General features: G+C 73.2%; 53 protein-coding genes and 1 tRNA gene (1 of these 54 only partly in view). 34 read left to right on the forward strand and 20 right to left on the reverse strand.

The window, feature by feature from the left end:
• Positions 1–1,614: the 5' portion of a 2,3-epoxybenzoyl-CoA dihydrolase gene (gene boxC, locus Ae505Ps2_RS13140; protein ID WP_075312272.1), read on the reverse strand. It extends 96 nt beyond the left edge of the window; the window shows 1,614 of its 1,710 coding nt (coding positions 1–1,614); its start codon is at positions 1,612–1,614; its stop codon lies beyond the left edge, outside the window.
• Between the two features lie 179 nt (positions 1,615–1,793).
• On the opposite strand from boxC, the gene Ae505Ps2_RS13145 reads away from it, so the two are divergent.
• The 3 genes from Ae505Ps2_RS13145 (at position 1,794) to Ae505Ps2_RS13155 (ending at position 5,522) form a co-directional block, all read left to right on the forward strand.
• Positions 1,794–3,296 carry an insulinase family protein gene (locus Ae505Ps2_RS13145; RefSeq protein ID WP_075553660.1) on the forward strand — a complete coding sequence of 501 codons (1,503 nt, stop codon included), beginning with the start codon at positions 1,794–1,796 and terminating at the stop codon, positions 3,294–3,296.
• Between the two features lie 107 nt (positions 3,297–3,403).
• A complete protein-coding gene (locus Ae505Ps2_RS13150; protein ID WP_139318795.1) occupies positions 3,404–4,906 on the forward strand; it encodes an insulinase family protein in 1,503 nt (500 codons plus the stop codon).
• A 64-nt stretch (positions 4,907–4,970) separates the two neighbouring features.
• A complete protein-coding gene (locus tag Ae505Ps2_RS13155) occupies positions 4,971–5,522 on the forward strand; it encodes a DUF3558 family protein (RefSeq protein ID WP_158071456.1) in 552 nt (183 codons plus the stop codon).
• Between the two features lie 39 nt (positions 5,523–5,561).
• Here the strand turns inward: Ae505Ps2_RS13155 and Ae505Ps2_RS13160 are convergent, their stop codons facing one another.
• Positions 5,562–6,005: a hypothetical protein gene (locus Ae505Ps2_RS13160; protein WP_020625596.1), complete on the reverse strand. Its 444-nt coding sequence runs from the start codon at positions 6,003–6,005 to the stop codon at positions 5,562–5,564.
• Between the two features lie 93 nt (positions 6,006–6,098).
• Positions 6,099–7,763: a benzoate-CoA ligase family protein gene (locus Ae505Ps2_RS13165; RefSeq protein ID WP_083702258.1), complete on the reverse strand. Its 1,665-nt coding sequence runs from the start codon at positions 7,761–7,763 to the stop codon at positions 6,099–6,101.
• 126 nt (positions 7,764–7,889) lie between these two features.
• On the opposite strand from Ae505Ps2_RS13165, the gene Ae505Ps2_RS13170 reads away from it, so the two are divergent.
• The 5 genes from Ae505Ps2_RS13170 (at position 7,890) to Ae505Ps2_RS13190 (ending at position 13,355) form a co-directional block, all read left to right on the forward strand.
• A complete protein-coding gene (locus tag Ae505Ps2_RS13170) occupies positions 7,890–8,693 on the forward strand; it encodes a PIG-L family deacetylase (RefSeq protein WP_075553661.1) in 804 nt (267 codons plus the stop codon).
• Between the two features lie 274 nt (positions 8,694–8,967).
• A complete protein-coding gene (gene ctaD, locus Ae505Ps2_RS13175) occupies positions 8,968–10,722 on the forward strand; it encodes a cytochrome c oxidase subunit I (protein WP_043280148.1) in 1,755 nt (584 codons plus the stop codon).
• 35 nt (positions 10,723–10,757) lie between these two features.
• Complete coding sequence (serB, locus tag Ae505Ps2_RS13180) at positions 10,758–11,981, forward strand: phosphoserine phosphatase SerB (RefSeq protein ID WP_170917126.1); 1,224 nt, start codon at positions 10,758–10,760, stop codon at positions 11,979–11,981.
• Positions 11,978–12,733: a peptidyl-tRNA hydrolase gene (locus Ae505Ps2_RS13185; protein ID WP_075307957.1), complete on the forward strand. Its 756-nt coding sequence runs from the start codon at positions 11,978–11,980 to the stop codon at positions 12,731–12,733. Before serB ends, Ae505Ps2_RS13185 begins: the two co-directional genes overlap by 4 nt.
• A gap of 10 nt (positions 12,734–12,743) precedes the next feature.
• Positions 12,744–13,355, forward strand: coding sequence for a carboxymuconolactone decarboxylase family protein (locus tag Ae505Ps2_RS13190; RefSeq protein ID WP_075307955.1), 612 nt, complete (start codon positions 12,744–12,746; stop codon positions 13,353–13,355).
• Here the strand turns inward: Ae505Ps2_RS13190 and Ae505Ps2_RS13195 are convergent, their stop codons facing one another.
• The gene (locus tag Ae505Ps2_RS13195; protein WP_075307953.1) at positions 13,356–13,772 is read right to left on the reverse strand and encodes an organic hydroperoxide resistance protein; all 417 of its coding nucleotides are present in this window, start codon (positions 13,770–13,772) and stop codon (positions 13,356–13,358) included. It lies immediately after the preceding gene.
• A 72-nt stretch (positions 13,773–13,844) separates the two neighbouring features.
• Entirely contained in the window at positions 13,845–15,815 is a 1,971-nt protein-coding gene (locus tag Ae505Ps2_RS13200) for an ATP-dependent DNA helicase (RefSeq protein ID WP_249265384.1), read from the reverse strand.
• Positions 15,816–16,083: 268 nt separating this feature from the next.
• Here Ae505Ps2_RS13200 and Ae505Ps2_RS13205 point away from each other — a divergent pair, with 268 nt between their 5' ends.
• Positions 16,084–16,974: a thioesterase family protein gene (locus Ae505Ps2_RS13205; RefSeq protein ID WP_020625605.1), complete on the forward strand. Its 891-nt coding sequence runs from the start codon at positions 16,084–16,086 to the stop codon at positions 16,972–16,974.
• Between the two features lie 752 nt (positions 16,975–17,726).
• Here Ae505Ps2_RS13205 and Ae505Ps2_RS13210 read toward each other — a convergent pair.
• From Ae505Ps2_RS13210 to Ae505Ps2_RS13235, 6 genes are all read right to left on the reverse strand, one after another.
• Complete coding sequence (locus tag Ae505Ps2_RS13210) at positions 17,727–18,365, reverse strand: MBL fold metallo-hydrolase (RefSeq protein WP_075553662.1); 639 nt, start codon at positions 18,363–18,365, stop codon at positions 17,727–17,729.
• A complete protein-coding gene (locus tag Ae505Ps2_RS13215) occupies positions 18,365–19,453 on the reverse strand; it encodes an S-(hydroxymethyl)mycothiol dehydrogenase (protein WP_075333058.1) in 1,089 nt (362 codons plus the stop codon). The genes Ae505Ps2_RS13210 and Ae505Ps2_RS13215 overlap by 1 nt, the downstream gene beginning before the upstream one ends.
• A gap of 29 nt (positions 19,454–19,482) precedes the next feature.
• A complete protein-coding gene (locus Ae505Ps2_RS13220; protein ID WP_075307945.1) occupies positions 19,483–20,154 on the reverse strand; it encodes a GntR family transcriptional regulator in 672 nt (223 codons plus the stop codon).
• Positions 20,151–21,497: a Mur ligase family protein gene (locus Ae505Ps2_RS13225; RefSeq protein ID WP_075307943.1), complete on the reverse strand. Its 1,347-nt coding sequence runs from the start codon at positions 21,495–21,497 to the stop codon at positions 20,151–20,153. Before Ae505Ps2_RS13225 ends, Ae505Ps2_RS13220 begins: the two co-directional genes overlap by 4 nt.
• Positions 21,498–21,500: 3 nt before the next feature.
• Positions 21,501–22,874, reverse strand: coding sequence for an L-serine ammonia-lyase (locus tag Ae505Ps2_RS13230; RefSeq protein WP_075307941.1), 1,374 nt, complete (start codon positions 22,872–22,874; stop codon positions 21,501–21,503).
• A 108-nt stretch (positions 22,875–22,982) separates the two neighbouring features.
• On the reverse strand, positions 22,983–24,422 hold the full coding sequence (locus Ae505Ps2_RS13235; protein WP_075307939.1) for an MFS transporter: 1,440 nt from the start codon (positions 24,420–24,422) through the stop codon (positions 22,983–22,985).
• A 323-nt stretch (positions 24,423–24,745) separates the two neighbouring features.
• Between Ae505Ps2_RS13235 and Ae505Ps2_RS13240 the strand changes: the two genes are divergently transcribed.
• The 10 genes from Ae505Ps2_RS13240 (at position 24,746) to Ae505Ps2_RS13285 (ending at position 36,881) form a co-directional block, all read left to right on the forward strand.
• Positions 24,746–25,099 carry a bifunctional 3-phenylpropionate/cinnamic acid dioxygenase ferredoxin subunit gene (locus Ae505Ps2_RS13240; RefSeq protein ID WP_075553663.1) on the forward strand — a complete coding sequence of 118 codons (354 nt, stop codon included), beginning with the start codon at positions 24,746–24,748 and terminating at the stop codon, positions 25,097–25,099.
• Positions 25,099–26,268 (forward strand): FAD-dependent oxidoreductase, encoded by a 1,170-nt coding sequence (locus tag Ae505Ps2_RS13245; protein ID WP_075307937.1) that lies wholly within the window; start codon positions 25,099–25,101, stop codon positions 26,266–26,268. Before Ae505Ps2_RS13240 ends, Ae505Ps2_RS13245 begins: the two co-directional genes overlap by 1 nt.
• Before the next feature lie 171 nt (positions 26,269–26,439).
• Positions 26,440–27,744 carry a serine hydroxymethyltransferase gene (glyA, locus tag Ae505Ps2_RS13250; protein WP_075307935.1) on the forward strand — a complete coding sequence of 435 codons (1,305 nt, stop codon included), beginning with the start codon at positions 26,440–26,442 and terminating at the stop codon, positions 27,742–27,744.
• Positions 27,741–29,012, forward strand: coding sequence for a sarcosine oxidase subunit beta family protein (locus Ae505Ps2_RS13255; RefSeq protein WP_075307933.1), 1,272 nt, complete (start codon positions 27,741–27,743; stop codon positions 29,010–29,012). Before glyA ends, Ae505Ps2_RS13255 begins: the two co-directional genes overlap by 4 nt.
• Positions 29,013–29,021: 9 nt before the next feature.
• Positions 29,022–29,312: a sarcosine oxidase subunit delta gene (locus tag Ae505Ps2_RS13260; protein WP_020627387.1), complete on the forward strand. Its 291-nt coding sequence runs from the start codon at positions 29,022–29,024 to the stop codon at positions 29,310–29,312.
• On the forward strand, positions 29,309–32,104 hold the full coding sequence (locus tag Ae505Ps2_RS13265) for a 2Fe-2S iron-sulfur cluster-binding protein (protein ID WP_075307931.1): 2,796 nt from the start codon (positions 29,309–29,311) through the stop codon (positions 32,102–32,104). The genes Ae505Ps2_RS13260 and Ae505Ps2_RS13265 overlap by 4 nt, the downstream gene beginning before the upstream one ends.
• On the forward strand, positions 32,094–32,747 hold the full coding sequence (locus Ae505Ps2_RS13270) for a sarcosine oxidase subunit gamma family protein (protein WP_084786266.1): 654 nt from the start codon (positions 32,094–32,096) through the stop codon (positions 32,745–32,747). The genes Ae505Ps2_RS13265 and Ae505Ps2_RS13270 overlap by 11 nt, the downstream gene beginning before the upstream one ends.
• Positions 32,748–32,779: 32 nt before the next feature.
• Entirely contained in the window at positions 32,780–35,293 is a 2,514-nt protein-coding gene (locus tag Ae505Ps2_RS13275) for an FAD-dependent oxidoreductase (RefSeq protein WP_075553664.1), read from the forward strand.
• Positions 35,294–35,379: 86 nt separating this feature from the next.
• On the forward strand, positions 35,380–36,000 hold the full coding sequence (locus tag Ae505Ps2_RS13280; RefSeq protein WP_075307927.1) for a cyclodeaminase/cyclohydrolase family protein: 621 nt from the start codon (positions 35,380–35,382) through the stop codon (positions 35,998–36,000).
• Positions 35,997–36,881, forward strand: coding sequence for a bifunctional 5,10-methylenetetrahydrofolate dehydrogenase/5,10-methenyltetrahydrofolate cyclohydrolase (locus tag Ae505Ps2_RS13285; RefSeq protein ID WP_075307925.1), 885 nt, complete (start codon positions 35,997–35,999; stop codon positions 36,879–36,881). Before Ae505Ps2_RS13280 ends, Ae505Ps2_RS13285 begins: the two co-directional genes overlap by 4 nt.
• A 6-nt stretch (positions 36,882–36,887) precedes the next feature.
• Here Ae505Ps2_RS13285 and Ae505Ps2_RS13290 read toward each other — a convergent pair whose 3' ends face one another.
• A complete protein-coding gene (locus Ae505Ps2_RS13290) occupies positions 36,888–37,553 on the reverse strand; it encodes an FCD domain-containing protein (protein WP_020627393.1) in 666 nt (221 codons plus the stop codon).
• Positions 37,554–37,690: 137 nt separating this feature from the next.
• Between Ae505Ps2_RS13290 and purU the strand changes: the two genes are divergently transcribed.
• Positions 37,691–38,539: a formyltetrahydrofolate deformylase gene (gene purU, locus Ae505Ps2_RS13295; protein WP_075553665.1), complete on the forward strand. Its 849-nt coding sequence runs from the start codon at positions 37,691–37,693 to the stop codon at positions 38,537–38,539.
• 330 nt (positions 38,540–38,869) lie between these two features.
• On the opposite strand, the gene Ae505Ps2_RS13300 is transcribed toward purU, so the two are convergent.
• Positions 38,870–40,018 (reverse strand): aromatic ring-hydroxylating dioxygenase subunit alpha, encoded by a 1,149-nt coding sequence (locus Ae505Ps2_RS13300; RefSeq protein ID WP_075307923.1) that lies wholly within the window; start codon positions 40,016–40,018, stop codon positions 38,870–38,872.
• A 734-nt stretch (positions 40,019–40,752) separates the two neighbouring features.
• On the opposite strand from Ae505Ps2_RS13300, the gene Ae505Ps2_RS13305 reads away from it, so the two are divergent.
• The gene (locus tag Ae505Ps2_RS13305) at positions 40,753–42,585 is read left to right on the forward strand and encodes a BCCT family transporter (protein WP_084786267.1); all 1,833 of its coding nucleotides are present in this window, start codon (positions 40,753–40,755) and stop codon (positions 42,583–42,585) included.
• 57 nt (positions 42,586–42,642) lie between these two features.
• On the opposite strand, the gene Ae505Ps2_RS13310 is transcribed toward Ae505Ps2_RS13305, so the two are convergent.
• Both Ae505Ps2_RS13310 and Ae505Ps2_RS13315 read right to left on the reverse strand, forming a co-directional pair.
• Positions 42,643–43,218 carry an isochorismatase family protein gene (locus Ae505Ps2_RS13310; RefSeq protein WP_043281671.1) on the reverse strand — a complete coding sequence of 192 codons (576 nt, stop codon included), beginning with the start codon at positions 43,216–43,218 and terminating at the stop codon, positions 42,643–42,645.
• A gap of 3 nt (positions 43,219–43,221) precedes the next feature.
• Complete coding sequence (locus Ae505Ps2_RS13315; RefSeq protein WP_075333062.1) at positions 43,222–44,508, reverse strand: nicotinate phosphoribosyltransferase; 1,287 nt, start codon at positions 44,506–44,508, stop codon at positions 43,222–43,224.
• A 150-nt stretch (positions 44,509–44,658) separates the two neighbouring features.
• Between Ae505Ps2_RS13315 and clpS the strand changes: the two genes are divergently transcribed.
• Together clpS and Ae505Ps2_RS13325 are read left to right on the forward strand one after the other, a co-directional pair.
• Positions 44,659–44,967 (forward strand): ATP-dependent Clp protease adapter ClpS, encoded by a 309-nt coding sequence (gene clpS / locus Ae505Ps2_RS13320; protein ID WP_060710877.1) that lies wholly within the window; start codon positions 44,659–44,661, stop codon positions 44,965–44,967.
• A 2-nt stretch (positions 44,968–44,969) separates the two neighbouring features.
• Positions 44,970–45,521, forward strand: a complete 552-nt coding sequence (locus Ae505Ps2_RS13325; RefSeq protein ID WP_075307921.1) for a DUF2017 domain-containing protein — start codon at positions 44,970–44,972, stop codon at positions 45,519–45,521.
• Positions 45,522–45,540: 19 nt separating this feature from the next.
• On the opposite strand, the gene Ae505Ps2_RS13330 is transcribed toward Ae505Ps2_RS13325, so the two are convergent.
• Positions 45,541–47,226 carry a bifunctional UDP-sugar hydrolase/5'-nucleotidase gene (locus Ae505Ps2_RS13330; RefSeq protein ID WP_233147438.1) on the reverse strand — a complete coding sequence of 562 codons (1,686 nt, stop codon included), beginning with the start codon at positions 47,224–47,226 and terminating at the stop codon, positions 45,541–45,543.
• Positions 47,227–47,360: 134 nt separating this feature from the next.
• Between Ae505Ps2_RS13330 and Ae505Ps2_RS13335 the strand changes: the two genes are divergently transcribed.
• From Ae505Ps2_RS13335 to Ae505Ps2_RS13380, 10 genes are all read left to right on the forward strand, one after another.
• Positions 47,361–47,855: a M67 family metallopeptidase gene (locus Ae505Ps2_RS13335; protein ID WP_075312262.1), complete on the forward strand. Its 495-nt coding sequence runs from the start codon at positions 47,361–47,363 to the stop codon at positions 47,853–47,855.
• A 115-nt stretch (positions 47,856–47,970) separates the two neighbouring features.
• On the forward strand, positions 47,971–48,246 hold the full coding sequence (locus Ae505Ps2_RS13340) for a MoaD/ThiS family protein (RefSeq protein WP_043278539.1): 276 nt from the start codon (positions 47,971–47,973) through the stop codon (positions 48,244–48,246).
• A 62-nt stretch (positions 48,247–48,308) separates the two neighbouring features.
• Positions 48,309–49,256, forward strand: a complete 948-nt coding sequence (locus tag Ae505Ps2_RS13345) for a cysteine synthase (protein WP_020624070.1) — start codon at positions 48,309–48,311, stop codon at positions 49,254–49,256.
• A 49-nt stretch (positions 49,257–49,305) separates the two neighbouring features.
• Positions 49,306–49,902, forward strand: a complete 597-nt coding sequence (locus tag Ae505Ps2_RS13350) for a rhomboid family intramembrane serine protease (protein ID WP_075312260.1) — start codon at positions 49,306–49,308, stop codon at positions 49,900–49,902.
• Between the two features lie 3 nt (positions 49,903–49,905).
• Positions 49,906–50,736 carry a glutamate racemase gene (gene murI, locus Ae505Ps2_RS13355; protein ID WP_075553666.1) on the forward strand — a complete coding sequence of 277 codons (831 nt, stop codon included), beginning with the start codon at positions 49,906–49,908 and terminating at the stop codon, positions 50,734–50,736.
• A gap of 81 nt (positions 50,737–50,817) precedes the next feature.
• The gene (locus tag Ae505Ps2_RS13360; protein WP_043278538.1) at positions 50,818–51,192 is read left to right on the forward strand and encodes a hypothetical protein; all 375 of its coding nucleotides are present in this window, start codon (positions 50,818–50,820) and stop codon (positions 51,190–51,192) included.
• Positions 51,185–51,601, forward strand: coding sequence for a hypothetical protein (locus tag Ae505Ps2_RS13365; RefSeq protein WP_020624065.1), 417 nt, complete (start codon positions 51,185–51,187; stop codon positions 51,599–51,601). Before Ae505Ps2_RS13360 ends, Ae505Ps2_RS13365 begins: the two co-directional genes overlap by 8 nt.
• A gap of 8 nt (positions 51,602–51,609) precedes the next feature.
• Positions 51,610–52,395 carry an MBL fold metallo-hydrolase gene (locus tag Ae505Ps2_RS13370; protein ID WP_075553667.1) on the forward strand — a complete coding sequence of 262 codons (786 nt, stop codon included), beginning with the start codon at positions 51,610–51,612 and terminating at the stop codon, positions 52,393–52,395.
• A 22-nt stretch (positions 52,396–52,417) separates the two neighbouring features.
• Complete coding sequence (gene rph / locus Ae505Ps2_RS13375; protein ID WP_255407888.1) at positions 52,418–53,218, forward strand: ribonuclease PH; 801 nt, start codon at positions 52,418–52,420, stop codon at positions 53,216–53,218.
• Positions 53,215–53,919, forward strand: a complete 705-nt coding sequence (locus Ae505Ps2_RS13380) for a non-canonical purine NTP pyrophosphatase (protein WP_075307919.1) — start codon at positions 53,215–53,217, stop codon at positions 53,917–53,919. The genes rph and Ae505Ps2_RS13380 overlap by 4 nt, the downstream gene beginning before the upstream one ends.
• A gap of 3 nt (positions 53,920–53,922) precedes the next feature.
• On the opposite strand, the gene Ae505Ps2_RS13385 is transcribed toward Ae505Ps2_RS13380, so the two are convergent.
• Positions 53,923–54,321 carry a carboxymuconolactone decarboxylase family protein gene (locus Ae505Ps2_RS13385; protein WP_020624061.1) on the reverse strand — a complete coding sequence of 133 codons (399 nt, stop codon included), beginning with the start codon at positions 54,319–54,321 and terminating at the stop codon, positions 53,923–53,925.
• A 129-nt stretch (positions 54,322–54,450) separates the two neighbouring features.
• On the opposite strand from Ae505Ps2_RS13385, the gene Ae505Ps2_RS13390 reads away from it, so the two are divergent.
• The gene (locus tag Ae505Ps2_RS13390) at positions 54,451–55,164 is read left to right on the forward strand and encodes a TVP38/TMEM64 family protein (protein WP_075554228.1); all 714 of its coding nucleotides are present in this window, start codon (positions 54,451–54,453) and stop codon (positions 55,162–55,164) included.
• 18 nt (positions 55,165–55,182) lie between these two features.
• Here Ae505Ps2_RS13390 and Ae505Ps2_RS13395 read toward each other — a convergent pair.
• The 3 genes from Ae505Ps2_RS13395 to bcp form a co-directional block, all read right to left on the reverse strand.
• A tRNA-Leu gene (locus Ae505Ps2_RS13395) sits at positions 55,183–55,256 on the reverse strand.
• A complete protein-coding gene (locus Ae505Ps2_RS13400; RefSeq protein ID WP_075307917.1) occupies positions 55,256–55,906 on the reverse strand; it encodes an HNH endonuclease in 651 nt (216 codons plus the stop codon). Before Ae505Ps2_RS13400 ends, Ae505Ps2_RS13395 begins: the two co-directional genes overlap by 1 nt.
• A gap of 35 nt (positions 55,907–55,941) precedes the next feature.
• The gene (gene bcp, locus Ae505Ps2_RS13405; protein WP_060714385.1) at positions 55,942–56,409 is read right to left on the reverse strand and encodes a thioredoxin-dependent thiol peroxidase; all 468 of its coding nucleotides are present in this window, start codon (positions 56,407–56,409) and stop codon (positions 55,942–55,944) included.
• Between the last annotated feature and the right edge of the window lie 65 nt (positions 56,410–56,474).

A 56,474-nucleotide genomic window follows, 5' to 3' on the forward strand; every position in this document is an offset into this window, starting at 1 on the left:
GTTCTGCCAGGCGGTGAGCCGGCCGAAGATGCGGCTCTCCATCGTCTCCGGCCCGACGAACCGGTGGTTGGCCTCCATCCCGGTCAGCGCGTCCGGCGACAGCGAGGCCCGCTCCTCGAGCATGATGCGGACCTCGTCGTCCCAGTCGATGTCGTCCGGGGCGTCGGTGACCAGGCCCAGCTCCAGCGCCTCGCCCGCGGTGAGGCGGCGCCCCACCTCCTTGCGCAGCACGGCGACGTGGTCGTCGTCGCCGTGGAAGCGGCTCGCCAGCCGGGACGGCCCGTTGGGCATCGGGAACGTGCCGAAGTTCGACGCCGTGAGCATGATCTGGGCCTCGTCGCCCTGCTCGTCGCCGTCCTCGTCGAGCGTGCCGTCGAGCATGTACTGGCGGTCGCAGGCCAGAGCCAGCTCCAGCAGCGCCCCGGCGAAGCAGGAGCCCGGCTCGATCAGCGCGATCAGGCTGCGGCTGGTCACGTCCAGGCGCTTGAGGGTGCGCTTGAAGTAGTGCCGGATCTCGTTGACCAGCCAGTCGTCGCCGGAGTGCTGCTCGATGACGCGCTCGAACGCCAGCGCGTCCTCGACGTCGCCCCGGGTGCGGATCACCCAGGTGCCCAGCTCCGGTTCGTTGCTGCGCAGCCGCAGGACCAGGTCGTCGAGCTGGCGGGTCACGGCCAGCGGCCAGAAGTCCGCGCCGAGGGCGTGGACGCGCTCGATGCTCTCCGGGACACCGCCCGCGGGACCGTCGACGGTGATCTCCACGAGGCCGCGGTCGCGGTCGAACTCCGCCCGCACGTGCGGGTAGGTGATGCCGTCGGCGGTCTCGGTGCGCTCCAGCGGGGGCAGCTCGATCCCCTCGCCCGCGGGCAGCCGGGTCGACGCCGCCGCGGCCTCGACCGCCCGCTCGGCCACCGTGGAGTCCCAGCGGCGCTTCGGGATCACCTCGTCGACGAGCTTCCACTCGACGGCCTGCTTCCCGCCGAAGCCCTCGGGCTTCGTCGCGAACACGTCGGCGCGGTCCTTGCGGACGCGGCGCTTGTCGGTGACACGGGTGAGGCCGCCGGTGCCGGGCAGCACGCCCAGCAGCGGGACCTCGGGCAGGGAGACGGTGGAGGAGTTGTCGTCGATCAGCAGGATCCGCTCGCAGGCCAGCGCCATCTCGTAGCCGCCGCCGGCGGCAGTGCCGTTGACGGCGGCGATCCAGGTCTGGCCGGAGTGCGCGGTCGCGTCCTCGATGCCGTTGCGGGTCTCGTTGGTGAACTTGCAGAAGTTCACCTTCCACGGGTGCGAGGACCCGGCGAGCATCCGGATGTTCGCGCCCGCGCAGAAGTTGCGGTCCTTCGCGCTGGTCAGCACGACGGCCCTGACCTGCGGATGGGTGAAGCGCAGGCGCTGGGTGATGTCGTGGAGCTCGATGTCGACGCCGAGGTCGTAGGAGTTCATCTTGAGCTCGTAGCCGGGGACGAGGCCGCCCGCCTCGTCGACGTCGAGCCGCACGTACGCGACCCTGGGGTCGTCCGGGTCGATCGCGAGCTGCCAGTGCCGGTAGCCCGACGGGTCGCGGTCGAAGTCCACCCGGGGGACGTCCGTGCCGGCGGCCGGGTCGTCACTGCTCATGGAGTCCACTCCTCCTCGCGTCGCTGCGACGCTGTAAAGACTACAACCAAGCGACGCTGCGACGGAAGAGTGTGGAGTGTTTGGGGTCACGGACGGCGCCGGTGTCAGTCCGTCCACATGAGCCACCGTTCCGGTGAGCTCCGAGGTCACGGGGTGGATCTCCGCTAGCGTCCACGGGCATGACGGTCACGGCAGCCGGCCCGGTGCGGCGCACCACGGTCGACGGGGTCCCGGTGCTCTGGGTCGATACGGCGGGGCCGCTCCACGCGGAGCTCCTGTTCGGGGTTGGCCGTGCCGACGAGACGTTCCGGACGACCGGCATCACCCACCTCGTCGAGCACCTGGTCATGCGCTCGCTCGGCGATCTCGACCACGACGCGAACGCCGGGGTCTCGCTGCTGACGACCGGGTTCGAGGTGAGCGGGCCGCCCGCGGTCGTCGTCGACCACCTGCGTCGCCTGTGCGGGGCGATCGCCCGGCTGGACCTGGACCCGATCGAGGCCGAACGACGGGTGCTGCTCGCCGAGGAGGAGACCCATCCGGCGTCGTCGGTGCCCGCCTGGCCGCTGTCCCTGCGCTACGGCTGCCGGGGGCCGGGCCTGGCGTTCCAACGCCAGCTCGGCGTGTACCTGGTGTCGCCCGACGCCGTGCGGGACTGGGCGCAGCGATGGCTGCACCGCGACAACGCGGCGCTGGTGCTCACCGGGCCGCCGCCGCCCGGGCTGACCCTTCCGCTGCCCGACGGGCCGGCGCCGCAGCACTCCATGCCCCCGCCGCTGCCGCATCCGACACCGGCGTGGATCGAGCAGGTGATCGACGGGTTGATCGTCGCGATGATCGGTCCGGACACCGCGGAGACCACCGCCGCGCTGGCGATTCTCCGTGACCGCCTCACCCGGGCGCTGCGCCACGACGCCGGCCTCGTCTACGACGTCGACACCGAGGTCGAGCGGCTGCCCGGAGACCTGGCCGCGATCGGGATCGGGCTGGGCATCGGCGGCCGCCCCGAGCACGCCCCGGCGCTGCGCGACACCTTCCTCGCCGTCATCGACGAGCTCTGCGCGTCCGGGCCGACCGACGCGGAGCTGGAGCGCAACCGCCGTCGGTGCCTCGCCGAGGTCGACGACGAGCACGACACGCTGCAGTGGCGCGCCTACGAGGAGGCCAGGACCCTGCTGGTCGGGACGGCGGCGGGCTGGCCGCGCATCGAACGCACCCTGGCCGGCGTCGCCGCCGAGGACGTCCGTGCCGCGATCGTGGCCCTGCGTGCGTCGATGACCCTCGGGGTGCCCCTGGACGGGGGAGTGGCGTCGCTGCCCCGGCGGCACGCGCCGCATCCGTGGCCGGCAGGGGGCCGGGTCTTCCGGCGGGCCCTGTTCGGCGCCTACCTGCCCCGGGGGGCGCAGCTGATGATCGGCAGGTCCTCCGTCACCCTGCAGATCCCGCAGGAGTGCCCGGAAACCGTCGCGTTCGCCGACGTGGTCGGTGTGGGGAGCGAGGACGGGCCGGGCGGCGACCGGGACCCGATCCTCGTCATCCACGGCGTCGACGGTACGGCTCTCATCGTCCGTGCGAAGGACTGGCGCGGCGGTCACGAGGCACTGGAGCTGCTCCGCGCGGCGCTGCCGCCGGAGGCCGTGTACACGACGCCGGAGCCGTTGCGCGTCATCGTGTCCGACTGAGTCGGTGCCTGCGGATCCGCCGGCTTCGGTGCCCGTCCGTCCACATGAGCCACCGGTTCCGGTGAATCCCGAGGTCGCGGACGGGATCCGCGCTAGCGTCACCGGGTATGACGGCTACGGCTGCCCACCCCGTGCGCCGCACCACGGTCGATGGGATTCCGGTGTTCTGGGTCGACCTGCCGGGGCCGCTGCACGCCGAGCTCGTGTTCGGTGTCGGGCGGGCCGACGAGACGTTCCGGACGACCGGCATCACCCACCTCGTCGAGCACCTGGTCATGCGTCGGCTCGGGGAGCTGGACCACACGGCGAACGCCGCCGTCTCCCTCCTGCTCACCGGGTTCGAGGTGACCGGGGAGCCGCAGGTGGTGGTCGACCACCTCACCCGGCTGTGCGGGGCGATCCGATGGCCGGATCTCACCGAGATCGACCGCGAGCGCAGCGTGCTCGTCGCGGAGGAGCTGGCCCACCCGACCTCGCCGCTGGCGTCGCTGCCGCTGGCGCAGCGCTACGGCAACCTCGGACCCGGCCTGGCGTTCTGCCGACAGCTCGGGGTGCACCTCGTCACGTCGCAGGACGTGCGGGACTGGATGGCGCGGTGGCTGCACCGGTCCAACGCGGCGTTGGTGCTCACCGGCCCGCCGCCGCCCGGACTCGGGCTGCCGTTGCAGGACGGCCCGGCACCTCGTCGAGCGCTCCCGCGGCCGCTGCCCGGGATCACGCCGAGCTGGACCGAGCTGCCGATCGACGGTGTCCTCGCGACGATGCACGGACCGGACACCGCGGAGACCGCGACCGCGCTGTCGGTCCTCGACGACCGGCTCACCCGACGGCTGCGGCACGAGGCCGGACTCGTCTACGGCATCGACGTCGCGCTCGAACAGCTGCCCGGCGGCGTCGCCATCGGCCTCGGGCTGGGGCTCACCGGGCGCGCGGAGCACGTGCCGGTGCTGCGCGACACCTTCCTGTCCGTCCTCGACGAGCTGTGCGTCACCGGCCCGACCCCCGCGGAGCTCGAGCGCGACCGGCAGCGGTGCCGGTCCGACATCGCCGACGACCGCGACATCGCCTGGTTGCGCGCCTACGACGAGGCCGCGGCGCTGCTGGCCGGCACCGTCCGCAGCTGGGACCGGGTGGAGTCGACGCTCGCCGGGCTCACCCGTGAGGACGTACGGGCCGCCGCCGGGACGCTGCGGGCGTCGATGACGCTCGGCGTTCCGGAAGGGGCGCAGCCCGGGTCACTGCCGGAACGGCGGGCGGCGCACCGCTGGCCCGCCACCGGGCGGCTGTTCAGACGGTCCCGCTTCAGGTCGTGGATGCCACGGGGCTCGCAGCTGACGATCGGCCGCTCCGCGCTGTCGCTGCACGTACCGGGACAGCCGGTGACGACCATCCCGTACGGCGAGGTGGTCGGGATGGGGACCGAGCCCGGCCCGGCGGGCGACGACGACCGCATGGTCGTCGTCCACGGTTCCGACGGCGAGATGATCGTCGTGCGGGCGTGGGACTGGCGCGGCGGCTCCGCGGCCCTGGACCTGCTGCATGCCGCCGTCCCGAGCGAGGCGGTGTTCGCGACCCCGGAGCCGCTGCGGCTGCTGGCCGACGACGACTGATCTCACCCCCGTGGACTTCCCGGATCGGCCGTGCCCGCGACCCCGGCCGGGCATGATCCGGGCCGTGATCCACACGATGCACCGCACCCGGCTCGCGGGCCTCGCGCTCGCCACCCTGACCGTGGCCCTGCCCCTGCTCGCCGGCTGCGCCGGCGCTGGCGGCGGATCCGCCGTCGCCCCGACGGCAGACGCCCCCGCTGCGGCGAACCTCTCGGTGCCGCCCTGCTCCCTCGTCCCCGACGGCGAGCTGTCCGGCCTCGGCCTCACCGGGCCGGGGAAGGCCACCGGGCAGCCCGCGCCCAGCTGCCGCTGGGACACCGCCGGCACCGGCGGGGGCACGACCGGGTTCTCGTACTCGATCCCGACCACGCTGATCGTCGCCGCGCAGCCCGGCGCCTACGACGCCGGTCTCGCCCAGCTGCGGGCCCAGGGCAGCACCCTCACCGAGGAGGCCCTCGACGGGCGCCGCGCCGCGGTGTCGGAGACCGAGGGCACCTGCATGGCCGTCGTCGACGCCGGGTCGGGGGCGCTGTCGGTGGTCGCGTCGGCCCCGACGGATCCCTGCGGCGCGGCCCGGCGGATCCTGGAGACCGCGCTGCGGACCGCCGGGGCCTGAGTCGCCACCGGGGTCCCAGTCACCCCCGGGGTCCGGGTCTCAGCCCCGGTTGCGCACCGCCGCGGACGGGACCTGCTTGCGCAGCTCACCCGTGTCGTTGCGGACGAAGCCCCGTGCGGTGAGCCAGCCGGTCACCGGCTCGGGGTCGGGGTGGCCGTGCGGCACGACGTTGTAGAGGTAGTTCAGCCGCCGCCGGCCCGCCTCGGCCTCCAGACGCTCCAGCACGAACGAGCCGACGCCGGTGTGCCGGGCCGCGGGGGCGACCAGGACCAGGATCTCGGCGTCGCCCCAGCTGCCGTCGAGCCTGCCGTAGGCGACGGTCGCGCCGTCGGCGTCCTCGACGCGCCACCACTCGTCGCCGAGCGGGTCGCCGTCCCCGGGCCGGCCGAGGCCGAACAGCGCGGGGTCGAGCCCGTCGAGCACCCGGCGCTTGCGGTCGTCCCAGGTCGCGGGGGTCTCCGGGATCCAGTCCCACGTGTCCACGCCGCCTCCTCGCCGTCGGTGCATCCGGTGAGTGAACCCCGCCGGGTCACTCCGGGTCGAGCGAACGTCCTACATCGAGACACCCCGGGGGCCTCAGACCACGGTCTCCGGGGTGCCGGGGTGGCCGGTGGCCCCCGGCAGGGCGGCGGCGTGCGCGCGCAGCCGGTAGCGCTGGATCTTCCCGGTGGGGGTCTTGGGCAGCTCGTCGACGGTGACCACGGCGCGCGGCCGCTTGAACGCGGCCAGCCCCTCGCGGCAGAACGCGACCAGCTCGCTCTCCGACGGCGCCGCCGCCGGGTCGCGGGGCACCACGAACGCGACCGGCTTGTCCAGTCCGTCGTCGTCCGGGATCCCGACGACGACCGCCTCCACGAGCCCCGGGTGCTCCAGCAGGCGGGTCTCGACCTCGCCGGGGGAGACCCAGATGCCCCCGACCTTCAGGACGTCGTCGGCCCGGCCCAGGCAGGTCCACGACCCGTCCTCGCCGCGGACGTACTGGTCGCCGGTACGCATCCAGCGGCCCTGGAACACCGCGCGGTTGACCTCGGTGCGACACCAGTAGCCGGTGCACACCGAGTCGCCCGCGACGTAGAGCATGCCCTGCTCGCCGGGGCCGTCGATGACGCTGCCGTCCGGCCGTCGCAGCTCCACCTCGTAGCCGGGGACCGGGAAGCCGGAGCTGCCCGGGACGACCTCGCCCGGCCGGTTGGAGATGAAGATGTGCAGTGCCTCGGTGGAGCCGATGCCGTCGAGGACCTCGAAGCCGTAGCGGTCGAGCACACCGTGGAACATCCGCGCGGGCAGCGCCTCGCCCGCCGAGGCGCCGCGGCGCACGGTGGCGAACCGCTCGCGCGGCAGCTCGGCGGCGATCATCGGGCCCCAGAAGCTGGGGACGGCGAAGAACAGCGTCGCGCCGTGCTGCTCGACGAGGCGGGAGTAGTGCTCCGGGTCCGGCCGGGACGGTTCGAGGACCGTGCAGGCGCCGACCGACAGCGGGAAGAACATCGAGTTGCCGATGCCGTAGGCGAAGAACAGCTTCGCGACCGAGAGGCAGACGTCGTCGCGGCGGATGCCGAGGACCTGTCGGCCGTAGGTGTCGGCGACGAACCGGATGTCGTCGTGCCGGTGCATGGCGCCCTTGGGCTTGCCGGTCGTGCCCGAGGTGTAGAGCCACAGCGCCTGGGACTCCGGCCAGGTCGGGTGCGGCTCGGGCAGCGGGTCGGCGCCCTCGAGCAGTGCGTCCCAGGTGAGCGAGGTGACTCCGGTGACCAGCGGGTCCGCCCCGGTGAGCACCACGCGCTCCAGGTCGGGCGCCTGCGCGACGGCCTCGGTGAGGTGCGCGGCGAAGGCCTCGCCGCCGATCACCGTGGTCGCCCGCGAGTCCCGGACGAGCACGGCCAGCTCGCGCCCGGTCAGCATCGTCGAGCAGGGCACGGCGACCGCGCCGGCCCACAGGGTCGCGAGGATCGCGGTGAACAGCTCGACGTCGTCGGGCATCACGAGCAGCACCCGCTGCTCGGGCCGTACGCCGGCCCGGCGCAGGGCCCCGGCGACGAGCCGGACCCGGTCGGTCAGGGCGGCGTAGCTGAGCGAGCCGCCGGGGTACCGGACGGCGGTGCGGGCGCCGTCCCCGGCCTCGACCCTGGCCGCGGTCAGGTGCGCGGCGGCGTTGAAGACCGGCGCCTCCTGTGCGCTGCGGGGGACGGGCACGGTGGTGCGGCGGGAATCGACGTTGTCGACGCTGACGACATCGGCCATGGTGGGTGGCTCCTGTGCCGGTTCGGGGAGCTGTGATGCTACACACATCCGACGGCGCGTCAACGGTCTGTAGATCGACGACGGCCCGGTGCGGGGCGGGCGGGGCCGGCTCCTAGGCTCACCGGCGTGGGGACCCTCGTCAGCTTCCATGCCCATCCCGACGACGAGTCGATCGGCACCGCGGGCACGCTCGCCAAGGCCGCCGCGCTCGGCCACCGCGTCGTCCTCGTCTTCGCCACCCGTGGCGAGCTGGGGGAGCCGGTGCCCGGCGTCCTGGCCGAGGGGGAGCAGCTGCCGGTGCGCCGCTCCGCGGAGTGCCACGAGTCGGCCCGCGTGCTGGGTGTGGCCCGCGTGGAGTTCCTCGGCTACGTCGACTCCGGGATGATGGGCGAGCCGTCCAACGACGCCCCCTACTGCTTCTGGCAGGCCTCGGTGGAGCACGCGGCCAAGCGGCTCGCGCTGATCCTCGAGGAGGAGGAGGCCGACGTCCTCACCACCTACGACGACAACGGCGGCTACGGCCACCCCGACCACATCCAGGTGCACCGGGTGGGTGCCCGCGCGGGCGAGCTCGCCGGGGTGCCGGTCGTCGCGCAGAACACCACCAACCGGGACTGGCTGCTGCGCGGGATGAAGGGACTGCGCGCCGACGGCGGCGCCGACTTCTCCCTCGACATCCCCGACGACCCGTCGTTCGGCAAGCCCGAGTCCGAGATCACCCACCGGGTCGAGGCCGTCGAGTACGCCGAGGCCAAGCGCGCCTCGATGCGCGCACACGCCAGCCAGATGGGGCCCGACCACTTCCTGCTGGCGATGCCGGACCCGGTGTTCGCGATGGGGCTGGGCACCGAGTTCTACATCGTCGAGGCCCAGCCCAACCCGGCCAGCGCGCCGGAGCTCTGGACCGAGGTCTTCGAGCCGCTGCGGTGACGCCCCGCGCCGGTTCCGGGCAGTGCCGGGCGCGCCACGCCGCCACCGTCGCGGGCCCTCGCCCACCTGCCGGTCCGGCGAAGGGCGCCCTGAGTGCGCGGTCGGGGACTGTCGGTTCTACTCTCCGTAGAGCACAATCGGCGCGCGCCGTGCGACGAGCCGGGACCCACGAAGTGGATCTCCCGGACCGGACGGGCGCCGCTCGCCGGTCGGGAAGTAGAGTCTGCCCGTCCGCGAGGACGTGCTCAGGTCAGGCAAGTGCATGGAGGCCCAGGTGACAGCCGTCGAGCCCAAGCCGATCTCGACGCGCCCGTATCCGGCGCGGCGTGAGGGCAAGGGATCCACGTTCCTCAAGATGTTGAGGACGACGGACCCGAAGGACATCGCGATCCTCTATCTGACGACGTCGTTCGGCTTCTTCGCCGTCGGCGGTGTCATGGCGCTGCTGATCCGCGCCGAGCTCGCACGGCCGGAGCTGCAGTTCCTGTCGACCGAGCAGTACAACCAGCTGTTCACCATGCACGGCACGATCATGCTGCTGCTGTTCGCGACGCCGATCGTCTTCGGTTTCGCGAACTACATCGTGCCGCTGCAGATCGGTGCCCCCGACGTCGCGTTCCCGCGGCTCAACTCGTTCTCCTACTGGCTGTACCTGTTCGGCGGCATCATCGTCGTCTCCGGCTTCCTGACCCCGGGCGGCGCGGCGGACTTCGGCTGGTTCGCCTACACCCCGCTGTCGGACGCGGTGCGGTCGCCGGGGCCGGGCGGTGACCTCTGGATCATGGGTCTGGTCGTCTCCGGTCTGGGCACGATCCTCGGTGGCGTCAACTTCGTGACGACCATCGTCTGCATGCGTGCGCCGGGCATGACGATGTTCCGGATGCCGATCTTCACCTGGAACATCTTCATCACCGCGCTGCTGGTGCTGATCGCGTTCCCGATCCTGACCGCCGCGCTGCTCGCGCTGGCCGCGGACCGCCACCTCGGCGCCCAGATCTTCAACCCCGCCAACGGCGGTGTGGTGCTCTGGCAGCACCTGTTCTGGTTCTTCGGCCATCCGGAGGTCTACATCGTCGCGTTGCCGTTCTTCGGCATCGTGTCCGAGATCTTCCCGGTGTTCGCCCGCAAGCCGATCTTCGGTTACAAGGGCCTGGTCTTCGCGACCATCGCCATCGCGGCGCTGTCGGTCGCGGTGTGGGCGCACCACATGTACGCCACCGGCGCGATCATGCTCTCGTTCTTCGCCTTCACCACGTTCCTCATCGCCATCCCGACGGGCGTCAAGTTCGTCAACTGGATCGGCACCCTGTGGAAGGGCAAGATCACCTACGAGACGCCGATGCTGTTCTCGGTCGGCTTCCTCGTCACGTTCCTCTTCGGCGGCCTGACCGGCATCCTGCTCGCGATGCCGCCGGTGGACTTCCACGTGTCGGACACCTACTTCGTGGTCGCGCACTTCCACTACGTGCTCTACGGCACGATCGTGTTCGCGACCTTCGGCGGGATCTACTTCTGGTTCCCGAAGATGACCGGCCGGTTCCTCGACGAGAAGCTCGGCAAGATCCACTTCTGGCTGACCTTCGTCGGGTTCCACCTGACGTTCCTGGTGCAGCACTGGCTGGGCAACGAGGGCTACCCGCGTCGCTACGCGGACTACCTGCCCTCTGACGGCTTCACGACGCTGAACACGATCTCCTCGATCGGTGCGTTCATCCTCGGTGCCTCGACGCTGCCGTTCTTCTACAACGTCTTCAAGAGCTACCGGTTCGGCCGGGTCTGCACCGTCGACGACCCGTGGGGCTTCGGCAACTCGCTGGAGTGGGCGACCTCGTCGCCGCCGCCGCGGCACAACTTCACCGAGCTGCCCCGGATCCGCTCCGAGCGCCCGGCGTTCGACCTGCACTACCCGCACCTGGTCGAGAAGGCGCGCGCCGAGGCGCACGTCGGCAATCGGGCGCACCCGAGCGAGGTGCTCGCGCAGGAGGTCGGCAAGGAGTCCATGCCGGACAGCGACCCCAAGTCGAAGTAGTGACCCCAGTACTTCCCGGTCCGGCCCGGCCCACCGTGCTCGTCACGGTGACCGGGCCGGACCGTCCTGGTGTCAGCTCCGTGCTGTTCACCGCGCTGACCGCGGCCGGTGTCGAGCTGCTCGACCTGGAACAGGTCGTGGTCAACGGCCGGCTCACCCTGGGCGCGCTGGTCGTGCCCGAGGGGGACCCGGAGGATCTGCAGGACACGGTCGGCGCGGCGATGGACTCCATCGCCATGAGCGTGCACATCGAGATCCAGCGCGACGGCCGCCGGGCCACCCGGACGCCGTCGACGCACGTCGTCACGGTGCTGGGCCGGCCGATCACGGCCCGCGCGTTCGGCGCGATCGCCGCGGAGCTTGCGGCGGTCGGCGCCAACATCGACTCCATCCGCCGGGTCGCCGACTACCCGGTGACCGGGCTGGAGCTGCTCGTCTCCCCGGTCCCCCAGGGTGACGCCGACGCCTACCCGCCCGGCACGCTGCGCAAGCGGCTGGTCCGGGTGGCGCGGCAGGCGGGCGTCGACGTCGCGGTGTCCCGGGCCGGGCTGTCCCGGCGCAGCAAGCGGCTCATCGTGTTCGACGTGGACTCCACCCTGATCCAGGGCGAGGTCATCGAGATGCTCGCCGCCCGTGCCGGGGCCGACGTCGAGGCCGAGGTCCGCCGGGTCACCGAGGAGGCCATGGCCGGCCGCCTCGACTTCACCGAATCGCTGACCCGGCGCGTCGCAGCCCTGGAGGGGCTGCCCGCTTCCGTCGTCGACGAGGTGGCCGCCGAGATCGAGCTGACGCCCGGTGCCCGCACCACGATCCGCACGCTGCGCCGGCTCGGCTATCGCTGCGGCGTCGTATCGGGTGGGTTCACGCAGGTCATCGCCGGGCTCGCGCGCGAGCTCAAGCTCGACTTCGTCGCCGCGAACGAGCTGGAGATCTCCGGGGGGAAGCTGACCGGACGGGTGGTCGGCGAGGTCGTCGACCGGGCCGGGAAGGCCGTCGCGCTGCGCCGGTTCGCCGCGGCCCACGACATCCCGCTGGAGCAGTCGGTCGCGGTCGGCGACGGCGCGAACGACATCGACATGCTCTCCACCGCCGGGCTCGGCGTCGCGTTCAACGCCAAGCCGGCGCTGCGCGAGGTCGCCGACACCTCGGTGTCGGTGCCCTACCTCGACGTCGTGCTGTTCGTCCTGGGCATCACCCGTACCGAGGTCGAGGCCGCTGACGCCGCCGAGGGCGTGCTGCGCCGGGTCCCGCTGGCGTGACCGCTCCCGCACCGGTGCTGGCGCTGCTCGCGGGCCGTTACGGAGCCGGGGCCCGCGGCCGGGACATCGCGCCGGAGGCCGACGGCGTCGTGCGGGCGATGCCGGTCGTGCTGCGCATCGAGCGCGACCCGCTGCCCGTGCGCACCGCGCTGCTGGAGGCGGCGGCCACCGCGGCGCTCGCCGTCTGCACCGACCCGCGGGCCCAGCCCGGTGGCGACTGGCACGATGCCGTCGCCCCGTGGGTGGACGGACGCATCCGCAAGATCGCGCGGCGGGCCCGTGGCGCGCACTGGCGCGCCGTGGCGGAGCTCCCCGGCGTGACGGTGCGGGTCGGTGACGCCGAGGTCCGCGCCCTGCTGCCCGGCCCGGTCGACGACGTGCCGAAGGTCGTCGCACGGCTGCAGATCGGCGGTACAGAGCTGCCCGCCGACGAGCCCGGCCCACCCGACCCGGACGCCCCGCTGGTGTTGCTGTCACCGCACGCCGAGATGACCGTTGGCAAGGCCGCCGCGCAGGTCGGGCACGCCACCATGCTGCTCGGTGCGGCCGCCGGGTGGCCGGTCGGCGCGGCACCGGTGTGCGCGGTGCGCACCGCGGACCCGGCCACCTGGGCGCGCCTGGCCCCGCCCGCCGACGACGGCACCGACGGCGTCGTCGGGGTGCGCGACGCGGGTTTCACCGAGGTCGACCCGGGCACCATGACCTGCCTGGCAGTGGCTCACGCCGCGTTTGCGGCCGGACCACGGCGGTGATCCACCGGGTGTGACCACACACCCGCCTGCCGGCGCCCGGGACTGGGGCGGCCGGCTGCCCCGCAACGAGACCCTCGACCTCGACGACGAGCAGCGCGCCGCCGTCGACCGGATCCGCTCCGGCACGGCCCGCTGGGCCGAGGAGTCCGGCTTCGCCGCGACCGACGACGAGGGCGGCCTCATCGGCCCGTTCAACGCGTTCGTGCTGCGCCCGCGCCCGGGCACGGCGTTCAACCGGTGGGTCGCGACCGACCAGCAGGAGTCGTCCCTGCCGGCGACCGTGCGCGAGGTCGTCATCCTGACCGTCGGCGCGGCCTGGGGCGCCGCCTACGAGCTGTACGCGCACACCGCCGTCGCCCGCTCGGTGGGGCTGGACGAGAACGCGGTGCAGGCCCTGCTCGACGGAACCGCGGCCCAGGTGCTGACCGGCGACGAGCTCGTCGTGCACCGGTTCGTCGACGAGCTGGTCCGCACCCACCGGGTCACCGACGACACCTACGCCGCGGCCGAGGCCGCGATCGGCCGCGACGGGGTGCTCGACACCGTCCACCTGACCGGCATGTACCTGTCGGTGTCGGCGCTGCTCAACGCCTTCGAGATCCCGGCGCCGGACGGTCCCTGATCAGACCGTGGCGGTGAGGGTGACCTCGACGTTGCCGCGGGTCGCCTTCGAGTAGGGGCACACCTGGTGCGCCGCCTCGACCAGCTCGTCGGCGGCCGACTGCTCCAGGCCCGGAAGGTGGGCGGTGATGTCGGCGGCGACGTGGAAGCTCACGTCGTCGGGCTGCAGCTGGATGGTCGCGGTGACCTGTGCGTCGTCCGGGACGGCGACCTTCGCCTTCCGGGCCGCCAGCCGCAGCGCGCCGTGGAAGCAGGCCGCGTAGGCGGCGGCGAAGAGCTGCTCGGGGTTGGTGGCGCCGCCGGGGCCGCCCAGCTCCGGCGGCATCTTCAGGTCCTGGTCGATGAAGCCGTCCTCGCTGCGGATGTGGCCGTCGCGGCCGCCGCCGGTCGAGGTGGCCTCGGTCGTGTAGTTCGCCATGGGTACTCCTCCGATTTCATTGGTTGTGCGCAATCTATCTCGGGAGGAGGGTCGTCCGCCGTATGGAGCCGGTCACGAGGACCCGCGCAGCCGGCGCAGCGCGCCGTGCACTTTCTCGCGGTCGCTGGTCTCCCAGAACGGGGGCAGGCTCGCCCGCAGGAACCCGCCGTAGCGCGCGGTCGCGATCCGCGGGTCCAGGATGGCGACGACGCCGCGGTCGTCGGTGGCGCGCAGCAGCCGCCCGGCGCCCTGGGCGAGCAGCAGCGCCGCGTGCGTCGCCGACACCGACAGGAAGCCGTTGCCGCCCCGGGCGTCGGTGGCCTTCTGCCGGGCCGCGACCAGCGGGTCGTCCGGGCGGGGGAACGGGATGCGGTCGATGATCACGCAGGACAGCGACGGGCCGGGCACGTCGACGCCCTGCCACAGCGACAGCGTGCCGAACAGCGAGGTCTCCGGGTCTTCGGCGAACCGTTTGACCAGCAGCATCGTGGAGTCGTCGCCCTGGCACAGCAGGGGCGTGTCGAGCTTTCCGCGCAGGGCCTCGGTGGCCTGCTTCGCCGCGCGGATGGAGGAGAACAGACCCAGCGTGCGGCCCCCGGCGGCGCGCACGAGTCCCTCGATCTCCTCGAGGGTCTCCGGCGCCAGCCCGTCGCGGCCCGGGTTGGGCAGCCGGCGCGCCAGGTAGAGGATCCCGGACTTGGCGTGCGCGAACGGCGAACCGACGTCGAGGCCCTGCCAGCGCGGCGCCTCCGGGTCCTGGACGGGGCCGTGCCCCTCGTCGACGCTCGACGGCGGGGTGGAGCCGGCCTCCTTGGGCTGCGCGGCGGGCAGGCCCCACTGCCGGGCCAGCGCGTCGAACGACCCGCCCAGGGCCAGCGTCGCGGAGGTCAACACGGTGGTACGGGTGTTGAACAGCCGCTCGCGCAGCAGCCCGCCCACCGACAGCGGTGCGACCCGCAGCACCTTGTGCCGGGACCCGTCCGGCCCCTGTTCGCCCAGCCAGACGACGTCACGGCGCTTGGCCGCGTCGGTCTCCTTGAACGTCTCGAGCAGCCGCGCGGCGGTGTCGACGACCTCGTCGAGCACGGCCTGGGCGAGCTTGCGGGCGGCCGCGCCCTCCGGGTCGGAGTCGTCACTGCGCTTGTTCGCGCCCATCGCCTGCCGGCAGCCCGCCCCGGCCGACAGGATGGCGTTCAGCGCGCCCGCGGCGGCGGTGGACAGCGACTCCCAGCGCCCGGGGGGCATGTCCTCCAGCACCGCCGCCAGGCCCTCACCGGCCTCCGCGAGCCGGTCCGCGGTGTCCTGGTCGACGAGCTTGCCGCAGCGCCGGGCCGCGGTCGCGACCGTGCCCGCGGTGAGCTCGGCGGTCGCCGCGCCGGTCACCCGGTCCACCAGCTCGTGCGCCTCGTCGACGATCACGACGTCGTGCTCGGGCAGCACCTGCGCCTCGCCCATCGCGTCGATCGCGAGCAGCGCGTGGTTGGTGACGACGATGTCCGCCCGACCCGCCTCGGCCTTCGCCTTCTCCGCGAAGCAGTCCTCACCGACCGGGCAGCGGCTCGCGCCCAGGCACTCCCGCGCCGTCACCGACACCTGCCGCCACGCGGAGTCCGGGACGCCGGGGACCAGCTCGTCGCGGTCCCCGGTCTCGGTGTCCGAGGACCACTCGTGCAGCCGCTTCACCTGCCGCCCGAGCGCCGAGATGGCGAACGCGTCGAACAGCTGGTCCGCCTCGTCGGCGGTGTCTCCCATGTCCCCGTGCAGCTTGTTCATGCACAGGTAGTTGCGCCGCCCCTTGAGGATGGCGAACGTGGGCTCGCGACCCAGCACCTGCTTCAGGCTCTTCGCGACGCGCGGCAGGTCCCGGTCCACGAGCTGGCGTTGGAGCGCGATCGTCGCCGTCGAGACCACGACCGTGGTGTCACGGGCGATCGCGTGCCGGATGGCGGGCAAGAGGTAGGCCAGCGACTTCCCGGTGCCGGTGCCCGCCTGCACGGCCAGGTGCTCCCCGGACGACAGCGAGCGGCGCACCGCGTCGGCCATCCGGTCCTGACCCTCGCGGCGCGCACCGCCGACCGAGGTGACGGCCACCTCGAGCAGCTCGTGCACACCGGGCAGGTCCTGGGTACGCACGGGGGCCGTCGAGGGGGGAGGCACGTTCGGCAGGTTACCGAGCACCTCCGACAGGCCCGGCCGTGACCGGGCCGCCCGGCACCCGGGACCGCGCACCCGGTGTATCCGGACAGCTCACCAGGTGTGATATCCGACGGCCGGTTGCCGGTGAGCGGCGACACAGCGTCACGATGGAGGGGTGACAGCAACCATCACCACGCCGACCGTGCCCGAGCCCGGGATGTTCCCGGTGCTGATCGAGCACGAGGCCCGGTACGCCGACCTCGACCCGAGCCGCCGGATCGGCCGCGACGCCCTGGTGCGCTGGTTCGAGGACGCCCGCGTCGCCGTCGAGCGCGACACCTTCGGCGCCGACCTCGTCGCCCGCCTGCAGTCCCGCGTACGACTGCTGCTCGCCGCCATCCGAGTGGACGTGCTGGCCCCGCTGCGGGTCGCCGGCTCCTACCGGATCGGCGTCGGCGTCAGCCACATCGGCACCACGTCGTTCTCCTACCGCTACGCGGTCTTCGCCGGCGACGAGTGCGTCGCCACCGGTGAGTCCACCTCGGTGCACACCGACGGCACCGCCCCGGCCCCGCTGACCGACGAGGTCCGCGGCGCCCTGACGACGCTGCGCATCGACGCCCCGGCCCCGAGCCGTCCCGACCGCGGTGAGGCCCGCGCGGTCCGTGAGAACTACCCGTTCCGCTGGGACGTGCGGACCCGCTTCACCGACCTGGACACCAACCGCCACGTCAACAACGTCGCGCTGGCGGCCTGGTACCTCGACGGCCTCGCCGAGCTGCACTCCGACGTGCTCGGGTACCCGGCGGGCGGCCCGCTCGACGGGCTGTCCCCGTCGTCGCTGTCGGTGCAGTACCTCGAGGAGGTCCACTACCCGGGCATCTACCAGCTCCGCGTCGCGGTCACCGACATCGGCGAGGACACCGTCCGCTACGTCTGCGGCCTGTTCGACGAGCGCCGGCTGATCGGTCTCGCCGAGGCCGAGGGCTTCCACCACGCCCCGGGCGAGGACGGCGACCCGGTCGAGCTGGCCGAGAAGCTCGCCCCGTTCCGCTTCCGGGGCTGAACCGCCGGGGGCCGTGCCCCGTCACGGCCCCCGACCCTCGCCCTCGGCCGCCCCTCGTTCCGCCGACCCTCGTTCGGCGCCGCCCCCCGTTACGCGCTGCCCGCCGCCCCGCGCTGTCCTCGTTCCGCGCTGTCTGCTCGACCGGTCGCCGAGATGCAGCTCAGCGGGGTCCGTGGCTCACGCGAGCCCGCTGAGCTGCATCTCGGCGCAGGTGCTCCCTGCGACGTGCAGGCCCGGGCCGTCCGCGCGCCCGCCCCGGCTGTGCCGGCCTGTCCCCGCTCTCCGGCCGCGTGCGCGCGCCCTCCGGCGGCACGTCCGGCCGTGAACCCCGGCCGTGAACCCCGGCCGCGGTCCTCGGCTGCGGTGCTCGGGTGCGCTGGGGCGGGTCCGTCCGGTCGCGCCGTACGGCGTGCTCAGCTCATGCGTGGTGCTTCCCGTTGCCCGGGTACCCGGCCGCTGTCACGACCCGTTTCGGCGCTGTGGGCGGCCCGGCGGCCGTACCGCTGTGCGCGGCGCAGCCGGCGCGATCGTCGCAGTTCGTGGGCGACCAGCCGATGTTCGTGGAGTACCCGGCCGGCCGCTTCGCCCGGCGGGTCCCCGTCGGGCCTGCTCCCATGCCGGTGGTCGGTCGCCGAGATGCAGCTCAGGGGGAGTCGTGGCTCGTCCGAGCCCGCTGAGCTGCATCTCGGTGTAGGAACCGCTGCGGCCCGGCCCCTGGGTGTGAGGGGCCGGGCCGCAGCGGGGGTGTCGGGTCAGGATCGGTTGCGGATCCATTCGTCGAGGTGGGGTGCTTCGTCGCCGATGGTGGTGGGGTCTCCGTGTCCGGTGCGGACGCGGGTGTCGGCGGGGAGGGTGAGCAGGGTGGTGCGGATGGACTCGATGATGGTGTCGAAGTTGGAGTAGGAGCGTCCGGTGGCGCCGGGTCCGCCCTGGAACAGGGTGTCGCCGGTGAAGACGATGCCGAGTTCGGGTGCGTAGAGGCAGGACGAGCCGGGGGAGTGGCCGGGGGTCTGCAGCACCCGTAGGTCGATCCCGCCCGCGGTCAGGGTCTGCCCGTCGGCGAGTTCCTGGTCGGGTGTGCGGTCGGGCCAGGTCATGTCCCACAGGACGTGTTCGGCGGGGTTGAGCAGGATCGGTGCGTCGAAGCGGTCGGCGAGGGTGGGTGCTTGGTTGATGTGGTCGTCGTGGGCGTGGGTGCACACGATGGCCTTCACGGTGCGGTCGCCGACGGCGTGGGTGATGGCGTCGGCGTCGTGGGCGGCGTCGATGACGAGGACTTCGTGGTCGTCGCCGATGATCCAGACGTTGTTGTCGACGTCGAAGGATCCGCCGTCGAGGTTGAAGGTGCCGGAGGTGACGACGTGGTCGATGGGGGAGTCGGTCGGGGCCATCAGAGGATCACGACCGATCGGAGGACGTCGCCGGCGTGCATTTTGTCGAAGGCGGTTTCGATGTCGTCGATGCTGATGGTTTCGGTGACGAATTTGTCGAGGGGGAGGCGGCCTTGGAGGTAGAGGTCGATGTAGGTGGGGAAGTCGCGTGAGGGTAGGCAGTCGCCGTACCAGGAGGATTTGAGGGCGCCGCCGCGGCCGAAGTAGTCGATGAGCGGGATCTGGGGGGCGTGCAGGTCGGGGGTGGGGACGCCGACGAGGACGACGGTGCCGGCGAGGTCGCGGGCGTAGAAGGCCTGTTTGTAGGTTTCGGGTCGTCCGACGGCGTCGATGACGACGTCGGCGCCGTTGCCGTCGGTGACAGACTGGATGAACTCGACCGGGTCCTGTTCGGTGGCGTTGACGGTGTGGGTGGCGCCGAACTCTTCGGCCCACTTGAGTTTCCGCGGGTCGGTGTCGACGGCGATGATGGTGGTGGCGCCGGCGAGTGTGGCGCCGGCGATGGCGGCGTCGCCGACGCCGCCGCAGCCGATGACGGCGATGGAGTCTCCGCGCCCGACGCCGCCGGTGTTGATGGCGGCGCCGAGGCCGGCCATGACGCCGCAGCCGAGGAGGCCGGCGGCTTTCGGGTCTGCGTCGGGGTTGACCTTGGTGCATTGTCCGGAGTGGACGAGGGTCTTCTCGATGAAGGCGCCGATGCCGAGGGCGGGGGACAGTTCGGTGCCGTCTTCGAGGGTCATCTTCTGTGTCGCGTTGTGGGTGTCGAAGCAGTACTGGGGCTTGCCCTTGTTGCAGGCGCGGCACTGTCCGCAGACCGCGCGCCAGTTGAGGACGACGTAGTCGCCGGGGGCGATGTCGGTGACGCCGTCGCCGACGGTTTCGACGATGCCGGCGGCTTCGTGGCCGAGGAGGAAGGGGAACTCGTCGTTGATGCCGCCGAGTTTGTAGTGCAGGTCGGTGTGGCAGACCCCGCAGGCCTGGATCTTCACCACGGCCTCACCGGGGCCGGGATCGGGGACGATGATCGTCTCGACCGAGACCGGCTTGCCCTTCTCGAGGGCGACGACGCCCTGGACACGCTGCGGCACAGTGGGTTCCTTTCCGTAGGGGAGCGGGTTCAGAGGACCGCGCGGACGGCGGTCTCGAAGCCGAGGACGTGCTCGCGGCTGACGGCCTCGGCGCGGTCGGCGTCGCCGTCGGCGATCGCCTCCAGCAGCGCGATGTGCTCGTGCACGTGGTGGCCGACCTGGTCCATGCGGTCGACGAACAGGCAGTGGATCCGGGTGGCCAGGTGGTAGTAGCGGGTGAGCGTGTCCTCCAGGTACGGGTTCCCGGCGGCCCGGTAGACCGACCGGTGCACCGTCACGTCCCACCGCATGAGCTCGATCCGGCTCATCCGCGGCGCCTCGAGCGCGGCGACCCGCCCGGCCAGCTCACGCAGCTCCTCGCGCCGCCACGCCGGGGCGACGGCGGCGGCCCGCCGGGCAGCGGTCGGCTCCAGCACCGTCCGCACCTCGCCGACGTCGCGCAGGTCGGAGATGTCGACGGCGGTCGCGAACGTCCCGCGTCGCGGATAGGACACGACGAGCCGCTCGGTCTCCAGCCGCTTGAGCGCCTCGCGCACCGGGGTGCGGCCCAGGCCGAGCCGGGTCGAGAGGGCCTCGTCGTCGATCGGGGCCAGCGGCGGGATCTCCAGCATGATCAGCTGGTCCCGGATGGCCACGTAGGCCCGGTCGGCCAGCGACCGCGGGCTGTCGAAGTCCACGAACACGTCCTCGGTGATCGTCATGCCGGCTGCCCCTCGGGGACGGCCGCGCGGTCCAGCCGCGACGCGACCGCGCCGGGCAGCCGGAACGACCCGGTCACCACCACGGGGTCGCCCCCGCCGGTGGCCAGCGCGTGGTCGACGGCGTCGGCCGGGTCCGCGACGGCGACGGCCGACATCCCGGCCGCCGTCGCCGCCGCGGCGACCTCGGACGGGCTCCAGTGCCGCGACGGGTGGTCCCCGCCCGGCAGCCCGGTCGCGACGACCCGCGCCCCGGTCCCGGCGACCGCCCGGACGGCCTCGCCCAGGTCCTTGTCCCTGGCCAGCGCCAGCACCCAGGTCACCGGGGCGCCCGGGTGGGTCTCGGCCACCGTGGTGGCCAGCGCGGACAGCTTCAGTGCGTCGTGCGCACCGTCGAGCACCACCGGGGTCCCGGCGACGGTGCGCCGCTCGAACCGCCCCGGCAGCGAGGTCAGCGCCAGCCCCTGACGGACGGCGAGCGGGTCGAGCCGCCAGCCGTCGCGCCGGGCCAGCACCGACACCGCGTGCAGGGCCAGCACCGCGTTCCCGGCCTGGTGCCTGCCGTGCAGGCCCAGCGGAACGTCCGACCAGCCGGCCAGGTCCACGGTGGTGCCGCCCGGACCGATCCGGGCCAGCGCGGCCGCGGCGGCGACGTCCACGACGTCGACCAGGGTGTCGCGGCGCGCCGCCTCCCTGGCCACAGCCGCGTCGGTCTCGGGGCCGCCACGGGCCAGCACCGCGCGGCCGCCGACCGGCAGGATCCCGGCCTTCTGCGTGGCGATCTCGCCGAGCGTGCTGCCGAGCATGTCGACGTGGTCCAGGCCGATCGCGGTGAGCACGGCCAGCTTGTCCGTGCGGGCGACGACGTTCGTCGGGTCCAGCCGGCCCCCGATTCCGGTCTCGACGACGGCGTAGTCGGCCCGCCCGGCGACGGCGGCGAACCCGAGTGCGGTCACCACCTCGAAGAACGAGCAGCGCTCACCCCGGCGCGCCTCGACCGCGGCCACCGAACCCGCGACGGCGGCGAGCCGGTCGTCGAGCACGTCCGCGCGGACCGGGAGGTCACCGAGGCGGAACCGCTCGCGGATGCCGTAGACGTGCGGCGAGGCCTGCACCCCGACCCGGAACCCGTGCCGGGTCAGCAGCGACGCGACGAACGCGCACACCGACCCCTTGCCCGCCGTCCCCGCGACGTGCACGGTCCGCACGGCCTCCTGCGGGTCACCCAGCCCGGCCAGCACCTCGCGGGTGCGCTCCCGGGGCGCGTCGGGCGCGGTGCCGTTGCGGCGCCCGGTCGCCGGCCGCGACAGCAGGAACCGCTCCAGGTCGTCCTGATCGGAGAACACGGCTCAGCACTCGACGATGTTCAGTGCGAGACCACCGCGGGCGGTCTCCTTGTACTTGTCCTTCATGTCCGCACCCGTCTCCCGCATCGTCTTGATGGCCTTGTCCAGCGAGACGTGGTGCATCCCGTCGCCGTGCGCCGACATCCGCGCCGCGGTGATGGCCTTGATCGAGGCGACCGCGTTCCGTTCGATGCACGGGATCTGCACCAGCCCGCCGACCGGGTCGCAGGTCAGACCCAGGTTGTGCTCGATGCCGATCTCGGCGGCATTCTCGACCTGCTCGGGTGTGGCGCCCATGATCTCCGCGAGCCCGGCGGCCGCCATCGCGCAGGCCGACCCGACCTCGCCCTGGCAGCCGACCTCGGCGCCGGAGATCGAGGCGTTCTCCTTGAACAGCAGCCCGACGGCTCCCGCGGTGAGCAGGAACCGGACGACGGAGTCGTCGTCGAAGCCGGGCAGGAACCGCTCCGCGTAGTGCAGCACGGCCGGGACGATCCCGGCGGCGCCGTTGGTGGGGGCGGTGACGACCCGCCCGCCCGCCGCGTTCTCCTCGTTCACGGCGAGGGCGTAGAGGGTCACCCACTCCATAGCGTGCAGCGCGTCCGGCTCGCCGGTCGCCGCCTCCAGCCGCTCGCGCAGCGCCATCGCCCGGCGCCGGACCCTGAGCCCGCCGGGCAGCGTGCCGCCGGTGCGGGCGCCGCGCTCGACGCACTCCTGCATCACCGACCAGATGTGCAGCAGCTCGCTGCGCACCACGTCCTCGGTGCGCCGGGACAACTCGTTGGCCAGCATGATGTCGGAGATCGACAGGCCGTGGGTGCGGGTGAGGCCGAGCAGCTCGTCGCCGGTGGTGAAGGGGTACGCGACCGGGGTCGCGTCCGCCACCAGGACGGGGCGGCCCGCCTCGTCGGAGTCGAGGACGAAGCCGCCGCCGACCGAGTAGTACTCGCGCTTGTCGAGGACGGCGCCGTCGGCGTCGAAGGCCTGCAAGAGCATGCCGTTGGAGTGGAAGTCGAGCCGACGGCGCCGGTGCAGGACGACGTCGTCGTCGGCGGCGAAGACGATCTCGTGCTCGCCGCCGAGGCGGATCCGGCCCTCGGCGCGCACCCGCTCGACCATCGGGTCGGCGGCGACCGGATCGACCAGGTGCGGCTCGTGCCCGGCCAGGCCCAGCACGACCGCCTTCACGCTGCCGTGGCCGTGCCCGGTCGCGCCGAGCGAACCGAAGAGCTCCACCCGCACCGACGCCGTCCGGGTCAGGTCGCCCGAGGCCCGCAGCCGCCCGACGAAGCGGGACGCGGCCCGCATCGGCCCCACGGTGTGCGAGCTGGACGGGCCGATGCCGACCTTGAACATGTCGAACACGGAGATGCTCACGGTCGCTCCGATCCACGCCGGGCTCTGGTCATGCCGACGATGTTAGACTGATATATCAATCGTGCCAAGAGGGGGCGCGGGTCGGCCCGCACCGGTGCCGCGGGCGGGTCAGTGCGTGTGATCGTAGGGCTGCTCGAGCGGGATGCCGTCGGCCGACATCGGCGGCGGGGGCAGGTCCGCGCTGGAGGTCAGCGGTGCCGCGCCGGCCAGCGGTCGGCCCGCGGACTCGGGCAGGAACACCACGGCGACGACGCCGACCAGACCCGCGGCGACGAGGAAGTACCCCGGCCAGTCGAGGTTGCCGGTGGCGGTCACGGCGGTCTCGATCAGCGTCGGTGCGGTGCCCGCGAACAGCGACACCGACAGGTTGAACACCACGCCCAGGCCGCCGTAGCGGACCATGGTCGGGAACTGCGCGGGCAGTGTCGAGGGCAGCACCGCGGCGAAGCCGACCAGGACCACGGCCAGCAGCAGCAGCCCGACGAACTGGCCGACCATGCCGTCGCGCATCAGCCAGACCGCGGGCAGTCCGACGGCCACGAGGGTCAGGCTCGTGACCATCAGGACCGGTTTGCGGCCGATCCGGTCACTGAGCCTGCCCACCCCGGTGATCACGCACAGCATGAGCAGCATGACCGCGACGAGCATGGCGCCGGTGGCGGCCCCGGAGGCGCCGTGCTGGCCGTGCCGGGGGAGCGTCCCGGTCAGGTAGGTGGGCATGTAGTTGGTCAGGACGTAGTTGGTGACGTTCCAGGCGACGGCCAGCGCCGCGGTCACCAGGGCCGGCACCCGGTAGCGGCGGACCAGGATCTGCATCGCCCGCCGGTAGGGCATCGTCGCGAGCGCGGGGGAGCGTTCCATCAGCTGTCGGAACGCCGGGGTGTCCTCCAGGCGCATCCGCAGGTAGATGCCGGCTATCCCGAGGGGGAGGGCGAGCAGGAACGGGATCCGCCAGCCCCAGTCGAGCAGGTCCTGCTCGGGCAGCACCGCGACGAGCGCGCCGCAGACACCCGCGCCGAGCATGTAGCCGGTGATCGTGCCGAACTCCAGCCAGCTGCCGAAGAACCCGCGACGGCGGTCGGGCGCGTACTCCGCGACCAGGGTCAGCGCACCGGTGTACTCCCCGCCCGCGGAGAAGCCCTGCAGCATCCGGATGAGCAGCACCAGCAGCGGCGCGGCGACCCCTGCCGTCTCGTAGGAGGGCACGAGGCCCAGTGCGAGCGTCGCGACGGTCATCAACAGGACCGTGAACGCGAGCACCCGGGTGCGGCCGATCCGGTCCCCGAGCGGGCCGAACACGAACCCGCCGAGCGGCCGGACGACGAACGCGGCAGCGAACGTCGCCAGCGTCAGCGTCAGTGACCATTCGCCGGCCTCCGGGTAGAAGACCCGGTTCAGCACCACCGCGGAGAGGAAGGAGAAGAGGCCGAAGTCGTACCACTCGGCGATGTTGCCGACCGATGCCGCCGCAGCCGCCCGGCGGACAGTGCGCTCCTCCTCGACCGCGACCGGACCGCGACGTCGGGGCCTGCGCGGTCCCTCGGTCATGGTCCCCCCTCGGATCGATCGGCCGCGTCGCGGCAGCCACGCCGACGTGGCGATGCAGTATCGCCACACCATCATTCTCACGGCCATGGTGTCACGTGTCCACGAGTGATATATCTTTCGTCGACGGGCGGCCCGGAATGTGCCGGTGCCGGTTTCCGGGCCCTTTCGGTCACTGGGGACAGCCGCTCACTTTTCCACGTCGTGACGCCGATGCCCCTCGCGGCCGGTCGAGAAAATCCCTCGTTGACGGCTGCGACCTGCGGCCTCACCATACGGTTGCGCATGGCATGGCGAGTTTCGCGATAGGCAACAGTGGAGGAACCATGATCTTCGTGGGCGAGCTGTCCGACATCCCCGTCGGGGAGTCCGTTCGTGTCCAGGGGACGGTGCCCATCGCCGTCTTCAACGTCGACGGCGATCTGTACGCGATCGACGACACGTGCACCCACCAGGACGCCTCGCTGTCCGACGGATGGCTCGAGGACTGTGCGGTGGAGTGCCCGCTGCACGCGGCCTGCTTCGACCTGCGGACCGGGATGCCGAGCGGCCCGCCCGCGAAGACACCCGTCCGCACGCACCGGGTGGTGGTCGCCGACGGCGTGGTCCACGTCGTCGAGTCCGTCCCCGCCTCCGGCGTCGCGACCGGCGCCCGTCCGGGCGTACAGGCCGGAACCTGATGCGCGACGTCACGGTCGTCGGTGCCTCGCTCGCCGGTCTTGCGACCGTGCGCGCCCTGCGCGCCCAGGGGTTCACCGGGACGATCACGGTCGTCGGGGACGAGAAGCACCTGCCCTACGACCGCCCTCCGCTGTCCAAGGAGTTCCTCGCCGGGAGCTCCGACGAGGACGCCATCGCCCTGACCGAGGACGACGACGCCGCGCTCGGCGTCGACTGGCGCCTCGGTCGCACCGCACTCGCCCTCGACGGTCCGACCCGGACCGTCACCCTCGACGACGGCTCGACCCTCTCGGCCGACGCCGTCGTCCTCGCCACGGGCGCCCGCGCCCGGAACCTGCCGGGCGAGCTGCCCGGCGGGGTGCACACCCTGCGCACCCTCGACGACGCCCGCGCGCTGCGCGCCGACCTCGTCCCCGGCCGGCGTCTGGTGGTGATCGGCGCCGGGTTCGTCGGGGCCGAGGTCGCCTCGACCGCACACGGCCTCGGTCTGGAGGTCACGATCGTCGAGGCCGCGCCGGTGCCGCTGCAGCGGGCTCTCGGGCCCGAGATGGGCGCCGCCTGCGGCCGCCTGCACGCCGCCGCCGGGGTGCCGCTGCTCCTCGGGGCGGGTGTGGCCCGGCTCGTCGGTTCGCCCCGGGTCACCGGGGTCGAGCTCACCGACGGCCGGGAGCTGCCCGCCGACGTCGTCGTGGTCGGGATCGGCGCGCTGCCCAACGTCGAATGGCTCGAAGGCTCCGGCGTCGAGCTCGACGACGGCGTGGTCACCGACGCCGAGGGCCGCACCAACCTGCCCGGGATCGTGGCGGTGGGGGACTGCGCCAGCGCGCACCGCGCCTACACCGGCAACCGGCTGCGCCTGGAGCACTGGACCAACGCCCTGCAGCAGCCCGCCGTCGCGGCCGCGGCGTTGCTCGGCGCCGAGCACTCGCTGCCCGCGCACCACGCGGTGCCCTACTTCTGGTCCGACCAGTACGGGCACAACATCCAGTTCGCCGGCCACCGGGACGCCGACGGCACGGTCCGGATCGACGACGGCGACCCCGAGGGCGACGGCGGCTTCCTCGCGGTGTTCCTCGACGCCGAGGGCGAGGCCGTCGGCGTGCTCGGCGTCGACCGTCCCCGGCCCTTCGGGCGGATGCGCCGGGAGCTGGCGAAACGGATCCGCTGACCCGGCTCGTCACCTGCGGCGCAGGTCCTCGTGGGGACCTGCGCCGCAGGCGTGTCCCGGCCCGGTCGCACGGGCCACGATCAGCCTCTTGACCTGCCGGGACCGCCCGTGCGACGCTGAACGCAGACAGTTGATATATCAGTCCGCTGGAGAAGATATCTGGAGGTGCCCATGACGACGTTCGCCGTGGATCGGGGTCCGTCGAACGGTGCGGCGGGGGTCCTCGACGGGACGCTGCGCGACGTGGACCCGGAGGTGCACGCGGCCGTCGCCGCCGAGCTGGGTCGCCAGCGCGGCACCCTGGAGATGATCGCCAGCGAGAACTTCGCGCCGCTGGCCGTGATGCAGGCGCAGGGCTCGGTGCTCACCAACAAGTACGCCGAGGGCTACCCCGGCCGCCGCTACTACGGCGGGTGCGAGCACGTCGACGTCGTCGAGCAGCTCGCCATCGACCGCGTGAAGGCGCTGTTCGGCGCCGACTACGCCAACGTCCAGCCGCACTCCGGTGCCCAGGCCAACGCCGCCGCCATGGCCGCGCTGCTCGACCCGGGCGACACCATCCTGGGTCTCGACCTGGCACACGGCGGGCACCTCACCCACGGGATGCGGCTCAACTTCTCCGGCCGGCTCTACGACGTCGCCGCCTACCACGTCCGCGCCGAGGACCACCGGGTCGACATGGCCGAGGTCGAGCGCCTGGCCCACGAACGCCGCCCCAAGCTGATCGTCGCCGGGTGGTCGGCCTACCCGCGGCAGCTCGACTTCGCCGAGTTCCGGCGGATCGCCGACGCGGTCGGTGCCCGCCTGATGGTCGACATGGCGCACTTCGCCGGTCTCGTCGCGGCCGGGCTGCACCCGTCGCCGGTGCCCCACGCCGACATCGTCACCAGCACCACGCACAAGACCCTCGGCGGCCCGCGCGGCGGCATCATCCTGGCCCGGGCCGAGCTCGCGAAGAAGCTCAACTCGCAGGTCTTCCCCGGCCAGCAGGGCGGCCCGCTGGAGCACGTGATCGCGGCCAAGGCCGTCGCGTTCAAGCTGGCCGGTGAGCCCGCGTTCGCCGAGCGCCAGCAGCGCACCCTGGAAGGTGCCCGGATCGTCGCCGAGCGGCTGGTCCAGGAGCCCGGCGTCGGCGTGGTCTCCGGCGGCACCGACGTCCACCTGGTCCTGGTCGACCTGCGCGACTCCGAGCTCGACGGCAAGCAGGCCGAGGACCGGCTGCACCGGGTCGGCATCACCGTCAACCGCAACGCGGTCCCGTTCGACCCGCGCCCGCCGATGGTGAGCTCCGGGGTCCGGATCGGCACCCCCGCACTGGCCGCCCGCGGCTTCGGCGCCGAGGACTTCACCGAGGTCGCCGACGTCATCGCCCGCGCGCTGCGCCCCGCCGCGGGCGACGCCGAGCTCGACGAGCTGGCCGCCCGCGTCACCGTCCTCGCCGACCGCCACCCCCTCTACCCGGAGCTGACGGCATGAGCACCGAGCACACCGGCACCGAGAACGCGCCCCCCGGGGCCCACCTGCCCGAGCACCCCGACGCCCTGTGGCGCAACCCCGAGCCGAAGCGCTCCTACGACGTGGTCATCGTCGGCGGCGGCGGGCATGGCCTGGCCACCGCCCACTACCTGGTCAAGAACCACGGCATCACCAACGTCGCGGTGCTGGAGAAGGGGTGGCTGGCCGGCGGCAACATGGCCCGCAACACCACCCTCATCCGCTCGAACTACCTGTGGGACGAGTCGGCCTTCATCTACGAGCACGCCCTGAAGCTGTGGGAGGGGCTGGAGGAGGACCTCGGCTACCCGATCCTGTTCTCCCAGCGCGGCGTGCTGAACCTCGCCCACACCGAGCAGGACGTGCGCGACTCGGTCCGCCGGGTCGAGGCGAACAAGCTCAACGGGATCGACGCCGAGTACCTCGGCCCCGACGACGTCGCGAAGATCTGCCCGATCGTCAACGTCTCGCACGACATCCGCTACCCGGTGCTCGGCGCGACCTACCAGCCCCGTGCCGGCATCGCCAAGCACGACTACGTGGCCTGGGGCTTCGCCCGCCGCGCCGACGAGGCCGGGGTGGATCTCATCCAGGACTGCGAGGTGCTGGACTTCGTGACCGAGGGCTCCGTCGAGGACGGCACGGCCCGGGTCACCGGGATCCGGACCAGCCGGGGCGACATCGCCTGCGGGCAGGTCGCGCTCTGCGCGGCCGGGCACACCTCGACCCTGCTCGACCGGCTCGGCGTCGACACCCCGCTGCAGTCGCACCCGCTGCAGGCGCTGGTGTCCGAGCTGCTGGAGCCGGTGCACCCGACGATCGTCATGTCGAACGCGGTGCACGTCTACGTCTCCCAGGCGCACAAGGGCGAGCTCGTGATGGGCGCCGGCGTCGACTCCTACAACGGCTACGGCCAGCGCGGCGCCTTCCACATCATCGAGCGCCAGATGGCCGCCGCGGTCGAGCTGTTCCCGGTGTTCGCCCGGGCGCACCTGCTGCGCAGCTGGGCGGGCATCGTCGACGTCACCCCGGACGCGTCGCCGATCGTGGGCCGCACGCCGTACACGAACGTGCTGGTCAACTCCGGCTGGGGGACCGGTGGGTTCAAGGTGACCCCCGGGCTGGGCTGGTGCCTGGCCCACACCATCGCCACCGACGAGCTGCACCCGCACATCGCCCCGTTCGCCCTCGACCGGTTCGTCACCGGCGCGCTCGTCGACGAGCACGGCGCCGCCGGCGTCGCCCACTAGGAGCCCGACGTGCAACTCATCGACTGCCCCTGGTGCGGCCCCCGCGAGGAGGTCGAGTTCCACTACGGCGGACAGGCCCACGTCGCGTACCCGGCCGCACCGGCCGAGCTCGACGACGAGCAGTGGGCGCACTACGTGTTCTTCCGGGACAACCCGAAGGGCCCGTTCGCCGAGCGCTGGAGCCACTCCGCGGGCTGCCGCCGCTGGTTCAACGCCGTCCGCGACACCCACACCTACCGGTTCCTCGCCGTCTACCCGATGGGCGAGGCCCGGCCGCAGATCCCGGGGACCCGCACATGACCCGCATCGACGGGTACGGGCGCATCGACCGCACCCGTACACTGACCTTCGTCTTCGACGGCACCACCTACACCGGTCACCCGGGCGACACGCTCGCCTCGGCACTGCTCGCGCACGGCGTCACCGTGCTCGGCGGCTCGGTCAAGCTCGGCCGCCCCCGCGGCATCGGCGGGGCCTGGACCGAGGACCCGGTCGGCCTCGTGCAGATCGAGGAGCCGTTCCCCGAGCCGATGCTGCAGGCCGCCACCGTCGAGCTGTACGACGGCCTGGTCGCCCGCGGGCTGAACGGGCAGGGCCGGCTGGCGACCGTGCCCGACACCGCGCGGTACGACCGCCGCCACGCCCACTGCGACACCCTGGTGGTCGGCGCCGGCCCGGCCGGGCTGCTCGCCGCGCGCACCGCGGCCCGTCGCGGCGACCGCGTGGTGCTCGTCGACGACCGTCTGGAGGCCGGCGGCTCGCTCGTCCCGACCGACCGGATCGACGGCCGCGCCGCGCACCGCTGGGTCGCCGACGTCGTCGCCGAGCTGGCCGAGAACCCCGAGGTGCGCCACCTGCAGCGCACCACCGCCTTCGGCCACTACGACGACGGGTTCGTCCTGGCCCTGGAGCGGCGCACGAGCATCGGCGCCGACCACCTCGGCACAGCCCCGGCGCACCGGTCCCGCCAGCGGGTGCACCGCATCCGCGCCGGGAAGGTCGTCGTCGCGGCCGGCGCGATCGAGCGCCCCGTGGTGTTCGCCGACAACGACCGGCCGGGCGTCATGCTCGCCTCCGCGGCGCGCGAGTACCTGCACCGCTACGGCGTGCTCGCCGGCCGCGAGGTCGTCGTGTTCACCACCGACGACGCCGCCTACCTGGCCGCCGCCGACCTGGCCGGTGCCGGCGCCCGGGTGACCCTCGTCGACGCCCGCTCCGAACTGCCCGCCGAGCGCGCGCGGGAGTGCACCGAGGCCGGGGTGGCCCTGCGCGCCGGGGCCACCGTCGTCGGCTCCGACGGCGACGACGCGGGCCGGGTGTCCGCCGCGCACGTCGCGACCGGCGACGGCACCGAGGTGCTGGCGTGCGACCTGCTGCTGGTCTCCGGCGGCTGGACGCCGACCGCGCACCTGTTCAGCCACGTCCGCGGCCAGCTCGTCTACGACGCGGGCCTGGGCGCCTTCCGTCCCGGCGCCGCGGTCGCGGGCACCGAGGTGATCGGCGCCGCCAACGGCACCCTCGACCTGGCCGGCTGCCTGTACGACGGCGCGGGCGGCGACGCCCCGAGCTCGGCACCCGAGCCGGCGCGCACCCCCGGCCTGGTGCTGTGGCGCACCGCGGGCGACTCCACGCGCCAGTTCGTCGACATCGCGCGCGACGCGACGGTGGCCGACATCGAGCGGGCCGTCGGCGCCGGGCTGCGCTCGGTGGAGCACGTGAAGCGCTACACCACCATCGGCACCGCCCACGACCAGGGGAAGACCTCCGGCACCATCGCCTCCGGGATCACCGCGGAGCTGCTGGGCCGCCCGGCGGGCGACCTCGGGACCACCACGTTCCGCCCGCCCTACACCCCGGTGTCGTTCGCCGCGCTCGCCGGCCGCGAGCGCGGGGACCTGTTCGACCCGGTCCGCACCACCGCGGTGCACCCGTGGCACGTCGCCCACGGCGCGGTGTTCGAGGACGTCGGCCAGTGGAAGCGACCGCGCCACTACCCGCTGGCCGGGGAGGACATGGACGCCGCCGTGCTGCGCGAGTGCGCCGCGGCCCGCCGCGACGTCGCGATCATGGACGGCTCCACGCTGGGCAAGATCGACGTCCAGGGACCGGACGCGGGGCAGTTCCTCGACCTCGTCTACACCAACCTGATGAGCAGCCTGAAGGTCGGCCGCGTCCGCTACGGCGTCATGTGCGGCAACGACGGCATGGTCACCGACGACGGCACCGTGCTGCGCATCGCCGAGGACCGCTTCCTGCTCACCACGACCACCGGCGGCGCGGCCTCGGTGCTGGACCACCTCGAGGACTGGCGCCAGACCGAGGTGCCGCACCTGAAGGTGAACCTCACGTCGGTCACCGAGCACTGGGCGGTGTTCCCGGTCGTCGGGCCTCGCTCGCGCGACGTGATCTCCGCCGTGTTCCCCGGTGTCGACGCCTCCGCCGCGGCGTTCGAGTTCATGACCTGGCGCGACACCGAGCTCGACGGCGTCGGGGTCCGGCTGGCCCGGATCTCCTTCTCCGGCGAGCTGGCCTTCGAGGTCAACGTCGACGCCCGGTACGGCCTGGCCGTCTGGGAGCGGCTGATCGCGGCCGGCGAGCCGTACGGGATCACCCCCTACGGCACGGAGACGATGCACGTCCTGCGCGCCGAGAAGGGCTACCCGATCATCGGGCAGGACACCGACGGCACCGTCTCCCCACACGACCTGGGGATGAGCTGGGCGGTGTCGAAGAAGAAGGTCGACTTCGTCGGCAAGCGCTCCTTCGCCCGCGCCTCCAACACCGACCCGATGCGCAAGCACCTGGTCGGGCTGCTCCCGACCGACCGCGGCACCCGGCTGCCGGAGGGCGCGCAGATCGTCGAGTTCTCACCCGACGGCACCCTGCCCCCGCCGCCGGTCCCGATGCTCGGCCACGTCACCTCCAGCTACCTGTCCGCGGAGCTGGAGCGGCCGTTCGCCCTGGCCCTGCTCAAGGGCGGCCGCGACCGCATCGGCGACGTCGTGCACGTCCCGCACCAGGGGGCGCTGGTCCCGGTCGAGATCACCGGACCCGTCCTCGTCGACCCGGAAGGAGCCCGCCGTGACGGCTGAGTCGATCCCGCTGCCCACGACCCACCCGCTCGACGCCCACATCCCGGCGCTGGCCGCCCTGTCCCGCGACACCGGGGGCGATCTCACGGTCGAGGTGCTCCCGGTCGCGCAGTCGGTGACGCTGCGGCTCGACCCGTCCGCACCGGCCCGTGCCGGTGTCGACGCCGCGCTCGGGGTCCCGCTGCCGGTCCGGCCCAACACCTGGGTCGACACCGGTGACGGCGAGGTCGTCTGGCTCGGCCCCGACGAGTGGCTGGTCACCAGCCACACCGGGAACCGGGGCGTCGGCGAGGCTGCGCTGCGCGCACTCGTCGCCGGTGACACCGGCGTCGGGGGCGCCGCGACCGACACCTCCGCCCAGCGCGTCGTCCTGCGGATCGGCGGCCGGCTCGCCCGCGAGCTGCTGTCCTTCGGCTGCGCGCTCGACCTGCACCCGCGCTCGTTCCCGGCCGGGAGCAGCGCCCAGACGCTGCTCGGCCGGGCCGCCGTGCTCCTGCTGGCCCGCGACGACCGGTCCGACGCCGACGGGGGAGCGGTGTTCGACCTGCACGTGCGCAGCTCGTTCGCCGGCTACCTCGCGGACTGGCTGCTCGACGCCGCCCTCGAGTTCGGCGGCTCCGACGTCCCGTCCCTCGCCCGCTGACCCGCCCGACGACCACGCACAAGGAGACCACCATGACCCCCCGTGTCGTCATCATCGGAGCCGGGATCGTCGGGGCGAACCTGGCCGACGAGCTCACCACCCGCGGCTGGACCGACGTCACCGTCCTGGACCAGGGGCCGCTGCCCCTGACCGGCGGTTCCACCTCGCACGCCCCCGGCCTGGTCTTCCAGACCACCGGGTCGAAGACCATGACCGCGTTCGCCACCTACACCGTCGAGAAGCTCCTCGGTCTCGACGACGGCACCACCGCGGACGGCTGGTGCTTCAACCAGGTCGGCGGCCTGGAGGTCGCGACCACCCCGGAGCGGCTCGCCGACCTGCACCGCAAGCAGGGCTGGGCGATCTCCCGCGGTGTGCCGGCCGCGGTCGTCGCCGCGGCCGAGTGCGCGCGGCTGCACCCGCTGCTCGACCCCGACCAGGTCCTCGGCGGCCTGCACACCCCCACCGACGGCCTGGCCAAGGCCGCCCGCGCCGTCGTCGCGCTGGCCCGGCGGGCCGAGTCCCGCGGCGCGGTCTTCCGCGGCTCGGTGCGGGTCACCGGCATCGCGCAGTCCGGCGGCCGGGTCACCGGCGTCGAGACCGCCGACGGCGAGACCGTCCCCGCCGACATCGTGGTGTCCTGCGCCGGGTTCTGGGGCCGCGAGCTCGGGAAGCTCGTCGGCATGCGGGTGCCGCTGCTGCCGCTGGCGCACCAGTACGCCCGCACCACCCAGGTCGAGCAGCTCGTCGGCCGCAACGGTGCCGATGCGCGCTCCGCCGGGGCTCCGCACGGTGAGTTCGTCGAGGCGCGGCTGCCCATCCTGCGCCACCAGGACGCCGACCTCTACTACCGCGAGCACAACGACTGCCTCGGCATCGGCTCCTACGCCCACCGCCCGATGCCGGTGTCGATCTCCGAGCTGCCCGAGGTCGGCGACGGCGAGGTCGGCGAGCGCACCCAGCCCTCGATGCTGCCCTTCACCGAGGAGGACTTCGCGCGGCAGTGGGAGCAGAGCCAGCAGCTGCTGCCCGGTCTACAGCGCTCGAAGATCGAGCACGGGTTCAACGGCGTCTTCTCCTTCACCCCCGACGGCGGCCCGCTGATCGGGGAGTCGCCCGACGTCGCCGGTTTCTGGGTCGCCGAGGCCGTGTGGGTCACGCACTCCTCCGGCGTCGCCCGCTCGGTCGCGCAGCTGCTCGTCGACGGCCGCAGCGAGCTCGACCTGCACGGCTGCGACGTCAACCGGTTCGACGAGGTCGAGACCACCGACGCCTACGTCGACGAGACCTCCCAGCAGAACTTCGTCGAGATCTACGACGTGCTGCACCCGCTGCAGCCCAAGCTGTCCCCGCGCGGCATCCGGACCAGCCCGTTCCACGACCGGCAGCGGGAGCTGGGCGCGTTCTTCCTGGAGTCCCACGCCTGGGAGCGCCCGCACTGGTACGAGGCCAACGCCGCCCTGGCCAAGGACATGCCGCCGCAGTGGCGCGCCCCGTCCCGCGACGCCTGGTCGGCGATGTTCCACTCGCCGGTCGTCGCGGTCGAGGCCTGGAAGACCCGCACCGCGGTCGCGATGTACGACATGACCCCGCTGACCCGCCTGGAGGTCTCCGGGCCGGGGGCGTGCGCGTTCCTGGAGGGCCTGACCACCGGCAAGATGGACAAGTCCGTCGGCGCCGTCACCTACACCCTGATGCTGGACGAGGCGGGCGGCGTCCGGTCCGACCTCACCGTCGCCCGTCTCGGCGAGCAGCTGTTCCAGGTCGGCGCGAACTCCCACCTCGACCTCGACCACCTGCGCCGCGCCCTGCCCGACGACCACTCGGTGGCCGTCCGTGACATCACCGGCGGCACCTGCTGCATCGGCGTGTGGGGGCCGCTGGCCCGCGACCTGGTCCAGCCGCTGTCGGGCGAGGACTTCTCCCACGAAGGCCTGAAGTACTTCCGCGCGATGTCCGCGCACATCGCCGGGATCCCGGTGACCGCGATGCGGCTGTCCTACGTCGGCGAGCTCGGCTGGGAGATCTACACCAGCGCCGAGTACGGCCGGAAGCTGTGGGACGTGCTCTACGAGGCCGGGCGCCCGCTCGGTGTGGTCGCGGCCGGGCGCGCGGCGTTCAACAGCCTGCGCCTGGAGAAGGGCTACCGCTCCTGGGGTGCGGACATGTCCACCGAGCACAACCCCTACGAGGCCGGGCTCGGCTTCGCGGTCCGCCCGCACACCAAGGGCGACTTCGTCGGCCGCGAGGCCGTCGAGAAGATCGACCCGGACGCCGTCACCCGCAGGCTGACCTGCCTCACGGTCGACGACGGCCGCAGCGTCGTCCTCGGCCACGAGGCGGTGCTGGTCGACGGCGAGCCCGCCGGCTACGTCACCTCCGCGGCCTACGGCTACACCCTGGGCACCCCGATCGCCTACGCCTGGCTGCCCGCCGGGCTGCCGGTGGGGGCGACGGTCGAGATCCAGTACTTCGACCGCCGGATCCGTGCCTCGGTCGCGGCCGAGCCGCTGTTCGACCCGGAGATGAGCCGCATCCGGCGCTGACCCGGTGGGGCGGGGGCGGCCCGACCGGCCGCCCCCGCCTCCGCACCCGACGACGCACCGTCGCTCCGCCGCACGGAAGGACCCCCATGCGTTCCGACACCCTCGACCGGTTCCTCTGGGACCTGGCCGCCCGCGTCCCCGCCCCCGGCGGCGGCGCGACGGCCGGCCTGCACCTCGCCCAGGCCGCGGCCCTGCTCGGCATGGTCGCCCGCTACACCGACGGCGAGCGCTACGCCGAGCACGCCGAGACGGTCCTCGACGTCCGCAACCGGGCCGACGCACTGCGCATCACCGGCCTCGGCCTCGCCGAGGACGACGCCCGCGCGTTCGGCGCGGTCGGCGCGGCCTACAAGCTCCCGCGCGACACGGACGAGGCGAAGCAGGTCCGCAGCGCGGCGATCGCCGCCGCGACGGTCGAGGCGGGACGGATTCCCGCACAGGTCATCCGCGCCGCCGAGCAGGTGGTCGACCTCGCCGAGCGGCTGCGGCCGATCGGCAACCCCAACGTGATCAGCGACGTGGGCGCGGCGGCCGACGCCGCACGGGCCGCGGCGAGCACCGCCCGGCTCAACGTCGAGATCAACCTGGCGGGCCTCACCGACCCGCAGGCGCGCACCGAGCTGTCCGCGGCGCTGACCGGCGTCGACGACCTGCTGCGCCGGGCCGACAAGGTGACCGACGACGTCCGGGAGCAGATCCGCCGATGACCCCGCCACCCACCACCCGGCCGGCCCCCCACCCCGACCACGTCGTCCTCGACGGCACCGCGCGCGCCCGCGAGCTGCGCCAGGGGGTGCAGGCCGAGGCCGCCGCGCTCACTGTCCTCGGCGTCGTGCCGCGGCTGGCCGTCGTCGTCGCCACCGCCGACGAGGGCGCGGGCTGGTACGTCCGCTCGCTGTCCGGGGCCGCCCGCCGGGTCGGCGTCGAGTGCGAGGTCCTCGACCTCGGCCCGGACGCCGACGCCGAGTCCATCACCGCCACCCTGGCCCGGCTGAGCAGCGACGACACCGTGCACGGCATAATCCTGCAGACCCCGCTGCCCGACGGTGTGCGGGTCGAGGAGCTGGCCGCGTCGATCGTCCCGGAGAAGGACGTCGACGGCGCCAACCCGCTCTCGGCCGGCCGGCTCGCCGCGGGCCTGCCCGCCTACCCGCCGGCCACCGCGGCCGCGGTGCTCGAGCTGCTCGACCACCACGGCGTCGAGCTGGCCGGGCGCAGCGCCGTGGTCGTGGGGCGCTCGCTGGTCGTCGGCAAGCCGACCGCCCAGCTGCTCCTGCAACGCGACGCGACGGTCGGCATCTGCCACCGCCACACCAAGGAGCTCGCCGAGCACACCCGCACCGCGGACGTGCTCGTGGTCGCGGTCGGGCGGATCGGGCTGATCCGCGCCGAGCACGTCGCCGAGGGCGCGGTCGTCGTCGACGTGGGGACGAACACCGCCCCCGACGGCAGCCTGGTCGGCGACGTCGACGCCGCCGACGTCGCGACCCGCGCCGGTGCGCTCACGCCGGTGCCCGGCGGCGTCGGACCGGTGACGACGGCCCTGCTGCTGGCACACACCGTCCGCTCGGCACGCGCCCACGTCTGAGCCGGGTCAGACGACCTCGCGGACCGCCTTCTCGAACCCGATGACGTGCGCGCGGGCCCGGTCGGCCGCCTCGTCGGCCTGCTGCCCCGCGATGGCCCGCAGCAGGCCCGAGTGCTCGCCGACGTGCTGGTCGAAGTGCGTCATCCGGTCCAGGAACAGGCAGAAGATCCGGGTCGCCAGGTTGTCGTAGCGGATCAGGGTGTCCTCGAGGTGCGGGTTGGCCGCTGCCTCGTAGATCGTCCGGTGGACGTGCAGGTCCCAGCGCATCAGCGCGTCGCGGTCCAGGGTGCGCACGTCGATCCGGTCGATGGTGTCGGCCAGCTCGGCGAGGTCGGCCCGGGTCGTGGGGCCGGCGTACTCGGCCGCGCGGCGCGCCGCGAGCGGCTCCAGCTGCACCCGGATCTCGGAGATGTAGGCCAGGTCGGTGATGTCGACCCCGGTCGCGAACGTGCCCCGCCGTGGGTAGGAGACGACCAGCCGGTCGATCTCCAGGCGCTTGAGGGCCTCCCGCACCGGTGTGCGACCGACCTCGAGGGACTTCGCGAGGGCGACGTCGTCGATCGCGGTCATCGGCGGGATGTCGAGCATGATCAGCCGGTCCCGGATCACCGTGTACGCCTTGTCGGCGAGCGAGGTGTACTCCGGCTCGGCGTCGTCGGGCAGTGCGGTCACCGTCGCATGTTAACCCGTCATGTGTGCGTAACAGTTCTCGGACATGCCCACACCTCTTGACTATGACTGATATATCAATGCACCATCCGGGGGTCCGTGGTCGCCGCGGACCGCGTCCGACCCGAGGAGAGGCCGCCGTGTCCCGTTCCTTCATCCTGACCCTGAGCTGCCCGAACCGCCCCGGCATCGTGCGCGCGGTCAGCGCCTTCCTGTTCGAGCACGGCTGCGACATCGGCGAGTACCAGCAGTTCGACGACCCGCTGCGCGGCCGGCTGCACCTGCGCACCCAGGTCGGGGCGGAGCACGAGGTGGACCTCGACGTGATCAGCCGGGACTTCGAGGCGGTCGCGGCCGAGTTCGGCGTGAGCTTCACCTTCCACGACGGCGCCCCCGCCCGGATCCTGGTCATGGTCTCCAAGCTGGGGCACTGCCTCAACGACCTGATCTTCCGGTGGCGGGCCGGCAGCCTGGGCGCCGACATCGTCGCGGTCGTGTCCAACCACCCCGACCTGCGCCCGATGGCCGAGGCCGCCGGGCTGCCGTTCGTGCACGTCCCGGTGACCGCCGAGACCAAGCCCGACGCCGAGGCCCGGCTGCTGTCGCTCGTCGACGAGTTCGACGCCGAGCTGGTCGTGCTCGCCCGCTACATGCAGGTGCTCTCCGACGAGACGTGCAAGGCGCTCGAGGACCGTGCCATCAACATCCACCACTCGTTCCTGCCCGGTTTCAAGGGTGCCCGCCCGTACCACCAGGCCTACGAGCGCGGCGTGAAGCAGGTCGGCGCCACCGCCCACTACGTCACCCCCGACCTCGACGAGGGCCCGATCATCGAGCAGGAGGTGATCCGGATCGACCACTCCTACGACCCGAAGGCCCTGCAGATGGTCGGCCGCGACGCCGAGGCGCTGGCCCTGTCCCGCGCGGTCCGCTGGCACTGTGAGCGCCGGGTCCTGCTCACCGGCGGCAGCACGGTCGTCTTCCGGTAGCGCCGCGGCGGCTCTCCCACGGCCCCGTCCCCGCACCGCGGGGGCGGGGCCGTTCCGCGTCCGGTGGCCGCCCTGCTGCCCGGCCGCTGTCCCGCTTGCTCAGCTGCGGTCCCGCCCGCGGGGGCACGGCGTGGCACCTCCCCGCGTCCCGCCGCACCCCTCGCGTGGGGTGCGGGGGGGGGTGACGGGGTGCCACGGCACCCCTCCGTGCCGGCCTGATCCGGTCGGGCCCGGGGGCATGCGCGAACGCCCCGCGCCGGCGGGGCCGGGCGGGGCGTTCGTCGTGGTGCGGGGAGTGCGGTGAGGCGCGGTGCGGTGCGGTGCGGGGGATCAGCCCACCCGGTCGCGCACCCAGTCGTGGAACTCGCCGATGTGGTGCTCGCTCGGCACGAGCACGCCCCCCTTCTCGTAGGAGCGCGAGTCCATCGCGAGCTGGCAGCGCTCGCAGGCGTCGAAGTCCTGCACGTTGACCCGGTGGAACAGCTCCACCGAGCGGTCGATGTCGGCGCCGGAGTCGACGACCTCGGGGAGGTAGAGCCAGTCGCAGACGACCAGGGTGCGCTCGGGGGTCAGCGGGAACATGCGGTGGAACACGACGTGGTCGGGGACCAGGTTGATGAACACCGAGGGCCGCACCGTGATGGCGTAGTAGCGGCGGTCCTGCTCCTGGGTGATGCTCGGGATCCGGGCGAGCCCCTCGGAGCCGTCGACGGTGAAGCCCTTGATCTCCTCGCCGAACTCGGCGCCGTGCCCGACGAAGTACTGGGCGGCCAGGCCGTCGGCGAACTCCGGCAGCACCTCGGTGAGCTCGGGGTGGATCGTCGCGCAGTGGTAGCACTCCATGAAGTTCTCGACGATCTGCTTCCAGTTCGCCTTGACGTCGTAGGAGATGCGCCGGCCGAGCTTCAGGTTCTCGACGTCGTAGCCCACGATCGCGTCCGGCGAGCCGAGCCGGGTGGTGACGTCGCCGATCACGGTCTCGGTGAACGACGGCGGCTCCTCGGCCAGGCTCAGCCACACGTAGCCCAGCCACTCGCGGACGTGCACGGTGTGCAGGCCGTACTCGACCTTGTCGACGTCGGGCATCGAGTTGAGGTTCGGCGCCGCGATGAGCTTGCCGTCCAGGCCGTAGGTCCAGGCGTGGTACGGACACTGGAACGAGCGCCTGACCTCGCCCTTCTCCTCCGTGCACAGCCGCGCGCCGCGGTGTCGGCAGACGTTGAGGTAGGCCCGTACGGAGTTGTCCCTGGCCCGCGTGACGATCACGCTCTCACGTCCGATCTGGACGGTCTCGAACGCGCCGGGCTTGTCCAGGTCCGCGGCCAGCACCGCGCAGAACCACGTCTTGTGGAAGATGTTGTCCTGCTCGGCCCGGAAGATCGCGGGGTCGGTGTAGTAGTGGCCGGCGAGGGTCTCTCGCAGGCTGTCCGGGAGGCTCTGCCCCTCGGTGGTGGGGTTCGACAACTCGCCGGTCGTCATGGCGGTACTCCTCGTGGGCGACGGTCGGTGTGGGGCGGCTGGCGGGTCTGGGGCGAGATCGGGCGCGCCGGCGGGGGTCGCCCTCGCGGGTCGAGCTCGGGACCGGTGCGACGGCATCGGTTCGTTACGGAGGCCGGCGCCGCGGGACCGGGGGCCCGTGCGACGACCGGGCGCCGGAGGCGGCCGGCGTGCGGTCGCGGCAGAACCGTTGCGGCACAGCGGATCACCTCCTGCAGTGGGGTTGGGCGCGATGACGACGACGGCGATCGGGGCCGCGGTAACACACGAGAAACACCGAAACTGTTGCGTAACAAGCAACGAGTCGCTCAATACGCACCACGATGGGAGCGCGTCGCCCTGGTCGGTGTCAAGGGGCTGCAACGGTGGTGTTCGTGCAGGCCCGAGGCGTGGGCCGGTCGCCGCGGGTCGGGCATCGGAACTGCTGGGGGCACGGTGGCGACTCCGGTGCCCTCGGGCTCCGGGCGACGGATCGGGTCTTGACCGCCGCTCCGGCCGCATCATAACGTGCACAGATATATTAATCGAGTATCTGAGGGGGAGCAGGTGGTGCCGAGTCCCGGCCGACCGCCGCCCGACCGTCGCCCGTCCCCGGGTCGGCGGCACCCGCTGCCCGTCCACCCGTCGCGCCGGTGATCCCGGCCGCGGATCCGCACGACCCCACGGAGCGGCGCACGTACCGCACTTTCCCCGCACCGGACAGAGGTGGAGACGTCATGACGCAGGTCGATCCCCGGTCGTGTACCGAGGACCCCGGAGCACCACCGGAACGCCCCCGCACGGACCGGACGGTCTTCGGGATCGGTGCCGCGTTGGCGCTGCTGTTCGTCGTCTGGGGGGTCGCGGCGCCGGAGAGCCTGCGCACGACCGCGTCCACGATGATCGGGGCGCTGATGCGTGGCGGTGGCTGGGGCTTCATCCTCGCCGCGACCGCCTTCGTCGCCTTCGCACTGTTCCTGGCCTTCAGCCGGTTCGGACGCGTCAAGCTCGGCGCCGACGACGAGGAACCCGAGTTCCGCACGGTCTCCTGGATCGCCATGATGTTCTCCGCCGGCATGGGCATCGGACTGATGTTCTTCGGCGTGAACGAGCCGCTGACCTTCTTCCGGTCACCGCCCCCCGGCTCCGCCGAGCCCGGCACCGTCGACGCGCTGCAGACCTCGATGGCGACCTCGCTGTTCCACTGGACGCTGCACCCGTGGGCGATCTACGCCGTCGTCGGCCTCGCCATCGCCTACTCCACCTTCCGCAAGGGCCGCCGGCAGCTCATCAGCCAGGCCTTCGTCCCGCTGATCGGCCGCAAGGCCGCCGAGGGCTCCATCGGCCGGGCCATCGACATCCTCGCGATCTTCGCGACGCTGTTCGGCTCCGCGGCCTCCCTCGGCCTGGGCGCCTTCCAGATCGGCGGCGGCATGCAGACCGTCGGCTGGGTCGACGGCCCGGTGAGCCCCTGGCTGCTCGCCGCGATCATCGTCGTCCTGACCGCCGCGTTCATCCTCTCCGCCGTCTCCGGCGTCGAGAAGGGCATCCAGTGGCTGTCCAACACCAACATGGTGCTGGCGGCGGTGCTCGCGTTCTTCGTGTTCGTCGTCGGCCCGACGGTGATCATCCTCGACCTGATCCCGACCTCGATCGGCGCCTACTTCTCCCAGTTCTTCGAGATGGTCGGGCGCACCGAGGCCGTCGGCGGCGAGCCGATGCTCGAATGGCTCTCCGGCTGGACGATCTTCTACTGGGCGTGGTGGATCTCCTGGACGCCGTTCGTCGGCATGTTCCTGGCCCGGATCTCGCGCGGGCGCACCATCCGCGAGTTCGTCGGCGGGGTCATCCTCGCACCCAGCCTGGTCTCGCTGGTCTGGTTCTGCATCTTCGGCGGCACCGCCATCACCCAGGCCCAGCAGGGCACACAGTTCTCCGACGACTCCAACGTCCAGCTGTTCCAGATGCTGGCCGCCTACCCGTGGGCGACCGTCACCGGCCTGCTCGTCATGGTCCTGGTCGCCATCTTCTTCGTCTCCGGCGCCGACGCCGCGTCGATCGTCATGGGCACCCTGTCCCAGCGCGGCACCATCGAGCCCAGCAAGTGGGTGGTCGTCTTCTGGGGCGCCGCGATGGGCGCGGTCGCGGTGCTGATGCTGCTCACCGGGGGCGAGGACGCACTGTCGGGCATCCAGAACCTCACGATCCTGGTCGCGGCACCGTTCGTGGTGATCATGGTGCTGCTGTGCGTGGCCCTGCACCGCGACGTCCGCCGTGACCGGGTCATCCTGCGCGCGGTCAAGAGCGCCGAGGTGATGGAGCAGGCCGTCGACTGGGCGACCGACAACCACGGCGACGACTTCTACGTGAAGGTCGGCTCCTTCGCCAAGGACGACGGGGCCACCGACGCGGACCCCGGGGGAGCGGCCGTCCCGGTCGCGGCGGTCGACCCGCTGAGCGTCCCGGCGGACCCGCAGCGCCCCGACCGCGACGCGGCTCCGGCGGACGGCGACGCCACCCCGGTGGACGGCGACCGGGCTGCCCAGGTCACGACGGTCGAGCGCCACTGAGAGATTGGCACTGAGACATCGGCACCGGCCGGGACGCGCTCCCGGCCGGTGCCGGGCTCAGGCCGTGCGGAGCTCCACGCCGGCCTCGGCCAGCTCGGCCAGCGCCCGCTCCGTCGTCTCCGGGGAGACCCCCGCGCAGTGGTGCAGCAGCACCGTCGTCGCGAGTCCGAGCCGTGCGGCGTCGAGCGCGGTCGCCCGGACGCAGTGGTCGGTCGCCAGGCCGACGACGTCGACCTCGGTCACCCCGCGCCCGCCCAGCCAGTCGCCCAGCGGCTCGCCCGACTCGTTGGCGCTCGCGCCCTCGAAGCCCGAGTAGGCAGCGGTGTAGGCGCCCTTGTCGAAGACGCACTCGATCGGTGCGACGTCCAGCGCCGGGTGGAACGACGCGCCCGGCGTCCCCGCGCGGCAGTGCGGCGGCCAGGAGTCGACGAAGTCCGGGGTGTCGGAGAAGTGCGGCCCCGGGTCCACGTGCACGTCCCGGGTGGCGACGACGTGGTCGTAGGCCGTGCCGTCCCGGCCGCCGGTCGCGAGCGGCCCGATGCCGGCGGCGACGGCGGCCCCCCCGGCCACCGCGAGGGCGCCGCCCTCGCAGAAGTCGTTCTGGACGTCGACGACGATCAACGCTCGGGCCATGGCTCAGCTCCCGGTGAGGAAGGTGGTCGGGATCGCGGGCTCGCCGCGGGACAGTTTCAGCCCCTCCCACGGTACGGCGATCAGTGCCGTCCGCAGCCGCTCCCGGGCGGACTCCAGACCGGTGACGGAGTCGTCGGCGACGACCTCGCCGCCCCGTACCAGCGGCTCCGGCAGCACCCGGTCGTGCGGGCCGGGGGCCGGATCGGTGCCGTAGGGGTACACGACCTCCTCGACCGCGGTGCCGGTCGGCTTGAACCGCCGCAGCGCCGCCTTGCGCCCGCCGCGGGACTCCTTCGCGCTCGACCGCTTGGACACCGGGCGCCCGTCGACCTCGACGAGCTTGTAGACCATCCCGGCCGTCGGTGAGCCCGACCCGGTGACCAGGGAGGTCCCCACGCCGTAGGAGTCGACCGGCTCGGCGCGCAGCGAGGCGATCGCGTACTCGTCGAGATCGCCGGACAGCACGATCCGGGTCCCGGTGGCACCGAGCGCGTCGAGCTGGTCGCGGGCCTGGCGGGCCAGTACGCCGAGGTCCCCGGAGTCGATGCGGACCGCACCCAGCCCGGGGCCGGCGGCCGCGACGGCGTGTGAGATGCCGCGGCGGATGTCGTAGGTGTCGACGAGCAGCGTGGTGTCGGTGCCCAGGGCGGCGACCTGGCTGGCGAAGGCGGACGGCTCGTCGTCGTGCAGCAGGACCCAGGCGTGCGCGGCCGTGCCCGCGGTCGGGATGCCGTGCCGGGCGCCGGCGGCGAGGTTCGACGTCGTCGCGAAGCCCGCCAGGTAGGCGGCCCGGGCGGAGGCCACGGCGGCCTCCTCGTGGGTGCGCCGCGAGCCCATCTCGATCAGCGGCCGCCCGGCCGCCGCGGTCACCATCCGCGCCGCGGCCGAGGCGATCGCGCTGTCGTGGTTGTAGATCGACAGCGCGAGGGTCTCGAGGATCACCGCGTCGGCGAAGGTGCCGGTCACGGTGAGGACGGGGGAGCCGGGGAAGTACAGCTCGCCCTCCGGGTAGCCGTCGACGTCGCCGGAGAAGCGGTAGTCGCGGAGCCGGTCCAGGGTCGCGGAGTCGACGACCGGGGTGAGGAACTCCAGGTCGGCGTCGGAGAAGCGGAAGCGCGACAGCGCCTCCAGCAGCCGCCCCGTCCCGGCGACGACGCCGTAGCGGCGCCCGTCGGGGAGGCGGCGCGCGAACAGCTCGAAGACGCAGTGCCGTTCGGCGGTGCCGTCGGCGAGGGCCGCCGCCACCATCGTCAGCTCGTAGCGGTCGGTCAGCAGGGCCGTGCCGGTCATGGTCGGGAGCCTACGGCCGCGCCCGCCGCCGCGGTCGGGGCCGCGCTGGTCGGTGCCGGAGCGGTCGGGCCGGGGCCGGTGTCGTGGCCGGTGTCGGGGGCTGTGCGGTCGGGCCGGGACCGTCGTCCCGGCTGTGCCACCATGGGGCGCATGTCCGCGCCGTCACCAGCGCCGTCCCCGGCGCCCACCGAGCAGGTCACGCCCGACCTGGACGAGTCCGCCGGCCCCGACACGCCGTGGCAGGCCATCGTCTGGAACGACCCGGTCAACCTCATGTCGTACGTGACCTACGTGCTGCAGAAGGTGTTCCACTACCCCGAGGCGAAGGCCACCGCGTTGATGCTCGACGTGCACCACAAGGGACGCGCCGCCGTGTCGGCCGGTGACAAGGACACCGTGGAGGGGCACGTCGCCCAGCTCCACGCGGCCGGCCTGTGGGCCACCATGCAGCGGGCCTGAGGGTGAACGGCTGGAAGCGCAGCGGCCGCGGTGACCGCGTCCGCTACACGTCCGGGTTCTCCGGCGAGGAGGCCGTCGTCCTGCGGGGGCTGTTCACCGAGATCCGCCAGATGCTCGCCGGTCGCGCCGAGCTCGCGTCCACCGACGAGCTCGCCGAGCTCACCGGCATCCGCACCGGCCCGACGTCGCGGCCGACCGACCGGGTGCTGGCCCGGCTGCTGCCGGACTTCACCACCGAGGACTCCGACCTCGCCGGCGGGATGCGCTCGCTGCACGAGCCGTCGCTGATCGAGGCCAAGGACGCCGCCGCGGCGACCGTGCTGGACACCCTGCCCGAAGCGGGCGGACGGCTGGAGCTCACCGAGGCCCAGGTCGACGCCTGGCTGGCCGCCCTCAACGACGTGCGGCTCGCGCTCGGCACCGCCCTCGACGTCAGCGAGGACATGCCCGAGCAGCTGCCCGACGACGACCCGAGGGCCCAGCACCTGGGCGTCTACCACTGGCTGACCTACGTGCAGGACTCCCTGGTCCGGGTTCGCGTCCGGGGGCTCTGACCCGACGGGCCGGGCCCCGTCACCGCCGCACGATCCGGTCGGTGGACGGCGGGGTCAATCCCGGGTTCGCGCCCAGGTACGCGACGAACGCGTCGAGGTCCACCGGCCCGCCGATGAGCTCGGTCCCGGCGGTGAAGGTGTCGAAGCCGTCGCCGCCCGCGGACAGGAAGTTGTTCGTCGCGACCCGGTAGCGGCCGCCGTCGGTGACCGGGACACCGCCGATCGCGATGTCGCCCACCTGGTTCCCCGTCACCGTGTAGCGCAGGTTCGACGAGCTCTGCAGCACCGTCGGGCCGTCCTCGACGGTGAACTGCTGGTCGAGCACCGCCCGCAGCTGGGCACCGGTGAGCGTCATCGTCTGCAGGATGTTGCCGAACGGCTGCACGGTGTAGGCCTGCCCGTAGGCGACCCGGCCGCCCGCGTCGGGCACCAGGTCCGCGCGCACCCCGCCGGGGTTGGTCAGCGCGATCTGCGCGCCGTCGCCGCGGGAGGCGGCGAGCTGGGCGTCGGCGATCACCGTGCCGAGGGGGGACAGCCCGGTCGGCCCGGCCGTGCGCAGCAGCGGCCTGGCCACCGTCCCGACCGGACGCTCGGCCAGCGGCCGCGACTGCGCGACCGCACGGTCGACGACCTCGGCCACGCCCGGGTCGGGTGTGACGTCGCGGGTGACGACCTCGTTGCGGGCCGTCGTCGCGCCGCGGTCCACGTCGCCGTCGCCGGTCAGGGCCAGGTCGACCACCGACAGCAGCCTGCCGAACGACAGGCCCTGCACGAACGGCCGGGGGTTCCCGGCCGGGTCGGTCGCCGAGCACAGGTACTGCTGGTGGGTGTGCGCGGAGAACACCGCGTCGACGTCGGCGGACACCGCGGCCGCGATCCGCGACGCCGGCCCGCCGGGCTCGATCGCACAGGCGTCCGGGCCGCCGTCACCGGTCGTCTCGTCGCCCTGGTGCAGCAGCAGCACCTGCGCCCGCACCCCCTGCGCGGTCAGCCCGCGCGACGCCGCGTCGACCGCGGCGACCTCGTCGCCGACGGCCAGGCCGCGGATGCCGTCGGGGGAGACCAGGTCGGGCAGCTCGGACAGGGTGGCGCCGATGACACCGATCCGGGTCCCGCCCGCCTCCACCACCGTCGACGCGGCGAGCGCCGGCCGCCTGGAGCCGTCGGTCACGTTGGCGGACAGGATCGGGAAGGACGCGCCGTCGTAGGACGGGGTGAAGCGGCAGCCGTCGGTCGGGTGGCAGCCGCCGTGCTGCAACCGGCGCAGCTCGGCGATGCCCTCGTCGAACTCGTGGTTGCCCGCGACGGACGCGGCGACACCCATCCGCTCCAGCACCTCGACGGTCGGCTCGTCGTGGAACAGCGCCGACGCCAGCGGGGACGCGCCGACGTTGTCGCCGGTGGACAGCACCACGCTCGCCGGAGCCTGTGCCCGCAGCGCCGCGACGTGCGCGGCGAGGAACGCGGCACCCCCGGCCTCGACCTGCGCGCCGGCGTCGTCGGTCACCCGGCCCGAGGATCCCGAGGGCGGTTCCAGGTTGCCGTGCAGGTCGTTGAGCGCGATGAGCCGCACCGTGCCGGGGCCGGGGGCACCCGGGGCGGAACGGCCGGAGAGCGTCACCGCCTCGACGGTGACCCCCACCGCCAGGACGACGGCGAGCAGGGCGGCGAGGACGATTCCGACACGGCGACCGGGGGAGGACACGCAGGGCAGTATGGAGGCACCGCCGACCGCCGGGCCGTGGCCGGGATCACAGACCGTGGTGTTGAGTGCGTGAACGCCGGGTGCGGGCCCGGCGGGTGTTCGGTCCCGCCGCCGGGGCCGCGTATCCTCACGTCGTGCTCGTCCTCCGGTCCGACCTCCTCGATGCGATCGTCGCGCACGCCCGCCGGGACTTCCCGGTCGAGTCGTGTGGGCAGCTCGTCGGTCCCGAGACCGGTGAGCACCCCGAGCGCTACGTGCCGATGACCAACGCCGACGAGGTGGCGAGCGACTTCGCCTTCTCCCCGGCCGAGGACATCCGCCTGGAGCGCGAGCTGGACGCGTCCGGTGAGCGCCGCATGCTCGTCGTCCACTCCCACACGCGGCTGCCGCGGCGCCCGGTGGCGCACACCGGCTTGCCCGAGGCCTACCCGTCGCCCAAGGACGTCGCCCAGATGGAGTGGACCCCCGACCAGCACTGGCTGATCGTGGGCCTCGCCACCGCCGACGCCGAGCCCGAGGTGCGCTCCTACCACCTCGCCGACGGCGAGGTCGTGGAGGACGAGCTGGCGGTCGTGGAGTCCTACATGTTCTCCCACACCGGCTCCGACGACGTCCCCGACCGGGCCTGATCGACCCTCTCGCGCACCCGCGCCGGAGGTCGCGCGGGAATGTCGCCGTACTCCGGCCGCGTTGCCGCGTGCAGAAGTCCACGCCAGAGCGACCCCACCAGGAGTGATCACCGACATGGCCGTCTCCGTGTCCGTCCCCACCATCCTTCGCACCCACACCGGCGGCGAGAAGACCGTCGAGGCGAAGGGCGACACCGTCTCCGCGGTCATCGACGACCTGGAGTCGCGGCACAGCGGCATCAAGGACCGTCTGATCACCGACGGCAAGCTGCACCGCTTCGTCAACATCTACGTCGACGACGAGGACATCCGTTTCGCCGGCGGCCTGGAGGCCCCGGTCAAGGAGTCCTCGACGTTCACGATCCTCCCGGCCGTGGCCGGCGGTCGCTGAGCCCCACCGGAGATCGGTGCCGGGCGGCCCGCCCGCCCGGCACCGGCGCGTGAGGAGATCCCGTGCGTTACGACTCGCTGCTGCACGCCGTCGGCGACACCCCGCTCGTCGGGCTGCCGTCCCTGTCGCCGTCGGAGGACGTGCGGCTGTGGGCGAAGCTGGAGGACCGCAACCCCACCGGCTCGATCAAGGACCGGCCCGCGCTGGCCATGATCGAGGACGCCGAGAAGCAGGGGCTGCTCACGCCCGGCTGCACGATCCTGGAGCCCACCTCGGGCAACACCGGCATCTCGCTGGCGATGGCCGCGAAGCTCAAGGGCTACGAGATCATCTGCGTGATGCCGGAGAACACCTCCGAGGAGCGTCGCCAGCTGCTGGCGATGTACGGCGCGCAGATCATCTCCTCGCCGGCGGCCGGCGGGTCGAACCAGGCCGTCGCCCTCGCCAAGCAGCTGGCGTCCGAGCACCCGGACTGGGTGATGCTCTACCAGTACGGCAACCCGGCCAACACCGACGCGCACTACCGCGGCACCGGCCCGGAGATCCTGCGCGACCTGCCGTCGATCACCCACTTCGTCGCCGGGCTCGGCACTACCGGCACCCTCGTCGGCGCCGGGCGCTACCTGCGTGAGCAGAAGCCCGACGTGCAGGTCGTCGCGGCCGAGCCCCGCTACGGCGAGCTCGTCTACGGCCTGCGGAACCTGTCGGAGGGCTTCGTCCCGGAGCTCTACGACGAGACCGTGCTGACCGGTCGCTTCTCGGTCGGTTCCTACGACGCGCTGCGCCGCACCCGCCAGCTGGTGGAGCAGGAGGGCATCTTCGCCGGGATCTCCTCCGGCGCGATCCTGCACGCCGCCCTCGGCGTCGCGAACAAGGCGCTCGACGCCGGTCAGCGCGCCGACGTCGTGATGATCGTCTGTGACGGCGGATGGAAGTACCTGTCCACCGGCGCCTACTCCGGTGACCTGGGCACCGCCGCGCAGGGCATCGACGGGCACCTCTGGGCCTGAACCGGTCACAACGGGCATAGCGGGCGGGCGCGCCGGTACCGTGGACGGCATGACCGCACCCCCGGACGGCCGCCCCGCCCGTGTGCTGCCGCCCGCGCCGGTGCGCGCGGCGGTGATCATGCTGGTGTTCACCGCCGCGCTGTACGTCTTCGAGGCCGTCGACCAGGCGTCGGGCGGCATGGTCCAGTTCGCCGCCGCGATCTACCCGCGCAGCACCGAGGGCCTCGTCGGGATCCTCACCGCACCTCTGCTGCACGACGACTGGGCGCATCTCGCCGCCAACAGCCTGCCGTTCCTGATCTTCGGGTTCCTCGCGATGTCCGGCGGCATCGTGCAGTGGTTCGCGGTCACCGCGACGATCTGGCTGGTCAGCGGGCTGGGGGTGTGGCTGACCTCGCCCGCGGCCGTGATCGGGGCGTCCGGGATCGTGTTCGGCTGGTTCCTGTTCCTGCTCGTCCGCGGCTTCTACGCCCGCAACGGCAGGCAGATCCTGCTCGCCGTCGTGCTGTTCCTGTTCTACGGCTCCATCCTCTGGGGTGTGCTGCCCTCGGACCCGTCGGTGTCCTGGCAGGGCCACCTGTTCGGCGCGGTCGGCGGCGTGCTCGCCGCCTACTGGGTGTCCCGGGCCGACCGCCTACCCTCCTAGGGTGTGAGCGACGCACCCGGGCTCGACGCCCCGATCGGCATCTTCGACTCCGGGGTCGGCGGTCTGACCGTCGCCCGCTCGGTCATCGACCTGCTGCCCGCCGAGCAGATCGTCTACGTCGGCGACACCGCGCACAGCCCGTACGGGCCGCGCCGGCTCGCCGACATCCGGCGCCTCGCACTCGGCCTCGGCGACGAGCTGGTCGACTCCGGGGTCAAGGCGCTGGTCATCGCCTGCAACTCGGCCTCGGCGGCGTGCCTGGCCGACTTCCGCGAGCGCTACCCGGTGCCGGTGGTCGAGGTCGTCCGCCCGGCCGTGCGTCGCGCCGTCGCCACCACCCGCAACGGCCGGATCGGTGTCATCGGCACCGCCGCGACGATCGCCTCGGGCGCCTACGCCGACGCCTTCGACGCCGCCCCCGACACCGAGATCACCTCGGTCGCCTGCCCCCGGTTCGTCGACTTCGTCGAGCGCGGCACCACCAGCGGCCGCCAGGTCCTCGGCGTCGCCCAGGGCTACCTGGAGCCGCTCCAGCGCGCCGGGGTCGACACCGTCGTCCTGGGCTGCACCCACTACCCGCTGCTGTCCGGGGTGCTGGAGATCGTCCTCGGCCCGGACGTGACGCTCGTGTCCTCGGCCGACGAGACCGCCCGCACCCTGGTCCGGACCCTGCACGCGCACGACCTGCTGCGCGACGACACCGCCCCGCCCGCACCGCACCGCTTCCTCTCCACCGGTGACCCGGAGCCCTTCGCCCGCCTGGGCCGCCGGTTCCTGGGCCCGGAGATCGGGTCGGTCGTGGGCCGCGCGGGTGCCGCGCTCCCGTCCGCCTGACGGCCGGGGGTGTGGATGCCCACCGGCCACGACGGTGGGTCCGGCGCCGTGTCGGAGGGGCGCGGGGGTAGCGTTCCCGCCGTGATCGGAACGCTCGTCCTGGTGATCACTGTGGCGCTCTCGGCCACCGCGCTGTTCGGGCTGGTCACGACGGCGCTGAACCGGCCCCCGAGCCGGGTGCACGCCGTCGCCGTCGGCGTCTGTGTGGCGCTCATCGTCGTGCAGGCCGCGATCGCGGCATACCGGGTCCTGCTCGGCGGGGTCACCCTGCCCGAACAGTCGACCTTCCTCATCTACCTCGCCGTCGCGGTCTGCGTCCCGGTGATCGCGCTGCAGTTCGCCACCGCCGAGCCGAGCCGCTGGGGTGGGGCCGTGATCGCCGTCGGCGCGATCGGGACGCTCGTCGCCGTGCTGCGCCTGCAGGGCCTGTGGATCCCGGGGGTGCCCGGTGCCTGAGCCGCACGCCCCCGGGCCCCGCGCCACCGCCACCGGCCCCGGTCGCATCCTCATCGCCGTCTACGGCATCTTCGCGCTCTCGGCCTCGGCGCGGGCCGGCGTGCAGATCGCCGAACGCTTCGGCGAGGCACCGCTGGCGTACTCGCTGTCCGCGCTCGCCGGGTTCGTCTACATCCTGGCCACCGTCGGGCTGGCGGGCACCGGGCCCGGCTTCCGCCGTCTCGCCTGGTCCGCCGTGGTGTTCGAGCTCGTCGGCGTGCTCGGGGTCGGCGCGTTCACCACCTTCGTCCCCGCCGACTTCCCCCGCGAGACGGTCTGGTCGCACTTCGGCGCCGGCTACGGCTTCGTCCCGCTCGTCCTGCCGTTCGTCGGACTCTGGTGGCTGCGGCGCACCTCACGAACGGGTTAGGGTCGCGCATGCGGCTGATCGTTCTCGGGTGCTCCGGCAGCGGCCCCGGACCCGAGTCCCCGGCATCGGGCTACCTCGTCGAGGCCGGGTCGACCCGCCTCACCCTCGACCTCGGCAACGGCACCCTCGGCGCACTGCAGCGGCACGCCGACCCGTTCTCCCTCGACGCCGCGGTGTTCAGCCACCTGCATCCCGACCACTGCGCGGACTTCCCGTCGCTGGCGGTGCACCGTCGCTACCATCCCCGGCCCCCGTTCGACGCGACCGCGCGGAAGCTGCCCGTGCACGCCCCGGCCGGTGCGCACGCCCGCTTCGCCCGTGCCGACGCCGTCACCGAGGCCGACTACGCCCGCACCGACCTCACCGACGTCTTCTCCTTCCACGACCTCGTGGCGGGGGAGCCGTTCACCGTCGGCGCCGGCGACGACGTCGTCACCGTCACCGCGTACGAGGTCGTGCACGTCTGCCCCGCCTGGGCGCTGCGCCTCGAGCGCCGCGGCCGGGTGCTGACCTACTCCGGGGACACCGCCGCCTGCCCCGGACTCGTCGAGGCCGCCCGCGACGCCGACCTGCTGCTCTGCGAGGCCAGCTGGCCGCACGCCGAGGCCGGACCGCCCGGGGTGCACCTGTCCGGACGGGAGGCGGGCGAGCACGCCGCGGCAGCCGGCGCCCGACGCCTGGTCGTCACCCACGTCCCGGCTTGGTTCGACCGCGAGTCCCTCGGCGCCGAGGCCAAGGCGGCCTTCGGCGGAACCGTCGAGCTCGCCCGGCCCGACGCGGTGTTCGAGGTCTGAACCGGCTTCCTACGATGGTCGGGTGACACGAACCGAGGGCAGGGCCGACGGCCGGGCCGACGACGAGATGCGGCCGGTGACCATCACCCGGGGCTTCCAGAAGCACCCCGCGGGATCGGTGCTGGTGGAGTTCGGTGACACGAAGGTGCTGTGCGCCGCCAGCGTCACCGACGGGGTACCGCGCTGGCGCAAGGGATCCGGCCTCGGCTGGGTCACCGCCGAGTACGCGATGCTGCCCTCGGCCACCGACACCCGCTCGTCGCGAGAGTCGGTGAAGGGCCGGATCGGCGGCCGCACCCACGAGATCTCCCGGCTGATCGGCCGGTCCCTGCGTGCCTGCATCGACCTGCGCGCGCTCGGCGAGAACACGATCGCGATCGACTGCGACGTCCTGCAGGCCGACGGCGGCACCCGCACCGCGGCGATCACCGGCGCCTACGTGGCCCTGTGCGACGCCGTCACCTGGCTCGGGGAGCAGGGCAAGCTGTCCGACCCCAAGCCGATCTCCTGCCAGGTCGCCGCGGTGTCGGTCGGCGTCGTCGACGGCCGCGTCCGGCTCGACCTGCCCTACGAGGAGGACTCGCGGGCCGAGGTCGACACGAACGTCGTCGCCACCGAGACCGGGACGCTGATCGAGGTCCAGGGGACCGGCGAGGGCGCCACGTTCTCCCGCTCGACCCTCGACGCGATGCTCGACTCCGCGCTCGCCGGGATCGCCGAGCTGTCCCGCCTCCAGGTCGAGGTGCTCGCCGCGCCGCACCCGAAGATCGTCGCGCAGACCGCCCCCGCCGCCCCGGGCACCGCGGGGGAGGGCGACGCGTGAGGATCCTGCTCGCCACCCGCAACGCCAAGAAGCTCGTCGAGCTGCGCCGGATCACCGAGGCCGCGGGGCTCTCCGGGGTGGAGATCGTCGGGCTCGCCGACGTCCCCGAGTTCCCCGAGGCCCCCGAGACCGGCGCGACCTTCGCCGCGAACGCGCTCGCCAAGGCCCGCGACGCCGCCGCCGCGACCGGGCTGCCCGCGATCGCCGACGACTCGGGCATCACCGTCGACGCCCTCAACGGCATGCCGGGCATCTTCTCCGCCCGCTGGTCCGGCCGGCACGGCGACGACGCGGCCAACCTGGCGCTGCTGCTCGGACAGACCGCCGACGTCCCCGACGAGCGCCGCGGCGCCGCGTTCGTGTGCGCCGCCGCGCTCGTCACGCCCGAGGCGGTGGCCGGGCTCCGTGACACCGACGACACCGACGACACCGACAACGCCGACGGCCCCGATGCCACCGGCGGCCCCGACGCGGAGGAGTCCGTGCCCGGGCGCACCGTGGTGCACGGGACGTGGCGCGGCACCCTGCTGCGCGCCCCGCGCGGGGAGAACGGGTTCGGCTACGACCCGATCTTCGCCCCGGAGGGCGACACCCGCTCCTCGGCCGAGCTCAGCGCCGAGGAGAAGGACGCCGCCTCCCACCGCGGGACCGCGCTGCGCGCACTCGTCCCGCACCTGCAGGCGCTGCTCGCCCGCGACTGAGGTCTACTCGGGGGCGGGCTCGGCCAGGACGCGCTGCGCGATCCGGAACGCCGAGTTCGCCGCCGGGACCCCGCAGTAGATCGCGGTCTGCAGGATGATCTCGACGATCTCGTCGGTGGTCAGGCCGTTGCGCCGGGCCGCCCGTACGTGCAGCTCGAACTCCTCCCAGTGCCCGTGCGCGACCAGTGCGGTCAGCGTCACCGCCGAGCGCATCCGGCGCTCCAGCCCGGGACGGGTCCAGATCTCGTTCCACGCGTAGCGGGTGATCAGCTTCTGGAAGTCCGCGGTCGTGTCGTCGACGCGGCCCAGCGCCGCGTCGACGTAGTCCTGGCCGAGGACCTCGCGGCGCACGGCCAGCCCGTCGGCGTCCAGTTCGGCGGGATCGATACCCGAGTCGCTCATGGTCGGCAGCCTCTCACGGCCCATCCCCACGGCACGCCGGCCGAGGTCGCCCGACGACCGGCGGCGGGGACCGGCCGGTGCGGCGACGCGGCCGACGGCACCGGCGCGGGGCTCGGTACCGTGACGTCCGTGCGGTGGTGGCGGTTTCTGCTGGGCTGCCTCGGGCTGGTGCTCGCGGCCGTACTCGTCGTACTCGTGGCCCGGTCGCTGGGCCTGTCCGCGTTCCCCCGGTTCGGTGAGCTGCGCCGGGCCGTCGAGTCGGCAGGGCTCTGGGGCCCGGTCGTGTTCGTCCTGCTCCAGGTCGCGCTCAACGTCCCGCCCTTCCCCCGGACGGTGTTCACCGTGTCCGCCGGGGTGCTGTTCGGTGCCGTCGGCGGGGCCGCGCTGACCCTGTTCGCGACCGCACTGTCCGCGGTCGTGGCGTTCGCGCTCGTCCGTGCCACCGGCGGGGGGCTCGTCGCCCGCTACGCGCGCCACCCGCGCGCGGTGTGGGTGCGCCGCAGGCTCGACCACCACGGCGTGCTGGCGGTGACGTCGCTGCGGCTGATCCCGATGGTGCCGTTCGCGGTGCTCAACTACCTGTCCGGTCTGTCCCAGGTGCGGTTCTGGCCCTACCTGGTCGGCACCGTGATCGGGTCGGCGCCGAGCACCATCGCCGTCGTGGCCCTCGGCGACGCGGTGACCGGGCACGTGCCGCCCGCGCTGCTACTGGTGTCGGGGATCTGCGCGGTGCTCGGGCTCGGCGGGGTGCTGCTCGCCGCCCGCCGGCCGCTGCCCGACGAGCCCGAGGGCGTCGCGCCCGGGGGTGCCGGGCCGACCGGGACCGCGCCGCCCGCCGGGTGAGGCGGGCGACGCGACGCGTGCCGGCGGCGGGATTCGAACCCGCACTTGCACGGACCTAAACCGTGTCTCTCTGCCAGTTGGAGTACGCCGGCTAGTTCTTTCGGCCGCACCAGGTGTCGGTGAGGGCGTGGCAGTTCGCGCACAGGATACGAAGGTTCTCGAGCCGGTTGTCGGTGTGGTCGCCGTTGACGTGGTCGAGCTGGAGTGGGACGGGCCGTCCCCGCCACTCGGTCAGGCCACACTCCTCGCACCGGGCGGCCTTCAGCCCCTCCGCGACGAGCCGCCGGCGCAGGGTCGCGCTGCTGCGGTAGCTCGAGCCGCGGACCAGGATGTCCGCCAGCGGACGGGCCCGCCGCCCCGGGAAGGTCCGGCCCCGGGCCCAGGAACGGCCCGTGAAGTGCGTCGTGTCGAGCTCGAGCGCCCGGATGTGCGCGACCACCGCCCGGAACATCCCGCCGCTGGGCTCGTACCCGAGCCGCCGGAGCACGGCGTACACGCTGACCTCCGCCTCGACGGCCGCCCGCAGCGCCTCGTCGGTGTAGCGCCGGCGGTGGTTGCGGTGCCCGGGGTCGAGCGCCCCCGGGATGTGGCTCGCGTCCACGCCGGTCCGGGCGATGTGCGCCCGTAGCTGGTCGTACCGGCCGGGCCGGATCCCGAGGCGGTGGCACACCTCGCTCAGCCGCTGCGACGCCGCCACCGCGGCGACCAGCTCCTCGTCGGTCCACCGGCGGGCGCGGGGCACGCCCGCTCACCCCGCGCCCGCCGGCCGGGCCGGCATCAGACCTTCCAGTCCCGGCGGAGCTTCGCCACGTGCCCGGTCGCCTTCACGTTGTACTGCGCGTCGACGATCGTGCCGTCCTCGCCGACCAGGAAGGTCGACCGGATCACGCCGGTGACGGTCTTGCCGTAGAGCTTCTTCTCCCCGAAGGCGCCCCAGGCGGTGAGGACCTCGCGGTCGGGGTCGGACAGCAGCGGGAAGGTCAGCTTCTCGTTGTCGCGGAAGGTCGCGAGCTTGGCGGGCTTGTCCGGGGAGATGCCCAGCACGTCGATGCCCGCCTCGTTCAGCTCGGCGAGGTTGTCGCGGAAGTCGCAGGCCTCCTTCGTGCAGCCCGGGGTGCTCGCCGCCGGGTAGAAGTAGACGACGACCTTGCGGCCGCGGTAGTCGGCCAGGGAGACGGGCGTGCCGTCGGCGTCGTCGAGGGTGAAGTCGGGGGCGGGGTCGCCCGCCTGCAGCCGTGTGCTCATGTCGATCAGCGTGCCACCCGCCGGCCGCGGCGCCGCCACGAGTGTGGTGCCTGTGGACGTACCGG

It is taken from the genome of Pseudonocardia sp. Ae505_Ps2, from assembly GCF_001932425.1.
Classification (GTDB): Bacteria; Actinomycetota; Actinomycetes; order Mycobacteriales; family Pseudonocardiaceae; genus Pseudonocardia.

Bases quoted from the DNA above. Each gene is read 5' to 3' on its own strand.
- Ae505Ps2_RS13280 (WP_075307927.1), top strand. From the start codon at position 35,380: ATGCGTTCCGACACCCTCGACCGGTTCCTCTGGGACCTGGCCGCCCGC.
- Ae505Ps2_RS13285 (WP_075307925.1), top strand. From the start codon at position 35,997: ATGACCCCGCCACCCACCACCCGGCCGGCCCCCCACCCCGACCACGTC.
- Ae505Ps2_RS13385 (WP_020624061.1), bottom strand. From the start codon at position 54,321: ATGAGCGACTCGGGTATCGATCCCGCCGAACTGGACGCCGACGGGCTG.
- Ae505Ps2_RS13195 (WP_075307953.1), bottom strand. From the start codon at position 13,772: ATGGCGAACTACACGACCGAGGCCACCTCGACCGGCGGCGGCCGCGAC.
- bcp (WP_060714385.1), bottom strand. From the start codon at position 56,409: ATGAGCACACGGCTGCAGGCGGGCGACCCCGCCCCCGACTTCACCCTC.
- Ae505Ps2_RS13245 (WP_075307937.1), top strand. From the start codon at position 25,099: ATGCGCGACGTCACGGTCGTCGGTGCCTCGCTCGCCGGTCTTGCGACC.
- Ae505Ps2_RS13200 (WP_249265384.1), bottom strand. From the start codon at position 15,815: ATGGCCGACGCGGTGCGCCGCTCGCTGTCGTCCGGGGAGCACCTGGCC.
- glyA (WP_075307935.1), top strand. From the start codon at position 26,440: ATGACGACGTTCGCCGTGGATCGGGGTCCGTCGAACGGTGCGGCGGGG.
- Ae505Ps2_RS13235 (WP_075307939.1), bottom strand. From the start codon at position 24,422: ATGACCGAGGGACCGCGCAGGCCCCGACGTCGCGGTCCGGTCGCGGTC.
- Ae505Ps2_RS13300 (WP_075307923.1), bottom strand. From the start codon at position 40,018: ATGACGACCGGCGAGTTGTCGAACCCCACCACCGAGGGGCAGAGCCTC.
- Ae505Ps2_RS13370 (WP_075553667.1), top strand. From the start codon at position 51,610: ATGCGGCTGATCGTTCTCGGGTGCTCCGGCAGCGGCCCCGGACCCGAG.
- Ae505Ps2_RS13145 (WP_075553660.1), top strand. From the start codon at position 1,794: ATGACGGTCACGGCAGCCGGCCCGGTGCGGCGCACCACGGTCGACGGG.
- Ae505Ps2_RS13305 (WP_084786267.1), top strand. From the start codon at position 40,753: ATGACGCAGGTCGATCCCCGGTCGTGTACCGAGGACCCCGGAGCACCA.
- Ae505Ps2_RS13275 (WP_075553664.1), top strand. From the start codon at position 32,780: ATGACCCCCCGTGTCGTCATCATCGGAGCCGGGATCGTCGGGGCGAAC.
- Ae505Ps2_RS13265 (WP_075307931.1), top strand. From the start codon at position 29,309: ATGACCCGCATCGACGGGTACGGGCGCATCGACCGCACCCGTACACTG.
- Ae505Ps2_RS13350 (WP_075312260.1), top strand. From the start codon at position 49,306: ATGACCGCACCCCCGGACGGCCGCCCCGCCCGTGTGCTGCCGCCCGCG.
- Ae505Ps2_RS13165 (WP_083702258.1), bottom strand. From the start codon at position 7,763: ATGGCCGATGTCGTCAGCGTCGACAACGTCGATTCCCGCCGCACCACC.
- Ae505Ps2_RS13150 (WP_139318795.1), top strand. From the start codon at position 3,404: ATGACGGCTACGGCTGCCCACCCCGTGCGCCGCACCACGGTCGATGGG.
- Ae505Ps2_RS13240 (WP_075553663.1), top strand. From the start codon at position 24,746: ATGATCTTCGTGGGCGAGCTGTCCGACATCCCCGTCGGGGAGTCCGTT.
- Ae505Ps2_RS13210 (WP_075553662.1), bottom strand. From the start codon at position 18,365: ATGGCCCCGACCGACTCCCCCATCGACCACGTCGTCACCTCCGGCACC.
- Ae505Ps2_RS13315 (WP_075333062.1), bottom strand. From the start codon at position 44,508: ATGACCGGCACGGCCCTGCTGACCGACCGCTACGAGCTGACGATGGTG.
- Ae505Ps2_RS13255 (WP_075307933.1), top strand. From the start codon at position 27,741: ATGAGCACCGAGCACACCGGCACCGAGAACGCGCCCCCCGGGGCCCAC.
- clpS (WP_060710877.1), top strand. From the start codon at position 44,659: ATGTCCGCGCCGTCACCAGCGCCGTCCCCGGCGCCCACCGAGCAGGTC.
- Ae505Ps2_RS13220 (WP_075307945.1), bottom strand. From the start codon at position 20,154: ATGACGATCACCGAGGACGTGTTCGTGGACTTCGACAGCCCGCGGTCG.
- Ae505Ps2_RS13340 (WP_043278539.1), top strand. From the start codon at position 47,971: ATGGCCGTCTCCGTGTCCGTCCCCACCATCCTTCGCACCCACACCGGC.
- Ae505Ps2_RS13310 (WP_043281671.1), bottom strand. From the start codon at position 43,218: ATGGCCCGAGCGTTGATCGTCGTCGACGTCCAGAACGACTTCTGCGAG.